Annotated in this window: 60 protein-coding genes and 3 pseudogenes (2 of these 63 cut by a window edge); 35 read left to right on the top strand and 28 right to left on the bottom strand. The window is 59.6% G+C overall.

The features are described from left to right. The 5 genes from LVW35_RS22585 to LVW35_RS22565 form a co-directional block, all read left to right on the top strand. On the top strand, positions 1–161 hold the 3' portion of the coding sequence (locus tag LVW35_RS22585; protein ID WP_076949697.1) for a carbohydrate ABC transporter permease. 748 nt of this gene lie to the left of the window's left edge; 161 of the gene's 909 nt are visible here — the last part of the coding sequence; its start codon lies beyond the left edge, outside the window; its stop codon occupies positions 159–161. Then, positions 154–999: a carbohydrate ABC transporter permease gene (locus LVW35_RS22580; RefSeq protein WP_016975397.1), complete on the top strand. Its 846-nt coding sequence runs from the start codon at positions 154–156 to the stop codon at positions 997–999. Before LVW35_RS22585 ends, LVW35_RS22580 begins: the two co-directional genes overlap by 8 nt. Before the next feature lie 2 nt (positions 1000–1001). Then, on the top strand, positions 1002–2162 hold the full coding sequence (locus LVW35_RS22575) for an ABC transporter ATP-binding protein (protein ID WP_233892107.1): 1161 nt from the start codon (positions 1002–1004) through the stop codon (positions 2160–2162). An 85-nt stretch (positions 2163–2247) separates the two neighbouring features. Continuing rightward, entirely contained in the window at positions 2248–3594 is a 1347-nt protein-coding gene (locus LVW35_RS22570; protein WP_233892106.1) for a carbohydrate porin, read from the top strand. 102 nt (positions 3595–3696) lie between these two features. Next, the gene (locus LVW35_RS22565; RefSeq protein WP_233892105.1) at positions 3697–4542 is read left to right on the top strand and encodes a D-hexose-6-phosphate mutarotase; all 846 of its coding nucleotides are present in this window, start codon (positions 3697–3699) and stop codon (positions 4540–4542) included. A gap of 70 nt (positions 4543–4612) precedes the next feature. Here LVW35_RS22565 and LVW35_RS22560 read toward each other — a convergent pair whose 3' ends face one another. Then, entirely contained in the window at positions 4613–5473 is an 861-nt protein-coding gene (locus tag LVW35_RS22560) for a MurR/RpiR family transcriptional regulator (protein ID WP_170856097.1), read from the bottom strand. Between the two features lie 219 nt (positions 5474–5692). On the opposite strand from LVW35_RS22560, the gene zwf reads away from it, so the two are divergent. From zwf to LVW35_RS22545, 3 genes are read left to right on the top strand one after another with little or no spacing between them, the layout of a single operon-like run. Further along, positions 5693–7159: a glucose-6-phosphate dehydrogenase gene (gene zwf / locus LVW35_RS22555; RefSeq protein WP_233892104.1), complete on the top strand. Its 1467-nt coding sequence runs from the start codon at positions 5693–5695 to the stop codon at positions 7157–7159. After that, positions 7146–7859 (top strand): 6-phosphogluconolactonase, encoded by a 714-nt coding sequence (gene pgl, locus LVW35_RS22550; RefSeq protein ID WP_233892103.1) that lies wholly within the window; start codon positions 7146–7148, stop codon positions 7857–7859. Before zwf ends, pgl begins: the two co-directional genes overlap by 14 nt. Before the next feature lie 17 nt (positions 7860–7876). Beyond that, positions 7877–8542 carry a bifunctional 4-hydroxy-2-oxoglutarate aldolase/2-dehydro-3-deoxy-phosphogluconate aldolase gene (locus LVW35_RS22545; protein WP_099585438.1) on the top strand — a complete coding sequence of 222 codons (666 nt, stop codon included), beginning with the start codon at positions 7877–7879 and terminating at the stop codon, positions 8540–8542. A 94-nt stretch (positions 8543–8636) separates the two neighbouring features. Here LVW35_RS22545 and LVW35_RS22540 read toward each other — a convergent pair whose 3' ends face one another. After that, a complete protein-coding gene (locus LVW35_RS22540) occupies positions 8637–9812 on the bottom strand; it encodes an aminotransferase class V-fold PLP-dependent enzyme (protein ID WP_233892102.1) in 1176 nt (391 codons plus the stop codon). 11 nt (positions 9813–9823) lie between these two features. Next, positions 9824–10060 carry a DUF3820 family protein gene (locus tag LVW35_RS22535; protein WP_010208204.1) on the bottom strand — a complete coding sequence of 79 codons (237 nt, stop codon included), beginning with the start codon at positions 10058–10060 and terminating at the stop codon, positions 9824–9826. Between the two features lie 204 nt (positions 10061–10264). On the opposite strand from LVW35_RS22535, the gene LVW35_RS22530 reads away from it, so the two are divergent. Continuing rightward, positions 10265–10732, top strand: a complete 468-nt coding sequence (locus LVW35_RS22530) for a ferritin-like domain-containing protein (protein WP_003175720.1) — start codon at positions 10265–10267, stop codon at positions 10730–10732. Positions 10733–10856: 124 nt separating this feature from the next. Here the strand turns inward: LVW35_RS22530 and LVW35_RS22525 are convergent, their stop codons facing one another. Together LVW35_RS22525 and LVW35_RS22520 are read right to left on the bottom strand one after the other, a co-directional pair. After that, positions 10857–11327 (bottom strand): MaoC family dehydratase, encoded by a 471-nt coding sequence (locus LVW35_RS22525; RefSeq protein WP_233892101.1) that lies wholly within the window; start codon positions 11325–11327, stop codon positions 10857–10859. Positions 11328–11384: 57 nt separating this feature from the next. Further along, positions 11385–12329 carry an alpha/beta hydrolase gene (locus tag LVW35_RS22520; protein WP_233892100.1) on the bottom strand — a complete coding sequence of 315 codons (945 nt, stop codon included), beginning with the start codon at positions 12327–12329 and terminating at the stop codon, positions 11385–11387. Between the two features lie 210 nt (positions 12330–12539). On the opposite strand from LVW35_RS22520, the gene fadD2 reads away from it, so the two are divergent. Continuing rightward, positions 12540–14228, top strand: a complete 1689-nt coding sequence (gene fadD2, locus LVW35_RS22515; protein WP_233892099.1) for a long-chain-fatty-acid--CoA ligase FadD2 — start codon at positions 12540–12542, stop codon at positions 14226–14228. 396 nt (positions 14229–14624) lie between these two features. After that, on the top strand, positions 14625–16316 hold the full coding sequence (fadD1, locus tag LVW35_RS22510) for a long-chain-fatty-acid--CoA ligase FadD1 (protein ID WP_233892098.1): 1692 nt from the start codon (positions 14625–14627) through the stop codon (positions 16314–16316). Positions 16317–16361: 45 nt separating this feature from the next. Here fadD1 and LVW35_RS22505 read toward each other — a convergent pair whose 3' ends face one another. After that, positions 16362–16739, bottom strand: coding sequence for a hypothetical protein (locus LVW35_RS22505; protein ID WP_233892097.1), 378 nt, complete (start codon positions 16737–16739; stop codon positions 16362–16364). A 197-nt stretch (positions 16740–16936) separates the two neighbouring features. On the opposite strand from LVW35_RS22505, the gene LVW35_RS22500 reads away from it, so the two are divergent. The 3 genes from LVW35_RS22500 to def all read left to right on the top strand — a co-directional run bounded on the left by LVW35_RS22500 (position 16937) and on the right by def (position 18797). After that, on the top strand, positions 16937–17128 hold the full coding sequence (locus LVW35_RS22500; protein WP_233892096.1) for a CsbD family protein: 192 nt from the start codon (positions 16937–16939) through the stop codon (positions 17126–17128). Positions 17129–17303: 175 nt separating this feature from the next. Next, positions 17304–18254, top strand: coding sequence for a YihY/virulence factor BrkB family protein (locus LVW35_RS22495; protein ID WP_233892095.1), 951 nt, complete (start codon positions 17304–17306; stop codon positions 18252–18254). A gap of 3 nt (positions 18255–18257) precedes the next feature. Further along, positions 18258–18797, top strand: coding sequence for a peptide deformylase (gene def / locus LVW35_RS22490; protein WP_233892094.1), 540 nt, complete (start codon positions 18258–18260; stop codon positions 18795–18797). Positions 18798–18932: 135 nt separating this feature from the next. On the opposite strand, the gene LVW35_RS22485 is transcribed toward def, so the two are convergent. Next, positions 18933–19751: a class I SAM-dependent methyltransferase gene (locus LVW35_RS22485; protein WP_233892093.1), complete on the bottom strand. Its 819-nt coding sequence runs from the start codon at positions 19749–19751 to the stop codon at positions 18933–18935. 59 nt (positions 19752–19810) lie between these two features. Beyond that, entirely contained in the window at positions 19811–20248 is a 438-nt protein-coding gene (locus tag LVW35_RS22480; RefSeq protein WP_233892092.1) for a GNAT family N-acetyltransferase, read from the bottom strand. A gap of 300 nt (positions 20249–20548) precedes the next feature. Here LVW35_RS22480 and LVW35_RS22475 point away from each other — a divergent pair, with 300 nt between their 5' ends. The 4 genes from LVW35_RS22475 (at position 20549) to LVW35_RS22460 (ending at position 23936) form a co-directional block, all read left to right on the top strand. Then, positions 20549–21478 carry a fatty acid desaturase gene (locus LVW35_RS22475; RefSeq protein WP_233892091.1) on the top strand — a complete coding sequence of 310 codons (930 nt, stop codon included), beginning with the start codon at positions 20549–20551 and terminating at the stop codon, positions 21476–21478. A gap of 9 nt (positions 21479–21487) precedes the next feature. Continuing rightward, a complete protein-coding gene (locus tag LVW35_RS22470; RefSeq protein ID WP_233892090.1) occupies positions 21488–22279 on the top strand; it encodes a phosphate/phosphite/phosphonate ABC transporter substrate-binding protein in 792 nt (263 codons plus the stop codon). A gap of 108 nt (positions 22280–22387) precedes the next feature. Further along, positions 22388–22891 carry a sigma-70 family RNA polymerase sigma factor gene (locus LVW35_RS22465; protein WP_233892089.1) on the top strand — a complete coding sequence of 168 codons (504 nt, stop codon included), beginning with the start codon at positions 22388–22390 and terminating at the stop codon, positions 22889–22891. Between the two features lie 31 nt (positions 22892–22922). After that, positions 22923–23936, top strand: a complete 1014-nt coding sequence (locus tag LVW35_RS22460) for an ABC transporter substrate-binding protein (protein WP_233892088.1) — start codon at positions 22923–22925, stop codon at positions 23934–23936. Here LVW35_RS22460 and gstA read toward each other — a convergent pair. Further along, entirely contained in the window at positions 23933–24601 is a 669-nt protein-coding gene (gene gstA / locus LVW35_RS22455) for a glutathione transferase GstA (protein WP_233892087.1), read from the bottom strand. The genes LVW35_RS22460 and gstA overlap by 4 nt on opposite strands. 96 nt (positions 24602–24697) lie before the next feature. Between gstA and LVW35_RS22450 the strand changes: the two genes are divergently transcribed. Both LVW35_RS22450 and LVW35_RS22445 read left to right on the top strand, forming a co-directional pair. Further along, entirely contained in the window at positions 24698–25567 is an 870-nt protein-coding gene (locus LVW35_RS22450; protein WP_233892086.1) for a LysR family transcriptional regulator, read from the top strand. A 32-nt stretch (positions 25568–25599) separates the two neighbouring features. Beyond that, positions 25600–25860, top strand: a pseudogene (locus tag LVW35_RS22445) (methyl-accepting chemotaxis protein); the annotation flags it as partial. Positions 25861–25901: 41 nt separating this feature from the next. Here the strand turns inward: LVW35_RS22445 and LVW35_RS22440 are convergent. The 7 genes from LVW35_RS22440 to LVW35_RS22410 all read right to left on the bottom strand — a co-directional run bounded on the left by LVW35_RS22440 (position 25902) and on the right by LVW35_RS22410 (position 31682). Beyond that, positions 25902–26423 carry a hypothetical protein gene (locus tag LVW35_RS22440; protein ID WP_233892085.1) on the bottom strand — a complete coding sequence of 174 codons (522 nt, stop codon included), beginning with the start codon at positions 26421–26423 and terminating at the stop codon, positions 25902–25904. Between the two features lie 142 nt (positions 26424–26565). Next, a complete protein-coding gene (locus LVW35_RS22435; RefSeq protein WP_233892084.1) occupies positions 26566–26988 on the bottom strand; it encodes a hypothetical protein in 423 nt (140 codons plus the stop codon). A 141-nt stretch (positions 26989–27129) separates the two neighbouring features. Beyond that, on the bottom strand, positions 27130–28539 hold the full coding sequence (locus tag LVW35_RS22430; RefSeq protein WP_233892083.1) for an MFS transporter: 1410 nt from the start codon (positions 28537–28539) through the stop codon (positions 27130–27132). An 8-nt stretch (positions 28540–28547) separates the two neighbouring features. Next, a complete protein-coding gene (locus LVW35_RS22425; RefSeq protein ID WP_233892082.1) occupies positions 28548–29285 on the bottom strand; it encodes an NAD-dependent epimerase/dehydratase family protein in 738 nt (245 codons plus the stop codon). 14 nt (positions 29286–29299) lie between these two features. Next, positions 29300–29932 (bottom strand): glutathione S-transferase family protein, encoded by a 633-nt coding sequence (locus LVW35_RS22420; protein WP_233892081.1) that lies wholly within the window; start codon positions 29930–29932, stop codon positions 29300–29302. Positions 29933–30072: 140 nt separating this feature from the next. Then, the gene (locus LVW35_RS22415; protein WP_233892080.1) at positions 30073–30498 is read right to left on the bottom strand and encodes a hypothetical protein; all 426 of its coding nucleotides are present in this window, start codon (positions 30496–30498) and stop codon (positions 30073–30075) included. A 152-nt stretch (positions 30499–30650) separates the two neighbouring features. Further along, positions 30651–31682, bottom strand: coding sequence for a LacI family DNA-binding transcriptional regulator (locus LVW35_RS22410; protein ID WP_162240104.1), 1032 nt, complete (start codon positions 31680–31682; stop codon positions 30651–30653). A 211-nt stretch (positions 31683–31893) separates the two neighbouring features. On the opposite strand from LVW35_RS22410, the gene LVW35_RS22405 reads away from it, so the two are divergent. Beyond that, positions 31894–32427, top strand: coding sequence for a gluconokinase (locus LVW35_RS22405; RefSeq protein ID WP_033896292.1), 534 nt, complete (start codon positions 31894–31896; stop codon positions 32425–32427). 84 nt (positions 32428–32511) lie between these two features. Further along, entirely contained in the window at positions 32512–33864 is a 1353-nt protein-coding gene (locus tag LVW35_RS22400) for a GntP family permease (RefSeq protein WP_161906327.1), read from the top strand. Positions 33865–33962: 98 nt separating this feature from the next. Here LVW35_RS22400 and alaC read toward each other — a convergent pair whose 3' ends face one another. Next, positions 33963–35174 (bottom strand): alanine transaminase, encoded by a 1212-nt coding sequence (gene alaC, locus LVW35_RS22395; RefSeq protein ID WP_233892079.1) that lies wholly within the window; start codon positions 35172–35174, stop codon positions 33963–33965. A gap of 194 nt (positions 35175–35368) precedes the next feature. Between alaC and LVW35_RS22390 the strand changes: the two genes are divergently transcribed. Next, the gene (locus tag LVW35_RS22390; RefSeq protein WP_233892078.1) at positions 35369–35851 is read left to right on the top strand and encodes a GyrI-like domain-containing protein; all 483 of its coding nucleotides are present in this window, start codon (positions 35369–35371) and stop codon (positions 35849–35851) included. Between the two features lie 43 nt (positions 35852–35894). Here the strand turns inward: LVW35_RS22390 and LVW35_RS22385 are convergent, their stop codons facing one another. Together LVW35_RS22385 and LVW35_RS22380 are read right to left on the bottom strand one after the other, a co-directional pair. After that, a complete protein-coding gene (locus tag LVW35_RS22385; protein ID WP_233892077.1) occupies positions 35895–36500 on the bottom strand; it encodes a pyridoxamine 5'-phosphate oxidase family protein in 606 nt (201 codons plus the stop codon). A gap of 20 nt (positions 36501–36520) precedes the next feature. Continuing rightward, positions 36521–37009: a GNAT family N-acetyltransferase gene (locus tag LVW35_RS22380; protein ID WP_233892076.1), complete on the bottom strand. Its 489-nt coding sequence runs from the start codon at positions 37007–37009 to the stop codon at positions 36521–36523. A gap of 159 nt (positions 37010–37168) precedes the next feature. Here LVW35_RS22380 and LVW35_RS22375 point away from each other — a divergent pair, with 159 nt between their 5' ends. Genes LVW35_RS22375 through LVW35_RS22360 form a run of 4 tightly spaced genes read left to right on the top strand, consistent with a single transcriptional unit; the run spans position 37169 to position 39709 of the window. Beyond that, entirely contained in the window at positions 37169–37588 is a 420-nt protein-coding gene (locus LVW35_RS22375; RefSeq protein ID WP_233892075.1) for a YybH family protein, read from the top strand. Positions 37589–37630: 42 nt separating this feature from the next. Continuing rightward, positions 37631–37975, top strand: a complete 345-nt coding sequence (locus tag LVW35_RS22370) for a YciI family protein (RefSeq protein WP_061449320.1) — start codon at positions 37631–37633, stop codon at positions 37973–37975. Between the two features lie 34 nt (positions 37976–38009). Continuing rightward, the gene (locus LVW35_RS22365; protein ID WP_233892074.1) at positions 38010–38489 is read left to right on the top strand and encodes an SRPBCC family protein; all 480 of its coding nucleotides are present in this window, start codon (positions 38010–38012) and stop codon (positions 38487–38489) included. Further along, a complete protein-coding gene (locus tag LVW35_RS22360; protein ID WP_233892073.1) occupies positions 38486–39709 on the top strand; it encodes an RNA polymerase sigma factor in 1224 nt (407 codons plus the stop codon). Before LVW35_RS22365 ends, LVW35_RS22360 begins: the two co-directional genes overlap by 4 nt. Positions 39710–39831: 122 nt before the next feature. Here LVW35_RS22360 and LVW35_RS22355 read toward each other — a convergent pair whose 3' ends face one another. Continuing rightward, a complete protein-coding gene (locus tag LVW35_RS22355; RefSeq protein ID WP_233892072.1) occupies positions 39832–40686 on the bottom strand; it encodes a LysR family transcriptional regulator in 855 nt (284 codons plus the stop codon). A gap of 89 nt (positions 40687–40775) precedes the next feature. On the opposite strand from LVW35_RS22355, the gene LVW35_RS22350 reads away from it, so the two are divergent. Further along, on the top strand, positions 40776–41216 hold the full coding sequence (locus LVW35_RS22350; RefSeq protein ID WP_233892071.1) for a multidrug/biocide efflux PACE transporter: 441 nt from the start codon (positions 40776–40778) through the stop codon (positions 41214–41216). Here LVW35_RS22350 and LVW35_RS22345 read toward each other — a convergent pair. Both LVW35_RS22345 and LVW35_RS22340 read right to left on the bottom strand, forming a co-directional pair. Next, the gene (locus LVW35_RS22345; RefSeq protein ID WP_233892070.1) at positions 41203–42108 is read right to left on the bottom strand and encodes a LysR family transcriptional regulator; all 906 of its coding nucleotides are present in this window, start codon (positions 42106–42108) and stop codon (positions 41203–41205) included. The two genes, LVW35_RS22350 and LVW35_RS22345, sit on opposite strands and share 14 nt — an antisense overlap. Positions 42109–42158: 50 nt before the next feature. Continuing rightward, on the bottom strand, positions 42159–42917 hold the full coding sequence (locus LVW35_RS22340; RefSeq protein WP_233892069.1) for an SDR family NAD(P)-dependent oxidoreductase: 759 nt from the start codon (positions 42915–42917) through the stop codon (positions 42159–42161). 106 nt (positions 42918–43023) lie between these two features. Between LVW35_RS22340 and LVW35_RS22335 the strand changes: the two genes are divergently transcribed. Beyond that, a complete protein-coding gene (locus LVW35_RS22335; protein ID WP_233892068.1) occupies positions 43024–43920 on the top strand; it encodes a LysR family transcriptional regulator in 897 nt (298 codons plus the stop codon). Here LVW35_RS22335 and LVW35_RS22330 read toward each other — a convergent pair. Next, a complete protein-coding gene (locus LVW35_RS22330; RefSeq protein WP_233892067.1) occupies positions 43917–44834 on the bottom strand; it encodes a LysR family transcriptional regulator in 918 nt (305 codons plus the stop codon). The two genes, LVW35_RS22335 and LVW35_RS22330, sit on opposite strands and share 4 nt — an antisense overlap. Before the next feature lie 103 nt (positions 44835–44937). On the opposite strand from LVW35_RS22330, the gene LVW35_RS22325 reads away from it, so the two are divergent. From LVW35_RS22325 to LVW35_RS22315, 3 genes are read left to right on the top strand one after another with little or no spacing between them, the layout of a single operon-like run. After that, the gene (locus tag LVW35_RS22325) at positions 44938–45696 is read left to right on the top strand and encodes a 5-oxoprolinase subunit PxpA (protein WP_233892066.1); all 759 of its coding nucleotides are present in this window, start codon (positions 44938–44940) and stop codon (positions 45694–45696) included. 57 nt (positions 45697–45753) lie between these two features. Next, positions 45754–46632: a 5-oxoprolinase subunit B family protein gene (locus LVW35_RS22320; protein WP_233892065.1), complete on the top strand. Its 879-nt coding sequence runs from the start codon at positions 45754–45756 to the stop codon at positions 46630–46632. Further along, on the top strand, positions 46629–47603 hold the full coding sequence (locus tag LVW35_RS22315) for a biotin-dependent carboxyltransferase family protein (RefSeq protein WP_233892064.1): 975 nt from the start codon (positions 46629–46631) through the stop codon (positions 47601–47603). Before LVW35_RS22320 ends, LVW35_RS22315 begins: the two co-directional genes overlap by 4 nt. A 63-nt stretch (positions 47604–47666) precedes the next feature. Here LVW35_RS22315 and LVW35_RS22310 read toward each other — a convergent pair whose 3' ends face one another. Together LVW35_RS22310 and LVW35_RS22305 are read right to left on the bottom strand one after the other, a co-directional pair. Beyond that, the gene (locus tag LVW35_RS22310; RefSeq protein WP_233892063.1) at positions 47667–49283 is read right to left on the bottom strand and encodes an inorganic phosphate transporter; all 1617 of its coding nucleotides are present in this window, start codon (positions 49281–49283) and stop codon (positions 47667–47669) included. A 102-nt stretch (positions 49284–49385) separates the two neighbouring features. Further along, the gene (locus LVW35_RS22305) at positions 49386–50408 is read right to left on the bottom strand and encodes a transporter (RefSeq protein ID WP_016978332.1); all 1023 of its coding nucleotides are present in this window, start codon (positions 50406–50408) and stop codon (positions 49386–49388) included. Positions 50409–50671: 263 nt separating this feature from the next. Between LVW35_RS22305 and LVW35_RS22300 the strand changes: the two genes are divergently transcribed. Then, positions 50672–52300, top strand: a complete 1629-nt coding sequence (locus LVW35_RS22300) for a methyl-accepting chemotaxis protein (protein ID WP_233892062.1) — start codon at positions 50672–50674, stop codon at positions 52298–52300. A gap of 51 nt (positions 52301–52351) precedes the next feature. Here the strand turns inward: LVW35_RS22300 and LVW35_RS22295 are convergent, their stop codons facing one another. Beyond that, positions 52352–52660, bottom strand: coding sequence for a PepSY domain-containing protein (locus tag LVW35_RS22295; protein WP_233892061.1), 309 nt, complete (start codon positions 52658–52660; stop codon positions 52352–52354). Positions 52661–52814: 154 nt separating this feature from the next. On the opposite strand from LVW35_RS22295, the pseudogene LVW35_RS22290 reads away from it, so the two are divergent. Then, positions 52815–53030: pseudogene (locus LVW35_RS22290) on the top strand (sterol desaturase family protein); the annotation flags it as partial. On the opposite strand, the pseudogene LVW35_RS22285 reads toward LVW35_RS22290, so the two are convergent. Continuing rightward, positions 53029–53184, bottom strand: a pseudogene (locus tag LVW35_RS22285) (AraC family transcriptional regulator); the annotation flags it as partial. The pseudogenes LVW35_RS22290 and LVW35_RS22285 sit on opposite strands and share 2 nt — an antisense overlap. A gap of 24 nt (positions 53185–53208) precedes the next feature. Continuing rightward, on the bottom strand, positions 53209–54336 hold the full coding sequence (locus LVW35_RS22280) for a glycerophosphodiester phosphodiesterase family protein (RefSeq protein WP_233892060.1): 1128 nt from the start codon (positions 54334–54336) through the stop codon (positions 53209–53211). Positions 54337–54568: 232 nt separating this feature from the next. On the opposite strand from LVW35_RS22280, the gene LVW35_RS22275 reads away from it, so the two are divergent. After that, positions 54569–54805, top strand: partial view of a DUF2025 family protein gene (locus LVW35_RS22275; RefSeq protein ID WP_233892059.1) — the 5' portion only. 87 nt of this gene lie beyond the right edge of the window; only the first 237 of its 324 coding nucleotides appear in the window; it begins with the start codon at positions 54569–54571; its stop codon lies beyond the right edge, outside the window.

Raw genomic sequence — 54805 nt, 5'->3', positions numbered from 1 at the left:
GCTACTCGTCCGACCTGCCGGCGATGTTCATGTACTCGTTCACCTTCAGCCGTGGCCAGATGGGCATGGGCTCGGCCAGCGCAATCCTGATGCTCGGTGCGATCCTCGCGATCATCGTGCCTTACCTCTACTCCGAGCTGAGGACCAAACGTAATGACTAGTCTCGCCTCCAAATCACCCATCAGCCTGAGTCGCATCGCGATCTACGCGGTGCTGATTCTCGCTGTGCTGCTGTACCTGGTGCCGCTGGTGGTGATGCTGCTGACCAGTTTCAAGACCCCCGAAGACATCAGCTCCGGCAACCTGCTGAGCTGGCCGACCGTGGTCACCGGTATCGGCTGGGTAAAGGCCTGGGCCACTGTAGACGGCTACTTCTGGAACTCGATCAAGATCACCGTTCCGGCCGTACTGATCTCCACCGCCATCGGTGCATTGAACGGCTATGTGCTGTCGTTCTGGCGCTTCAAAGGCTCGCAGTTGTTCTTCGGCTTGCTGCTGTTCGGTTGCTTCCTGCCGTTCCAGACCGTGCTGCTGCCGGCGTCGTTCACCCTCGGCAAGATGGGCCTGGCCAGTACTACCACCGGGCTGGTGTTTGTGCACGTGGTCTACGGCCTGGCGTTCACCACGCTGTTCTTCCGTAATTACTACGTGAGCATTCCGGACGCGCTGATCAAGGCTGCGCGCCTGGACGGTGCGGGCTTTTTCACTATCTTCCGTCAGATCATTCTGCCGATGTCGACCCCGATCATCATGGTCTGCCTGATCTGGCAGTTCACCCAGATATGGAACGACTTCCTGTTCGGTGTGGTGTTCTCCAGTGGCGACTCGCAGCCCATCACCGTGGCGCTGAACAACCTGGTCAACACCAGCACCGGGGCCAAGGAATATAACGTGGACATGGCGGCGGCGATGATCGCCGGGCTGCCGACCCTGTTGGTCTATGTGATCGCAGGCAAGTATTTCGTGCGCGGCCTCACGGCCGGCGCGGTCAAGGGGTAATCATGGCTACGCTTGAACTTCGCAATGTAAACAAGACCTATGGTGCCGGCCTGCCCGACACCTTGAAGAACATCGAACTGTCGATCAAGGAAGGTGAATTCCTGATCCTGGTTGGCCCTTCGGGGTGTGGTAAATCCACGCTGATGAACTGCATCGCCGGGCTTGAGACCATCACCGGCGGCGCGATCATGATCGGCGACCAGGATGTGAGCGGCATGAGCCCCAAGGACCGTGACATCGCCATGGTGTTCCAGTCCTACGCGCTGTACCCGACCATGAGCGTGCGCGAGAACATCGAGTTCGGCCTCAAGATCCGCAAGATGCCCCAGGCTGACATCGACGCCGAAGTGGCACGTGTGGCCAAGTTGCTGCAGATCGAACACCTGCTCAACCGCAAGCCGGGCCAGTTGTCCGGCGGCCAGCAACAGCGCGTGGCCATGGGCCGTGCCTTGGCGCGTCGGCCCAAGATCTACTTGTTCGACGAACCGCTGTCCAACCTTGACGCCAAGCTGCGCGTCGAGATGCGCACCGAAATGAAACTGATGCACCAGCGCCTCAAGACCACCACGGTCTATGTGACCCACGACCAGATTGAAGCGATGACCCTGGGCGACAAGGTTGCGGTCATGAAGGACGGTATCATCCAGCAGTTCGGCACGCCGAAAGAGATCTACAACAACCCGGCCAACCAGTTCGTGGCGAGCTTTATCGGTTCGCCACCGATGAACTTCGTGCCCCTGCGCCTGCAACGCAAGGACGGCCGCCTAGTGGCATTGCTCGACAGCGGCCAGGCCCGTTGCGAGCTGGCACTGAACACCACGGATGCCGGCCTTGAAGACCGTGATGTAATCCTGGGCCTGCGTCCGGAGCAGATCATGTTGGCGTCGGGCGAAGGCGACAGTGGGTCGAGCATTCGTGCCGAAGTGCAGGTCACCGAGCCGACCGGCCCGGACACCCTGGTATTCGTGCAACTCAATGACACCAAGGTCTGCTGCCGCCTGGCACCCGACGTTGCACCGCAGGTGGGCGAAACCCTGACCCTGCAATTCGATCCTTCCAAGGTCTTGCTGTTCGACGCCAACACCGGCGAGCGACTGGGCACTGCTGCTTCATTGCCCGCACAGGGGCATGCCGACAATGTGGCCCAATTCAAAGGCCGTTGAAGTAGATAAGTTGTTGTTTTAGATAAAAAATGTAAACCGCGTTAGATAAAAACAGTTTAATAACAATAAAGACGAGGATGTAGGGATGAAAAAGCAACACAACAACACTCGGCTGATCTGCCAAATGTCAGCTGCAGCAGCCTTGGTATTGTCCGCCAATGCGATGGCGGCCGATGCATTCAGTGCTGATTCGAAGTGGATGACCGGCGACTGGGGCGGTGAGCGTACCAAGCTGATCGAGCAAGGTATCGACATCAAGGCTGACTACGTTGGGGAGGCGGGCTACAACGCCCACGGCGGCTACAACGATGACAAGACCGGTCGTTACGCTGACCAGTTCGGTCTGGGCGTGGCGCTGGACCTGCAAAAGCTGTGGGGCTGGGATAACACCCAGGCCAAGATCCAATTGACCAGCCGGAATGGCCAGAACATCTCCAACGATCGTATCGGCGACCCGCGCGCCGGCACCTTGAGCTCGTCTCAAGAAGTCTACGGCCGTGGCCACATGGTGCGTCTGACCCAGTTCTGGATCCAGCACCAGATGTTCGACAACAAGCTGGACGTGAAACTCGGTTACTTCGGCGAAGGCGAAGACTTCAACACCTTCCCGTGCGACTTCCAGAACCTGTCGTTCTGCGGCTCGCAAGTGGGTAACTATGTAAACACCTGGTACAACTGGCCCGTCAGCCAGGCGGCGATTCGCGTGAAGTACAACATCACGCCTGAGCTGTATGCGCAGATCGGTGCGTACAACCAGAATCCATCGCAGTTGGAGCACGGCAACGGCTTCAAACTCAGCGGCAGCGGCACCAAGGGCACCGTGATCCCGGTGGAATTGGTCTGGTCGCCTAAGGTGAACAACCTGCCGGGCGAATACCGTGTGGGTTACTACAAAAGCGCCGCCGATGCCCCGGACGTTCGTGAAGACGTCAACGGTGACAATGCTGTCCTCACTGGCGCGGGCTTCCGTACCCGCAGCAGCAAGAAAGGCTACTGGTTCGTTGCCCAACAGCAACTCACCACGCATAACGGTGATGCCTCGCGCGGTCTGAACATCGCGGCCAACGCCACCTTCCACGACAAGGAAACCAACCTGGTCGACAACTATCAGTCGATTATGCTGGTGTACAAAGGCCCATTCGACGCGCGTCCAAAAGATGACGTCGGTATCGGTGTCGCTCGCCTGCACGTCAACGATGACGTGAAGAAGAACGCTGAGCTGCTCAATGCCGCCAATGGTGTGAGCGACTACGATAACCCGCTGTACACACCGATCCGTGAGACTGAGTACAACGTCGAACTCAACTATGGTTTCCACGTCACCAACTGGCTGACCGTGCGTCCAAACCTGCAATACGTCGTGCAACCTGGCGGCGTGGATAAAGTCGACAACGCGTTGGTAGCGGGCCTGAAAATTCAGTCTACGTTCTAACGCTGTTGCGATAAGCTCCTTCTCTCTGTGCGCATTTTGCGGGTAGCCATGGCTACCCGCTTTTTTTGGGCAGCATTGTGAAGATATTCAGGACTGTGGCACATGCATGAGCAACCGCTGCAACGCTTTTTCAAATCCCTGCGCGAACGCCCGGTATTCGCCTGGGAGCGCTTCCAGATGCGCGACGTGTTGGTGATCGACCATCCGCTGTGCCAGGCGGTATTCAGTCGCCAGGGCGCGCAATTGCTGCACTTTCAGCCCACGGGTCAGAAGCCTTGGCTGTGGTGTGCAGCCAAATGGCCGCAAGTCGGCGCCATTCGTGGGGGCGTGCCGGTGTGCTGGCCATGGTATGGGCGTCATCCGAGCGAAAATGCCTGGCCGTCCCATGGCTGGGCGCGACTGATCGACTGGAAACTGCTCGACAGCAGTACCGATGACGACGGCGTACGCCTGCACTGGCAATTGCAGCTGTGCGACTGGCAAGTCGACCTGCACGCGCACCTGGGCGAAACCCTGGAACTGCGCTTGAGCACCGAGCATCAGGACGAACTGCCGTGCCAATTGAGCCATGCTTTGCATGCTTATTGGCGTATTGGTCACGTCGATGAGATAGCGCTGTCTGGACTTGAGGGGGCACAAGGTTACGACCAGCTCAACCGCCAGGTTTGCCAGCAGGAAGGCGAGCTACGTGTGGAGGGTGGTTGTCAGCGGGTGTTCCAGCATGAAGGTGAACTGCAGCTCAAGGACCACGCCTGGCAGCGCGAACTGTGTATTGATACGGGCGACACTGCCGACACGGTGGTGTGGCATCCGGGCAGCCGGCCACTATTGGGCGTGAGCTTCAATGAGGCGTCGGGTTTTGTGTGTGTGGAATCGGCGATGGCCGGGGCCAGCCTGGCGCCAGGGGAGAGGGCGCATCTCAGCCTGCAGGCGCGGGCTGGGGTTTAGCGGTGTGGCTGATGGCCTCTTCGCGGGCAAGCCCGCGAAAGGGTCGGTATTGCTGGTCGAGACTCCAGCCTTAATTGAATTCGTCGCCCACCGGATACCGGCTGTCATTCAAACTCTCTTTGATCTTGCGCAAGTGCGGCTGGAAATCCACGCCACGGCGCAAGGTCATGCCGGTCGCCAGCACATCCAGCACCGTCAGTTGGATGATCCGCGAGGTCATCGGCATGTAGATGTCGGTGTCTTCCGGCAGCGGAATATTCAGGCTCACCGTACTGGCCTTGGCCAGCGGCGAATTCTCGGCTGTCACGCCCAGTACGGACGCGCCATTCCCTCGTGCGATACGCGCCACTTCCACCAGCTCACGGGTACGCCCGGTGTAGGAAATGATCACGAATAACTCGCCTGTATGCGCCACCGAGGCGATCATGCGCTGCATCAGCACGTCGGCATGGGCCGTCACGGCCAGGTTGAAGCGGAAGAACTTGTGCAATGCGTCCATGGCCACCGGCGCCGAAGCGCCCAGGCCGAAGAAGTGGATCTGCCGTGCCTGAATCAACAGATCCACAGCCTTGCTGATCAACGCCGGGTCCAGGGCCTGGCAGGCACTGTCCAGGGATGCGATGGCACTGCCAAAGATCTTCTGGGTGTAGGCCTCAGGGTTATCATCAGCTTCCACGGCGCGGCTGACGTACGCCGCGCCGCTGGCCAGACTTTGCGCCAGCTGCAATTTCAGTTCAGGGTAGCCGCTCACGCCGAACGAACGGCAGAAACGGTTTACCGTCGGTTCACTGACCGAAGCGGCCTGGGCGAGGGCGGCGATGGAGAAGCGGGTCGCCTGCTGCGGGTTGAGCAGGATGACCTCGGCGACTTTTTTCTCAGCCTTGTTCAATTCTTCGAGGCGGTTCTGGATCTGTTCCAGAAGATTTCGCACGCGGTCCATTCAGTCTTTCCTTCGGGCGACGATGCAAATAAAAGGTGGCAACCAATCGATGAGTGGTCTTTTGCGGTGGCCTATCCTACTGAGGGTAGCTGATCACCACCACTCGCAATGCATATTTCGGGAAAATGTTGTGGTTATTACTACATTTTTCCTTGAGTGATGCCTTGAAAAAAGGTATTTGTAGCTTAACTTGATAAAAGAACAAACATCATGCCTTCGATAACCGTAGAACCCTGCACCTTTGCCCTGTTTGGCGCCTTGGGTGATCTGGCGCTGCGCAAGTTATTTCCTGCCCTCTATCAACTCGATGGCGCCGGGCTCCTGCACGACGACACGCGCATCCTGGCCTTGGCCCGTGAAGCCGGCTCCGAGCAACAGCACCTGGCCCATATCGAACAAGCATTGCGTAAATACGTCGGCAAGGAGCTGGACGAAATCATCGCCCAGCGTTTCCTGGCGCGCCTGACCTACGTGCACGTCGACTTCATGAAAGCCGATGACTACGTGGCCCTGGCCGAAATCGCCGGTACCGAACAACGCCTGATCGCCTATTTCGCCACTCCGGCGGCCGTGTACGGCGCGATCTGCGAGAACCTCTCCAAGGTCGGCCTGGCGGAAAATACCCGCGTGGTGCTGGAAAAGCCCATCGGTTCAGACCTGGAGTCCTCGCGCAAGGTCAACGACGCCGTGGCGCAGTTTTTCCCGGAAAACCGCACGTATCGCATCGACCACTACCTGGGCAAAGAGACGGTCCAGAACCTGATCGCCCTGCGTTTCGCCAATAGCCTGTTCGAGACCCAGTGGAACCAGAATTACATTTCCCACGTGGAAATCACCGTGGCCGAGCAGGTCGGTATCGAAGGCCGTTGGGGCTACTTCGATAAGGCCGGCCAGTTGCGCGACATGATCCAGAATCACCTGTTGCAACTGCTTTGTCTGATCGCCATGGACCCGCCGGCCGACTTGTCAGCCGACAGTATCCGTGACGAGAAGGTCAAGGTGCTCAAGGCCCTGGCACCGATCAGCCCGGACGGCCTGACCACCCAGGTGGTGCGCGGCCAGTACATCGCCGGCTACAGCGCCGGCAAGCCGGTGCCGGGTTACCTGGAAGAAGAGAATTCCAACACCCAGAGCGACACCGAGACCTTCGTCGCCCTGCGTGCCGATATCCGTAACTGGCGTTGGGCCGGAGTGCCGTTCTACCTGCGCACGGGCAAGCGCATGCCGCAAAAGCTGTCGCAGATCGTCATCCACTTCAAGGAACCGTCCCACTACATCTTCGCCCCGGAGCAGCGCTTGCAGATCAGCAACAAACTGATCATCCGCCTGCAACCGGACGAAGGCATTTCCTTGCGCGTGATGACCAAGGAGCAGGGCCTGGACAAGGGCATGCAACTGCGCAGCGGGCCTCTGCAACTGAATTTTTCCGACACCTACCGCAGCGCCCGAATCCCGGATGCCTACGAGCGGTTGTTGCTGGAAGTGATGCGCGGCAATCAGAACCTGTTTGTTCGCAAAGATGAAATCGAAGCCGCGTGGAAGTGGTGTGACCAGTTGATCGCCGGGTGGAAAAAATCCGGCGACGCGCCCAAGCCGTACGCGGCGGGCTCCTGGGGGCCGATGAGCTCCATTGCACTGATCACGCGGGATGGGAGGTCATGGTATGGCGATATCTGAATTGAAACTGCCGCAGGGCGTAACGCCTCACGAATATCGCACGCCGGTGCTGTTGGCGGAAGGGCTGGCCAATGACGTGGCCGAGCAGCTGCGCACGGCCATCAGTGCCCGTGGCGAAGCGACCCTGGTGGTGTCGGGTGGCCGTAGTCCCGTGGCATTTTTCCAGCACTTGGCCAAGCAAGGCCTGGACTGGTCCAAGGTCACGATCACTCTGGCCGACGAACGCTGGGTGCCGGTTGAACATGCCGACAGCAATGCCGGCTTGCTCAAGCAGCATCTGTTGCAGGGCCCGGCGGCCAAGGCCAAGTTCCTCAGCCTCTACAGCGCCGCTGCCAACCTTGAAGACGCTGCCGAGCAGGCCGATCGCCTGCTGGGCGAATTGCCGGGCATCGATGTGCTGGTACTGGGTATGGGCGACGACGGCCACACCGCGTCGCTGTTTCCCAACAGCCCGAACCTGACTGAAGCCTTGCAGCTGGACAGTACCCGCCGTTGCTGGCCGATGCTGGCGCCGACTGTGCCACACCAACGTCTGACCATGAGTCGCGCGTTGCTGGCCACGGCAAACTTCATCGTGCTGTCGATATCCGGCAGTTCGAAACTGACCACCTTGAGCGCCGCGCTGGCCAGTGACGACGTCCCTGCCATGCCGATTCGCGCGTTTTTGCAACCTACATTAGAGATTTACTGGTGCCCATGAGCCAAGGATCAGCCGCTATGAAAAGCCCTCAACCAACCGTGTCCATGGCGGACAAAGTTGCCCTGATCGACAGCCTCTGCGCCAAGGCGCGGATCCTGCCGGTGATCACCATCGCCCGCGAACAGGACATCCTGCCGCTGGCCGATGCCCTGGCAGCCGGGGGGTTGACCGCATTGGAAGTGACCCTGCGTTCCGAGTTCGGCCTCAAGGCCATTCAGGTCCTGCGCGAGCAACGCCCTGAACTGTGCACCGGTGCCGGCACCGTGCTGGACCGTCACATGCTCGAAGCAGCCGAAGTGGCGGGCTCGCAATTCATCGTCACCCCCGGCATTACCCGCGACCTGCTGGAAGCTTCGGTGCACAGCCCGATCCCGCTGCTGCCAGGCATCAGCAATGCCTCGGGCATCATGGAAGGCTATGGCCTGGGCTATCGCCGCTTCAAATTGTTCCCGGCTGAAGTCAGCGGCGGCGTGGCTGCGATCAAGGCCCTGGGCGGCCCGTTTGGCGAAGTGAAGTTCTGCCCGACCGGCGGCGTCGGCCCGGCCAATATCAAAAACTACATGGCGTTGAAAAACGTGATGTGCGTGGGCGGTAGCTGGATGCTGGACCCTGAGTGGATCAAGAACGGCGACTGGGCCCGCATCCAGGAAGTCACCGCCGAGGCGCTGGCGCTGCTGGATTGATCGGCTTTTACTGAATCGTTGTTGCTGTGCTTGACGGCATTTTTGCGGTGCACTTGGTCGGTGTACCGCTTTTTTTTGCCTGCAGAAAAGGCGCCTAGCCGACGCTCAACTCGGTGATGGCTTTGACCAGCACGGCTATCTCAACTGCGGAGGTCACCAAACCTGGCGTCACCCGAATACAGGTGCCAAATGAAGCTCCGACACGGGTGGTGGTGAACAGGTCGTAGTCCTTGAGCAATCGATCCACCATGACCTGCTGATCCCGTCCAATGAACTTGAACGCCGTAATCCCGCAATACAGCCGTGGATCATCCGGCGTCAGCACCTCCACCCCCGGCAATGTCCGTACCTGGCTTACCCACAAGTCCCGCAAGTAATTCATCCGCGCGCCCTTGGCCGCCGCGCCACCCAGTTGCTGGTGTTCTTCAAATACCAACGGCAAAGTCATCAGGGCTGGAAAATTCGGCGTGCTGTAGGAGGTGCGGGCACGAACGTCGGTGGCGGGGTAGTGGAACTCGCCCATGTCCGGATCGATGTCGGCCAGACGTTCCGGGGCGATGTAAAGAAAGCCCAGGGTCAGCGGGGCGCCGATCCATTTGTGCAGGTTGAAACCGGCAAACTGGATACCCAGTTCGGCGAGGTTGAATTCGATCTGGCCCAGGGCATGGGCGCCGTCGAGGATCACGTCGATATCATGCTCGCGTGCCGCCTGGGCAATCGCAGCCACCGGCATGACCAGCCCGGTGCGGTGTGTCACGTGGGTCAGCGCCATCAGCTTTAAGCGCGGGTACTGCACGAATGCGTCACGATATGTCTGCACCAGGCTGTCGAAACTTGCCGGGTGCGTGTGGGACAGTTCGATGACTTCCACACCGCGATAGCCCGCCAGCCAACGCATGGCGCCTTTCACTGTGTCGTACTCCAGGTCGCTGATCAGCACCTGATCGCCCGGTTGCAGGCGATTGTAGTTGCGGATCAGCGATTGCAGGGCTTCGGTCGCGTTGCGGGTGAAGGCCACTGCGGCAGGGTCAGCGTCGATTAGCCCGGCCAGTTGGTAGCGGATCGCGTCGTTTTCACCACGCTCGAACTGCTGGCGTACATGCAACGAGTTGCTGCGGTTGATAAACGCCACGTGTTCCAGATAGCGCGCCTGTACCGCCTGGCTCATGCGACCGAAGTAGCCGTTTTCCAGGTTGATCGGACCGGGCTCCAGCGCGTAGCGCTGGGCGATAGTGTGCCAGTGAAGCTCGTTGTCTGCGTTGCATGGCATAGGCGGGGCTCTTAATGACGAGGGGCGGGTTTGCCGTGTTTGGCGCGCAGCGGTTCGAGCAATTCAGACAAGCCATTGCTGTCGATTTCCTGCATCAGGGCCAGCAGACCGCCCAGTTCTCCGTGAGGGAAACCTTCGCGGGCAAACCAGTTCAGGTAGGGACCGGGGAGGTCGGCGATGATGCGTCCCTTGTATTTGCCGAAGGGCATTTCTCGGGTGATCAGCAGTTCGAGTTTTTCGGGATTCATGAAGGCTCGGGGGTTGTATCAAGACCTTGGAAAATACAGGCATTCTGCATGAAGGCCAAATGACAGATCATGCAAATAACATACATACAGATGGTTCAATTTATCGTAACTAATTGAAATTTAAGGTTAATTTGTTTTTTTAAAACCTGGCACGGGCGCTGCAATCATTAAGACACCCTTCTAACCCGTATAAGGAATTGAAAAATGACTGACATCAATAAAGAATCGATCTCCGTGCTGAACGACCTGATCGAGACCAGCATCGACGGCCAAAAGGGTTTCAAGGAGTGCGCTGAAGACATCAAGCACCCAGAACTCAAAGCCTTGTTTGCCAAGCGTTCCGCCGACTGCGCCACTGCCGCCGCTGAACTGAAAACCGCCGTACGTGCCTTGGGCGGTGATCCGGAAGATTCCGGTAGCGTTGCCGGTGCTCTGCACCGTGGCTGGGTCGACGTGAAGTCGATGGTCACCGGTAAAGATGAAGAAGCTGTGCTGAACGAAGCCGAGCGCGGTGAAGACCATGCCCTGAAGGCTTACCGTGAAGCGATCGAGAAGATCAACAAGCACAACCTTCTGGGCATTCGTGACCTGGTTGAGCGTCAATACCACGGCGTACAACGCAACCACGACCAGGTGAAAGCCCTGCGTAACCAGGCTCGCGCTCAGTCGTAAGCCCTGCGCTGTACCCAATGTGGGAGCGGGCGTGCTGGCGAAAGCGGTAGATCAGTCAGTGATACATCGACTGGTAAGCCGCATTCGCCAGCCCGCCCGCTCCCACATTTGTCATGCGCAGACGTCAGCCAATGCTGATCGGCGGCAACTCGGTCAAGGTCACGACTTGCTGTTTACGCGGTGCCAGGATCTCCGCCTCGCCGTCCACCACCAGCTCATCACGCTGATTGAACACGCGGGTGGCGATGCGTACGCGGAATTTCGGTAGTTTTTCCAGGATTTCCAGGCGCACGGTCAGGGTGTCACCAATCTTCACCGGCTTCTGAAAGCTCATCTGCTGGCCGATGTAGATGGTGCCCGGCCCAGGCAATTCGCAGGCCACGGCCGCGCTGATCAGGGCGCCGCTGAACATGCCATGGGCGATACGCTCCTTGAACAGGGTGGCCTTGGCGTACTCGGCGTCCAGGTGCACAGGGTTGTGGTCACCGGACATCGCGGCGAACAACTGGATATCGCGCTCTTCCACCAATTTGCTGTAGCTTGCGGTTTGCCCGACTTCGAGGGCTTCGTACGGGGTGTTGGTTACCTGGGTCATCTAAAGGTGCATCCTGTGGCTAATCGGTAATTTAATAGATTGATTTTCAACGATAAATTATTCGCAGCGGGCCGGCCTGCGTAATGTCAGCGCCTGGTCGAGCCACGCCAGCACATCGGTAGTGACAGCGTCGCGGTTGGTTTCGTTGAACACTTCATGACGCGCCTGCGGGTAGACAGTCAGTTGCAGGTGCTGGCAGCCGGCGTCGCGCAAGGCGTCTGCCAGGCTGTTGAGACGCTTGCCTTCACTCACCGGATCACATTCACCGCCCATTACCAGGATCGGCAGGCCCGGATCGATCTGCGCGAGATTGGACGCTTTGCTGATCTGCTGCAAGCCGCCGAGCAGGTCAATCCAGAGCTGATTGGTACAACGGAACCCGCACAATGGGTCGTTGATGTACTTATCCACCTCATTCGGATCACGGCTGAGCCAGTCGAACGCGGTGCGATTGGGTTTGAATGCTTTGTTGAATGACCCAAACGACAGGAATTCAATCAACGCACTGCGCCCGCGCAAGCCCTGGCGCAGGCGCTCGAACCTCGCGATCACCCGTGCGGCGCGGTAGAGCGCCACCGGTTGGAAGTTAGAACCGCTGAGAATCGCGCCATGCAGGCTGGCGCTGTGGTGCAGCAGGTACGCCTGGGCGATATAACTGCCCATGCTGTGGCCCAGCAAGATGATCGGCAACCCCGGTTGTTGCTGGCCGATATGCTGATTAAGGCTAGCCAGGTCGCCTACGACCTTGTTCCAGCCATCCTTCTCGGCGTACAGCCCCAGAGTGCCTTCATCGGCAGTGCGGCCATGGCCGCGCTGGTCCAGCGCATACACGCCGTAGCCGGCACCACACAGCGCTTCAGCCAAGCGTGCGTAGCGTCCACTGTGCTCGGCCATGCCATGGGACAACATCACGACGGCCTTGGCCGGGCCGCCGGGCATCCATTGATTGACGTACAGGCGGCTGCGGTCATTCGCGGTCAGCCAGAAGGTACTGTGGTTCATGGCGCTTCCTTTGCTCAGGGTCGTTGCAGTGTATAGCTCATCCCACGGGAAGCGTCTGATCAGCGCAAGGCCTTGTAGGAAGATTCACGCAATTAATGACGCTCCTTCCTGTATTTGCCTGTTTGGCCATAGCTGCTAACGTCCCCAAAGCTCCGCTTTTTATAGCTGTAGGAAAGCGGCCGGACACACTCAGGTAAGAGGATAAGAATAATGCAACCTGATTTCTGGAATGACAAACGCGCGGCGGGCGTTCCCAATGACATCGACCTCTCTGCCTACAAGTCGGTGATCGAGGTCTTCGAGCGCTCCTGCAAAGCCTTTGCCGACCGTCCGGCATTCAGCAACATGGGCATCACCCTGACTTACGCCGAGCTTGAGCGCCAGAGTGCGGCGTTCGCCGGCTACCTGCAACAGCACACCGACCTCAAGCCGGGCGATCGCATTGCGGTGCAGATGCCCAATGTGCTGCATTACCCGATTGCCGTGTTCGGCGCCTTGCGCGCCGGGTTGATTGTGGTCAACACCAACCCGCTGTACACACCGCGCGAGATGCGTCACCAGTTCAAGGACGCCGGCGTGCGTGCGCTGGTGTACCTCAACTTGTTTGGTTCGCGGGTGCAGGAAGTGTGCAGCGATACCGAGATCGACTACCTGATCGAAGCCAAGATGGGCGATTTCATGCCCGCCGCCAAAGGTTGGCTGGTCAACACCCTGGTCGACAAGGTCAAGAAGATGGTTCCGGCCTACAGCCTGCCTCGCGCGGTGTCGTTCAAGCGCGCTTTGTACATGGGCGCTGGCCTGGGCGTGACACGCCACCCGGTGACGCTGGACGATATCGCCGTGCTGCAATACACCGGTGGCACCACCGGCCTGGCCAAGGGCGCGATGCTCACCCACGGCAACCTGGTGGCGAATATGCAGCAGGTGCGCGCTTGCATGTCCCAGACCGGAGAGGACGGCCACCCGCTGATCAAGGAAGGGCAGGAAGTGATGATCGCGCCGTTGCCGCTGTACCATATCTATGCCTTCACGGCGAATTGCATGTGCATGATGGTCTCGGGCAACCACAACGTGCTGATCACCAACCCCCGGGATATCGGTGGCTTTATCAAGGAACTGAAAAAGTGGCGCTTTACCGGGCTGCTGGGGCTTAACACGCTGTTTGTGGCATTGATGGACCATCCTGACTTCAAGTCCCTGGATTTCTCCCACCTCAAGCTCACCAACTCAGGCGGCACCGCATTGATCAAGGCCACCGCCGAGCGCTGGCAGCAGATCACCGGTTGTGCCATCGGCGAGGGCTACGGCCTGACGGAAACCTCGCCGGTGGCCAGCACCAACCCCTACGGCAACAAATCCCGTCTGGGCACCGTGGGCATTCCGGTGCCGGCCACGGCGATGAAGGTGATTGATGACCAGGGCATCGAGTTGCCATTGGGCGAACGCGGCGAGCTGTGCATCAAGGGCCCGCAGGTGATGAAGGGCTACTGGCAGCAGCCGGCCGCGACCGCCGAGGCGCTGGACGCCGAAGGCTGGCTCAAGACCGGTGATATTGCGGTGATCGATGAGGATGGCTTCGTGCGCATCGTCGACCGCAAGAAAGACCTGATCATTGTGTCGGGCTTCAACGTGTACCCCAACGAGATCGAAGACGTGGTGATGGCGCACCCGGCCGTGGCCAATTGCGCAGTGATCGGCGTGCCGGACGAGCGCACGGGGGAGGCGGTGAAGCTGTTTGTGGTGGCGCGTGCCGAAGGGGTGAGCCTTGAGGAGTTGAAGGCGTACTGCAAGACCAACTTCACGGGGTACAAGGTGCCTAAGCACATTGTGTTGCGCGAATCGTTGCCGATGACGCCAGTAGGCAAGATTTTGCGCAGGGAGCTGCGCGATATCGCCTGACCTTGAATTGAAATGCAATAAAAGTGTGGGAGCGGGCTTGCTCGCGAATGCGGTGTATCAGTCGACATAATCAGCGACCAGTACACCGCATTCGCGAGCAAGCCCGCTCCCACATTTGTAGTGCTTTGTCCTGAAAGGCCTATTCCAGGGCCTTTCCAGAGAGAATTTCAGCTACGTTTAAAGCGTGACCAGATATTGTAGGACAGTCGTGTTTATGACCGCGAGGCCCATCTTTGGCTCTAGGCGACCTTTGGCAAAGCTGCTACTCTCGGCGCGCTTTGTGACGTCTCGGCCTGCTTGAAAGCGCCAGATTCACCAAAAAACATACACCAATAATAATCGCATCAAATGCGATGATGAATTCGCGTCGCTGACGTCGCTGAGGAGTGGGCTTCCATGAACGAAGACTTTTGGAAGGATAAGTACCCCGCCGGGATTGCTGCTGAGATCAATCCAGACGAGTATCCGAATATTCAGGCGGTACTGAAGCAGTCCTGCCAGCGCTTCGCCAACAAACCGGCTTTCAGCAACCTGGGCAAGACCATCACCTACGGTGAGTTGTACGAATTGTCCGGCGCCTTCGCTGCCTACCTGCAACAGCGCACCGACTTGAAACCCGGCGATCGCATCGCCGTGCAACTGCCCAACGTTCTCCAGTACCCGGTGGCCGTGTTCGGCGCCATCCGTGCCGGCCTGATCGTGGTCAACACCAACCCGCTGTACACCGCGCGGGAAATGGAACACCAATTCAATGATTCCGGGGCCAAGGCCTTGGTATGCCTGGCCAACATGGCGCACCTGGCGGAAAAGGTCGTGCCCAAGACCGCCGTCAAGCACGTCATCGTTACCGAAGTCGCCGACCTGTTGCCGCCGCTCAAGCGCCTGCTGATCAACAGCGTCATCAAGTACGTGAAGAAGATGGTCCCGGCGTATCACTTGCCCAAGGCGATCAAGTTCAACGACGTACTGGCCAAGGGGCACGGTCAACCAGTCAACGACGCCAGCCCGGCCAGCAGCGATGTAGCCGTGCTGCAATACACCGGCGGCACCACCGGTGTAGCCAAGGGCGCGATGCTCACCCACCGCAACCTGGTCGCCAACATGTTGCAGTGCAAGGCGCTGATGGGGTCTAACCTCAACGAAGGTTGCGAGATCCTGATCACCCCGCTGCCGCTGTACCACATTTATGCCTTCACCTTTCATTGCATGGCGATGATGCTGATCGGCAACCACAACATCCTGATCAGCAACCCGCGCGACCTGCCGGCGATGGTCAAGGAACTGTCGAAGTGGAAGTTCAGCGGCTTTGTCGGCCTGAACACCCTGTTCGTAGCGCTGTGCAACAACGAGGCGTTCCGCAAGCTGGACTTCTCTTCGCTGAAAGTCACGCTGTCCGGTGGCATGGCCCTGCAATTGGCGGCGGCCGAGCGTTGGAAGGCCGTGACCGGCTGTGGCATCTGCGAAGGCTACGGCATGACCGAAACCAGTCCGGTAGCCACCGTGAACCCGATCCAGCACATCCAGATCGGCACCATCGGCATTCCGGTACCGTCCACCGTGTGTAAAGTCATTGCCGATGACGGCACCGAACTCGCCCTGGGAGAAACCGGCGAGCTGTGTGTCAAGGGCCCACAGGTGATGAAGGGCTACTGGCAGCGCCAGGACGCCACCGATGAGATGCTCGACAGCGAAGGCTGGCTGAAGACCGGTGACATCGCGATCATCCAGCCGGACGGCTACATGCGTATCGTCGATCGCAAGAAGGACATGATCCTGGTCTCGGGCTTCAACGTATACCCCAACGAGCTGGAAGACGTGCTGGCAGGCCTGCCGGGCGTGTTGCAGTGCGCGGCCATCGGTGTGCCGGACGAGAAATCCGGAGAACACATCAAGCTGTTCATCGTGGTCAAGCCGGGCGCGACCCTCACCAAGGACCAGGTGATGGAGCACATGCGCGCCAATGTCACCGCCTACAAGGTGCCTAAGGCCGTGGAGTTCCGCGATGCATTGCCGACCACCAACGTGGGCAAGATCCTGCGGCGCGAGTTGCGCGATGAAGAGTTGAAGAAGCTCGGTCTTAAAACGTAGCCGCATGAAAAACCCCGCCGAAGCGGGGTTTTTTATTGAAGAGGGTTACAGGGCAAACTGCGCGAAACCCACGCCAGCACCTGCCGGACGCACATCCTTCAAGAACGAATCCTTATCCGCGCTCAGCTCCAGGGTGATCTCTGGCTTGCGCTTGCCCGCATTACGCACCACCAACCCTTCGATGTGCTCACGCAAAAACGCCGTCGGCACTTTCAGGTGCAGCAACTGGTCAGTCTCGGCGTTGTGCATCAACAGGTGGATCCACTCGTACTGGCCCACGGCAATACGGCCCACCGGCAGGTCGAACCACCAGATGTTGCGTCTGCGGTCCAGGTCGGTGAAGTGGCAGTTGTTGACGCCGAGTACGGCACCGCCCAGTTCGGTGTTTCTACGGGCGATGGCCTGTGCTTTATTGAGTTTCATAACCTTCCTACGAGATCTGTTATTCAGCGTTATAGCCTGAATGTGCCGGCATTCTCGTGGGTTGACGGCAAAACATAAAGCCAAACCTGCCGCTTTCGATCAAATGCGCGGCTAAAAAATTGAAACTCTGCTGAACGGCCTCGGGTCAATCTTTAGGTAGTGACCAAAAACCCTTGATTGTTCTTAGGAGAAATACCATGGGCAGCACAGCGGATAAGGCAAAAGGTTTGGCGAACGAAGCCGTCGGCAACGTCAAGCAAGGTGTGGGTAAAGCCACGGATAACACTAAGCTGCAGACCGAGGGCAAGGTTCAGGAAAAGAAAGGCGAAGCGCAGCAAGCCGTCGGCAAGGCCAAAGATGCGGTAAAGAAAACCGTCGACAAAGCCTGACCCGGCTGACTGCGAATGCGCAGCCACGCGGCCATCCACGGATGGCCGTTTTTGTGTCACCTGATGCGGTTAAAGTTCGAAATTGTTTCAAGGTCGTCAAATAGGCTACCTTGATGTAGAAAACGGCCCCTGAGTCGCCCACGAACTCAACCTTTTTGCGGCGAAAGGAGACGCTATGATTTTTCCGGTTCTCGATGGTCTCAAGCTGCACAAAGTGCTGGTGCGCACCGTCAAGGAATTCGTCGATGACGAAATGCCCACCTACGCCTCGGCACTGGCCTACCAGATGCTGTTCTCGCTGTTTCCCTTCCTGCTGTTCCTGATTGCCCTGATCGGCTTCCTGCACTTGCCGGACTTCTTCACCTGGCTACGCCTGCAATCGGAACTGGTGTTGCCGCCCCAGGCCCTGGAGCAGGTCAACCCAGTGATCGACCAATTGCAGCAATCCAAGGGTGGCCTGCTGTCGGTGGGTATCGTGATCGCGCTGTGGACGGCCTCGGCCGGCGTGCGCCTGATGATGAGTGCGATGAATGCCGCGTATGACGTGGTTGAAGGCCGTCCCATCTGGAAGCGCTTCCCGCTGTCGATTTTCTACACCGTCGGCATCGCCGGCATGCTGTTGGCCGCGGCCGCGCTGATGGTGCTGGGCCCACAAGTGATGGAGTGGCTGGCCGGGCAGATCGGCATGCAAGAGTTCGTGGTCACCCTGTGGACCATCCTGCGCTGGCCGTTGATCGTGATTTTGCTGATGTTCGCCGTGGCCCTCATGTACTACGTGATGCCCGATGTCGAACAGAAATTCCGCTTTATCACCCCAGGCTCGGTGCTGGCAGTGGTGGTGTGGATCGTCGCGTCCCTGGGCTTTGGCTACTACGTCAAAACCTTTGCCGACTACAACGCCATGTATGGCAGTATCGGCGCAATCATCGTGTTGCTCCTGTACTTCTACATTTCCGCCGCCGTGCTGTTGCTGGGCGCGGAGATGAATGCGGTGATCGAACACATGTCCGCCGAGGGCAAGGAGCCAGGTGAAAAAGAGTTCGACGAGCCCGGTCAAACCGATGAAAAACAGCACGTCTCAGGCCTCGGCCGGGATCACTCCAGGCCCACTACCGATGAAGTCTGATCAATGATCCGTGAAATCCTGAAAATGGGCGACGAGCGCCTGCTGCGTATCGCGCCTCCGGTCCCGCCGGAAATGTTCGACAGCCCCGAGCTGTGGCAATTGATCGACGACATGTTTCAGACTATGGAGCACGTGGGGGGCGTCGGCCTGGCGGCACCGCAGATCGGTGTCGACCTGCAACTGGTGATCTTCGGTTTCGAGTCCAGCGAACGCTACCCGGACGCACCGCCGGTGCCGCAGACCATCCTGATCAACCCGCTGATTACGCCACTGAGCCCGCTACTGGAAGAGGGCTATGAAGGTTGCCTGTCCGTGCCCGGTTTGCGGGGTGCGGTGGATCGTTACCAGCAGATTCGCTATGAGGGCTTCGATCCCAAGGGCGAGCCGATCATGCGCATGGCCGAGGGCTTTCATGCGCGGGTGGTGCAACATGAGTGTGATCACTTGATCGGCCGGTTGTATCCGTCGCGGATAACCGACTTCAGCAAGTTCGGGTTTATCGAGGTGATGTTCCCGGACATGGATCCCACCGCCGACGACTGACCCTCGGAAATACAGGGATCCAAATGTGGGTGCGGGCTTGCTCGCCAATGCGGTATATCAGTCCCTCTATCTGTTGACTGACACTACGCATTCGCGAGCAAGTCTGCTCCCACATTGAGTTCGTGTTCAGCTTGGTTATTTTCCAGGTTTGACGAACCGCAACGTCATCCGGTCCGACTCCCCGATCGCCACATACTTCGCCTTATCCTGCTCCCCCAACCTCAGCGTCGGCGGCAATGTCCACACACCACCCGGGTAATCCTTGGTGTCCTTCGGGTTGGCATTCACCTCGCTCTGTCCCGCCAGCTTGAACCCGGCATCCGTCGCCAGCTTCACCACCTGGGCGGTGGTCAGGTAACCGCTGTCCTTGATCGCTTCCAGATCTGCCCCATCCTTGGCGCGATGGTCCTCCACACCCAGCACTCCCCCTGGCTTCAACACCTTGTAGAGCGCACTGAACGTGGCCGGCGCAGTGCCAGCGTCCACCCAGTTATGCACATTGCGGAACGTCAGCACCGCATCCGCCGACGCGGGTTTGCCGAATACCGGCGCCTTGGGATCGAACTCGACGACCTCGGCCTTGCCGTATCGAGCCGGATCAGCCGCGAATTTCTTCTTCAGGTTCGCTTCGGACGTGTGCGCGTAAGCACTGCTGCTCGCGGCCTGAACGGCGGCGATGTAATGCCCGTGATCCTTGAGCAGCGGTGCCAGCACCTCGCTGTACCAGCCACCGCCTGGTGTGATCTCGATCACCCTCTGCTTGGCGCCCAAACCAAAGAATTCCAGGGTCTGTTGCGGATGCCGATAGCCATCGCGGGCGCTGTTGGCCGGGTCGCGCCAACTGCCGGCCAGCACGCTCTGGTATTGCTTGGCAGTGACAGGTGCATCGGCCGCCTGGCTCAAGGCCGGAGTGAGGAGGGCGGTGAGGGAGAGAACTGCAAGCGTCGTTTTCATGATCATCCTGTATAGGGCCACTGTGCCGCCGAGGCTAGCATGAGGCCGGCAGGTGCTGATCACACATTATCCGAGGTCGACCTCACTAAACGATCTAAGCCCATCGCGATCATCGGTTTGTTACGTTTGTAGCGAACCCACCGCTCGCTGAGGGACTGCGGCAGCACCGTGTCCTGGGTGAAACCCATGCGCTGGTACACCCCCTCAAGATCCGGATGACACAGCAACCACACCGTACCTTCCGCATCCGCTACCGCCGCCTCAATCAGTTGCACCGCCAGCCCCTGACCGCGATAGGCAGGGTCGACAAACACCCCGGTCAGCCACTGCCCGCCGACCACCGGTGTCAGGCACAACCCGGCTACGATCTCGCCTTCGCGCGCCACCCACAAACGCCCGCCCTTGAGCGCCTTCATCGATGAATTGTGACTGCGATAAAATTTGTTCAGCAGCGGCCACAAGGGCTCTGCCAGAGGTGCGATGTGAAATTCGGGCATGGTGTCAGGCTGGGTTATCAAGGGCCGCAGATTATAAACGCCTTCTGCCGGGCAATAGGTGGTATACCCACTACTACATCCCCTGTCAGTGGAGTACGCATCATGGCCAAAGGTATGGATTCAAAGAAAGCCGCGAAGAAAAAACCGGCGAAAACCGCGGACGAAAAACGCGCCGACAAAAAAGCCAAGAAATCCGAGACAGGCCTGTTCGGTCACTGAGTTACAAGCTTAGAACCAAACGATCTGCAAGATTTTTCCGCCTCATTGCACAGAGCAGGAAACACCTGCTCTGAGCTGCCGATGGCCAACTATCTTGATGTGACCCAACGCCGGGAAATCGAAGTCCTGGCCACCACCTTTACCGCAAGAACCGAATGGCCGACCTGGCTGCTGTTGATCGGCGTTTATACCGGCTGGTCTGCCGTGATCCTCGGCAGCCACTGGCTGGGCCTGTGGATGAGTACCCTGTTGCTGGTTCCCCTGGTGACGCTGTGGCTGTCGGTGCAACACGAATTGCTCCACGGCCATCCCACCCGCTCGCTGCTGCTCAATAAAATCCTCGGCTACGCCCCTTTCGCCGTGTGGTATCCCTACACGCTGTACCGCAACAGCCACTTGCTGCACCACAACGATGAAGACCTGACCCTGCCAGGCATCGACCCGGAAAGCCGCTACCTCAACCAGCAGCAATGGGACAACAGCTCGCTGTTCGAGCGCGGCGTGCATTGGTTGACCAAGACCGTGCTCGGTCGTTTCCTGCTGGCCGCACCGTTGGCGATAGGCCGACTGGCCCGTCACCAACTCCAGCGTCTGCCCCAGGTGTGGCCGATGTGGCTGGCCCATGGCGTCGTCACCCTACTGATGCTGAGTTTCATCGCTTACTACAGCGCGCTCTCGGTGTGGCATTACGTGCTGCTGGTCAGCGTGCCGGCCTTGTCCCTGGCGTCGATCCGTTCTTACTATGAGCACCGCCCGCACCCTCAGCCGGAACAACGCACGGTGCTCAACGAAGCGTCGTGGCCGTGGACCTGGCTGTTTCTCAACAACAACTTGCATCTGGTGCACCACGACTTGCCGAAGCTGCCCTGGTACTTGCTGCCCACGGTCTACCATGCCCGCCGCGAACAATGGGTGGCGCGCAGCGGCGGCTTTCTGGTGCAGGGCTACGGCCAGTTGATCAGTCGTCATGGCCTCAAGGCCATCGACAGCCCCCGGCACCCTTTTGCGTGAGAGATGACCATGAGTGACCACTATGCCGAGCTGCTGATGTATGTGGCGCCTGAGCCGATCAACCAGGCCAATCAGCATTGGATTGTGCGCATCCTCCAACACCTGAACCTGGGGCGGCGCGACGCCGATCATCTCGACCTGCCCGGTCTGTGGCTCGCGCCTGAATTAATCGTGACCCAGACCTGTGGTTATCCGCTGATGACCCAACTGCGCGGCCAGGTTAGTATCATTGGCCGCCCGCGCTACGAGTTGCCCCACAGCAGCCAGGGAGAACATTGCAGTCTGTTGCTGACCCGCGATGACAACCCGCGCCACATCCTGGCAGATTTCTACGACAGCCGAGGCGTGATCAACGGCTACGATTCCAACAGCGGCATGAACCTGCTGCGCGAACGACTGGCACCTTTGCAACGCGATGGGCGTTTCTTCGCCAACGTCGCCATCAGCGGCGCCCACCGCGAAAGCTTGCGCTGGCTGCGGGACGACCGCGCCGACCTCGCCGCCATCGACAGCGTCACCTACGACTACCTGGCCCGCTTCGCGCCGCAGGAAGTGGCAGGGCTGCGCATTGTCACCCGCAGCGCGCCGAGCCCGACCTTGCCCTATATCGGCCCGGTGGGCTTAAGCGATGAACACGTGGTTCAGATCCGTCAGGCCATGAACCAGGCGCTGCAGGATTTACCGCAAGTGGCTGAGACAATGGGTTTGCAGGAGGTACTGCCAGCCAGCGAAGACGACTACCAAGTACTGTTGAACTACCAGCAGCAGGCCGCCAGCGCCGGTTATGCGATGCTTCAATAGGGTTATATAAAAATGCCTTTTAAATATTATTAAAGAATAAGCAGCCTTGCTAGGATCGCTGCACCGGAACACCGGACATATCGCGCAACCTACTCAGATGGAGCCACTATGTCCGGCGCCGACACTTCTCACAGCGACTACGTGGGCGGATTGTTCCGCAGTCATTACGACTGGCTGTGCAGCCGTTTGCACCGCCACCTCGATTCCCGTGCCCACGCCGAAGACATCGCCGCCGACACTTTCGTGCAGCTTTTGAGTGCGCCGGATGTAGTACCCATCCGCCAACCTCGTGCCTTGCTCACCACCATTGCCCAGCGTCTGATGTATCAGCTGTGGCGGCGTCGTGACCTGGAGCGCGCTTACCTTGATGCAGAGGGGGTCGACGAGACGCAGTCTCCCGAAGATCTGGCACAACGACTCCAAGCCCTGCAGGCAATCGATCACCTGCTCGACGGCTTGCCAGGCAAAGTCAGGGCGACGTTCCTGGCGTCACAACTCAATGGCCTGACTTATCCGCAAATCGCTGCCGAGCTGGGGATTTCCCAGCGCTCGGTCAGTAACCACATGGCGCACGCGTTCAAGCGTTGTCGGCATCCCACGTTTGGCGTCTGAGCCTAGCACTGAAAATCCTACGAGGCGGTCCATGAAAACCATCAAAAAACTGCTTGGCAGCTCGCTGCTGGCACTCGCCGTCCTGGCCCAACAAGCCCCTGCCGCCGAAGTGGTCAAACCGATCCACTTTGGCGATATCAGGTGGGAAAGCGGCAGCCTGATCACCGAAGTGCTGCGCCTGATCGTCGAAAAAGGCTATGGCTTGCCCACCGACACCTTGCCCGGTAGCACCGTGAGCCTGGAAGCTGCGTTGGCCAAGGACGATATCCAAGTGATCGGTGAAGAGTGGGCGGGGCGCAGTCCGGCGTGGGTCAAGGCTGAAAGTGAAGGCAGAGTGTTTGGCCTGGGTGACACCGTCAAGGGCGCCACCGAAGGCTGGTGGGTACCCGAATACGTCATCAAGGGCGATGCCGAACGCGGGATCAAGCCGCTGGCGCCGGACCTCAAATCGGTGACCGATCTTTCGCGCTACAAAGACGTGTTCCGCGATCCCGAAGACCCGGCCCGTGGCCGCTTCCTCAATAGCCCGACCGGCTGGACATCAGAGATAGTCAACAGTCAGAAACTCAAGGCGTATGGCTTGACCGACAGCTTCGTCAACTTCCGCACCGGTTCCGGCGCGGCACTGGATGCCGAAGTGGCGTCGTCTATCCGACGCGGTAAACCTGTACTGTTCTACTACTGGTCGCCAACGTCGCTGCTGGGCCGTTTCAAACTGATCAAACTTGAAGAGCCACCGTTCAATGCCGACGCCTGGAAAACCCTGGCCGATGCCAATAATCCGCACCCTATCGGCACCCGTTCAATGCCTTCGCACCTGGCAATTGGCGTGTCTGCGCTATTCAAGGCGCAGTATCCGCAACTGGTGACGTTTTTTGAAAAGGTCGACCTGCCGATCGACCTGCTCAATAGCATCCTTGCGCAGATGAGTGAGAAACGTGAACAACCGCGCCAAGTGGCGCTGGCGTTCCTCAACGAGCAACCGCAGATCTGGCAGCAGTGGGTGCCGGCAGAAATAGCGGCAAAGGTCAGGGCCGAGCTCTAATGTTGAGAGTCCTCGCCACTGCCCTCTAACCCAATGAAGACCAAATGTGTGGGCATTTCAGCTTGTCGGCTCTCGGTGTCCAACGCCGCGATCACTGCCGGACGCTGACCGACCCGTTGTTGAAACGCCTCAAGTGCTGGCCATTCGCGCAGATCAATAGCGTGAAAGGCCGCCCAGCGCAGCACCACGAACAGGTACGCATCGGCCACCGAGTACTGCGCACCCAGCAAATAGTCCTGGCGTTCCAGCGTCTGCACCAACACCGCGAAGCGCTTGAACAAAGTCGCCTGGAACACGGCCCGCACCTCGCCCTGAATCGCAGCATTGAAGAACACCGCCAACCCGCCGTGCACTTCGGTGGCGATAAAATTCAGCCATTCCTGCAATCGCACGCGCTCCCAGCTGCCATTGGCCGGCGCCAGGGCGGCGGCGGGTTTCAAGTCGGCCAGGTATTGCAGGATAGCGCTGGCCTCGGTCAGCACCTGGCCGTTGTCCAGTTTCAGCGCGGCCACGTAGCCCTTGGGGTTGATCTGCAGGAAGTCTTCGCCATCGGCAGTAGTCTTGGCTTGATTGTCTACCCGCACCAGATCGAACGGCAGCGCCAGTTCGCGCAGCACGATATGCGGCGCGAGGGAACAGGCGTGGGGGAAGAGGTACAGTTTCATCTGGGGCAGCTCCGTTGAATTTGCGCCAGTCTCGCGGGCATGGCACCTTGCGTAAAATTAAACGTTCAGACCCCTGCCATAAGGATTGCTACTGCCATGATGAACCTGATGCACTGGCGTCTGCTGGTGGCCGTGGCCGATCACGGCAGCATTACCGCTGCCGCCGAGCGCGTGGGCATGACTCAATCCGCCGCCAGCCAGGCCATGGCCGGCATGGAGGCGACGCTGGGTGCGCAGCTGTTTACCCGCGAACCGCGCAAGACCTTGCCCACCGCGTTGGGCCTGAGTGTGATCGAGCAGGCGCGGGTAATGCTTGGGGCTTTGCAGACGATTCGTAGCACTGTGGATGACGCCAGGCCCATGTTGCGTGGGACAATTCGCATCGCCAGTTTCCCCATGGTGCTGGCGACATATCTGACACCCGCGTTGCAGCGTTTTGCCCAGCTCTATCCGGGTATCGAGGTCACTACCCTGGATGTCACCGACAACGAAGTGCTCACGCTGCTCGACACCGGCCTCATCGACCTGGGCGTGGTGCTCAATCCCAAGCCCGCGCTTAATGCGACGGTGTTGGGCCGTGATTTCTGGATGGCCGTGCTGCCAGTGGACCATGCGCTGGCGCAACGCCCGGCGGATGCCACGGTGTCGCTTGAGGAGTTGCTTGAGCAGCCATTCGTGCTCGCCACGGGTGGCTGTACCGCTAATGCACGTAGCCTGGGGGCCGCGGCGGGGCTGACCCTGCGCGATATCCGCGTTGAGGTGCGCGAATGGAACAGTGCCTTCAGCCTTGTGCGTGAGGGCATCGGTGTCACTCTGGTGCCGGAAATGGCCTTGCCGGCCCAGCGCAAGGGCCTGCGCGTGATGGCGCTGAATGTGCCGCTGCACCGTGAATTTGCCTTGGTCGGTGCGCCGGATCGCCCACCGTCAGCGGCTGCCCTGGCATTATTAAAAATGCTGGCAGACTAGTGGCCTTGCATAGCGCCAAGCCCTGTCTATGCGGTTTTGCAGTGGTGGCCGACGAAGTACGCAGCCTGGCGGCGCGGACCAGCCAGGCGACGGTGGAAATCGTCGATGTGGTGCGCAAGAACCACGACCTGTCGCTGAGTGCGGTGTCGAGTATGCAGTCGAGCTTGAGCCGCACGGGCTTGGGAGTGGAATTGGCGAACGAAGCGGGGCAGGTGATCCTGGAGATTCAGGAAGGGTCACGGCATGTGGTAGATGCGATCGGGCAGTTCAATTCGACCCTACAACTTCAGTAACACTGAGCGGGACAAGCCCGCTCACTACAGGTCGAACAAGATTAGATCGCAGCCAGGGTTTCTTTCACGGTCTGCGCCTGCGGCTCAGCCGTCTTCGCCGCTACCTGCTGCTCTTGCTGCTGCTTCAAACGCTCTGCCACTTGCTTGGAAATCGCGTCTTGCTTTTCCTGGGACATGTTCTGCACGTCCGCCTCGGTCAAACCCTGTTCCTTGAGCAACTGCTCACGGATACGCTCGGCCGGGGATTTGTTCATGTAGTCAGTGAACTCGGAGCGCGCGGTGCTGGCGGTCGAACCGGTCTTGGGCACTTCGGGCGTCGCGGTGGAGGCAGTGACGGCTTCAGTGGTGGTCTGCAACTGCACGCGGGTCTTGGCGAAGGCCTCGTCGATACGGTCGTTGGCCTTGTCCAGTTCCTTCTGCGCGGCCGGCACGGTCACGCTCTGTTGCGCGGCTTGCAGGGCACCGCTGTACAGCGCGCTGGCAGCGGCGTTGGCGGGGTCCATGTCGGGCCGTTTGAGTTGTTGAACGGTCGACACGGCTTGGGTGTTGTTGTTAACCAGCATGATCGGTCACCTGGGGAAATGTTCGGTGCCACAGGTGGAGCAAATAGCGTGCCGAGGAGCAAACCCCTTGAAAACGGGGGGAACGGAAAATGAGAGCGGCAATGAATGGCCCCGCAAGGCCATCCTTTGCCGGGGGCATCTGTCAAACAGTGAAAATGTCAAACGACCCTTCAAACGAATGTTCTGTGCCATCCACATCAGCCTGGACACTGTATGTCCCCGACGCAGAACCCTGTTGTTCGTCAAACGCTGACAGGTCGAGCGTGCCGCTTTTGGCTCGATAGCTTGTACGCTGACCACTACTTGTCTGTCGAAAGTAGGCCACTTCCACCTCATCGGGCCAAGGCTGTGGCACTGGGGTGGGGCCCAGACTCACATTTCTGGGGAAATTGATTTGAATACCGATGAAATTGCCACCGGTGACTGCTTGGATACCAAACAGGGTGATGCCTCTATTGCCTGTAGGTGACTGACGATAGTCGACGGCGGTGGTATCTATGGCGCCTTCAAAGCCAGTGGATTTCAGCCAGCCTGCTGACGCCCGTTCTTCGTTGTTCTGTTCCATTGTCCTGCTCCTTCCCTTCACGTGGCAGCGTTCCCTATGGTTCGCCTATCAAGCAGTAAAACGTTGGTAACAGGCGGGGTCTACTGTCATAGCTGACAGGTATTTGGTTGGGCAGACGAACGGCAGAGGTGTCTCCCCCAGTCAGTGAGCGATGTTCTCCAACGCCAGGTTCCGCGTACGCGGCCCGAACCAACTGATGGTGATCATCACGATCAACATGCTGCTGGCAATGAACGCCAACACGCCTGGTGTGCCCAGGTGTTCGAGAATGAAGCCGATCAACAAACTGCTGAACACCGTGGACAAACGGCTGAACGAATAGCAGAAGCCCACCGCCCGCGCCCGGATGTTGGTGGGGAACAATTCACTTTGGTACGAGTGATAACTGAAGCTCAACCAGGCGTTGCAGAAAGTGATCATCACCCCACAGATCACCAGCCCCACCGCCGTGGTTTGCAGGGCAAACAGGCTGCCGAAGATCATCGCGCCCAACGCCGAGCCGACGATCTGCCATTTGTTTTCAAAACGGTTGGCCACCTTCACGAACAGCAGCGGCCCCAGTGGGTAGGCGAGGGTGATGATGAAGGCGTAGAGCAAACTGTGGGTCACACTGACGCCCTGGCCCGACAACAACGCCGGTAGCCAGTTGCCAAAGCCGAAGAAACCGATGGCCTGGAACACATGGAACACGATCAGCATCAAGGCGCGGCGGCGGTAAGGGGGCTGCCAGATATCGGCAAAGCGGCCGCTGCCTTGCACGCTGACAGCTTCGGGTTCGGGCTCATCCAGGGGTTTGCCATGATCTTTCTGGCAGCGCGCTTCGAGGTTGTCCATGATCAGGCCGGCCTCTTCGAAACGCCCTTTTTGTGCAAGCCAACGCGGCGACTCCGGCAAACGCTTGCGCAATTGCCAGATAAACAGCGCAAACACGGCGCTCGACAACACCACCCAACGCCAGCCCGACACACCGAACGGTGCCTGTGGCACCAGCCACCACGACATCAACGCCACCGCCGGCACTGACAGGAACTGGATGAAAAACGCAAAGGCAAACGCCGAACTGCGCATGCGCTTGGGCACCAGTTCCGAGAGGTATGCGTCGATGGTCACCAGTTCGATGCCCAGTCCAATGCCCACCAAAAAGCGCATGCAGATGATGCCCACCGCTGATGTCTGAATGCCCATCAACACCGTGGCGACGGTGTACCAGATCAAGGCAAAGGTGAAGATCGCCCGCCGCCCGAAACGGTCGGCGATGGGGCTGAGCAGGCTGGCGCCGAGGAACAGACCAAGGAAGGTCGCCGAGGCGAAGGCGGCCTGGTCGGAGAAACCAAACACGCCTTCACTGCCGGTGTGGAAAATCCCATCGCTGATCAGACCGGGGCTGATGTAGGCGGTCTGGAACAGGTCATACAGCTCGAAAAAACCGCCAATCGACAGCAGCGCCACCAGGCGCCAGACGGTGGCGACGGCAGGCAGGCGGTCGATGCGTGCGCTGATATGGGCGGCGCGGATGGGGTCGATGCCGTCGGCGGCAGAGAGTGCGGGCATGGGGAAACTCAATAAGTGATCGGAATATCGAATGCTTGAAACGCGTCATCCTGGGGATGGTAACCCAGCACCCGCATGGTTTCGCTCAAGTCCAGGCGCTTGAAACGGTTATTGGAAATGCCATGGGCGATCAAGTGTTTCACGCCCTCGGCTTCCACCGAACGTTGCAGCAACTGCACCGCATCCCGCGGGCTGAGCCAGGCGCTGAGGTCGCGGGCGTTGTTGAGGGCGTGGGTTTCGGGGAATTCGAAGGCGCCGATGCGCAGGGCAATCGTCGACAACGGGGTTTTTGCCGCATAGAAACCGCAGAGCGCTTCGCCGTAGCATTTGCTCACGCCATACAGGTTGGCGGGCATCACCGGCATGCCGGGCGTGATCTGGCGGTCGACCGGGTAGCCTTCGATGGTTTGCGCGCTGCTGGCGAATACCAGGCGTTTTACCCCGGCGGCCACGGCGGCTTCGAACAGGTAGGTGGTGGCAAGGATGTTGTTGGGCAGCAGTTCGTCGAACGACGCGCTGGCATGGGGGATGCCGGACAGGTGCACGATCACGTCGATGCCGTCGAGCAATGCCGCCAGGCTGGATTTGTCGCTGAGGTCGGCGTGTACGAAGCGGTGTTCGCCCAAGTCAAAATCCGGCGCGAGACGGTCGGTGAGGGTGAAGCGGTAGCGGTCTTTCGAGGCTTCGAAAAATGTCCTGCCGATTCTGCCGCAGGCGCCGGTGAGCAGTACGTTGAGTCCTTTCACGCGGTAGTCCTTGTTTAGTTATGGCCGTCGAGGGCGAAAGTCTGGAAGCCTTTGTGCTGGCTCAGCCGCTGATAGTACGCGGCAATGGCCGGGTAGGGCGGGCGTTCCATAGGCGTCATCTGCCAGCGGTGCACCGAGAGGCCGATCAGGATATCGGCGAGGGTGAATTCATCACCGGCCACGTAAGCGTTTGTGCGAACGAGCTGTTGTTCCAGAATGCCCATCTTGTCGTTCCAGACCTGCACAGCAGCGGCGATCTGCGCGGCGTCCAGCCCATCCGGGTTATTACGCACCAAGGCAGTGAACGCATCGCCCCAGGCGCGGTTGAGTTCGATGGCTTGCCAGTCAATCCATTGCTCGACCCGGGCCCGCGGCGCGGGTTCGGCGGGCAGCAGGTCATGCCGTTGGTAGAGGTTCACGAGGTAGCGGCAGATGGTGTTGGACTCCCACAGCACGCCGTGGTCGTCGATCAGCACCGGCACCTGGGCGTTGGGGTTCAGGGCGAGGAAGTCGGCGGACTGGGTGGGCTTGAAGCCGATACCCCAGTCTTCGCGCTGGTAATCGATGCCCAGTTCCTGGCAGGTCCAGAGTACTTTGCGCACGTTGATGGAGGACGCGCGGCCCAAGATTTTCAGTGAGTGTCCCATGGTGCTTCCCTGGCGGTGGCAAGGGGTTCAATTTAGCAGGGACATCGAGGCGGCGCGAGACCGTTATCAGGCACTGGTGGCAAGAGCACTTTTAGAGGACAAAGTGTTCCTGCCACTTTAAGAACGCGCATTTTTTAATATCAAGGGCCGGAGAGCGTAACGGTCCCATTCGTAACTTTTATCGTCGGCTCACCTGGCCTGCCATCCGTATCGAACTCAAATGTCGCGTCAATTTCGGTGTTGGCGAAATCAATACTATTCAAGTTGAAGGTTCCGGTCTTGGCATAGTGGTTATATTGACTATCTGGGTAGGCGTGGAAAATGTAGGCGCCCACATCTTCGTCGCTATCGGGGGCACCGATAGAGTAAGTGCCAGGGACGATATTTTTTTTTATGTAAAACAATACTGCGCGGTCCCTTGATTTGGTGGTTGCGAAAATCTGGTATCGCTTACCCGTATCTAGCAAATTCACTTCATCAGAAGTGAATGGCAAGGGGGTGACGGATACATTACAGCCGACAACTCCTTTGGCGAGTAGTGATGGAGTGGATGTTTGAGAGGGCATGGCAAGGTCCTTTTCGGTGAGTTTCAAGCGTCAGGACGATCTCGTCGACGCTTCACTTATAAGGCCCTGATGCGCGGGTGACTACTGTCAAAGTTGACAGGTGTGGAAAGGAGAATCTGCCCTGTTGGCTCAGAATGCAGGCAGCAAACCCCTTACGTACTCTCCCGTACCTGCAACTCAAACCCCATATCCACCACCGGCTTGGCGATCTTGTTACCTGCCATGATCGTCAACAAGTGCTCCGCCGCACGCCGCCCAATCGCTTCACGCGGGGTGCTGATGCTGCTCAGGCGCGGCACCATGAAGGATGAGGCGGGCAGGTCGTTGAAACCCAGCACGGCCACGCGCTCCGGCACTTTGATGCCGTGGCGCAGGGCTTCCAGCAAGGCGCCCTGGGCCAGGTCGTCGTTGCCGAAGAAGATCGCATCCACGTCAGGGTGGGCGGCCAGCAATTGTAAGAACAACTCGCCACCCAATCCTACGGAAGAGGGGCGCGGTGTCAGCAGTTCCAGCGCCGGGTCGTACAGGCCGGCCTGTTGCAGTGCCCGACGGAAACCTTCGCCGCGCAGCAATGTGCGTTGGTCCAACTGCGCGCCGATATAGGCCAGGCGTTTGTACCCACGGGACAACAGATGCGCCGCCGCCGTTTCGCCCGCGCTCAATTGCGAGAAACCCACGCAGTTCACCCCGGCGTTCGGGTCCAGGTCCATCATATAGACGCAGGGCACATTGCTGGCCTCGACCATCCGTCGGGCACTTTCCGTGCGATCAAACCCGGTCAGTAACAAACCCCGTGGCTGGTAGGCCATGTAGTTGCGCAGCAGGTTTTCTTCTTCATCGCGCGAATAGTGGGAGTTGCCGATCAGCACTTCAAAGCCCTTGGGCCGCAGCACCTGGTGGATGGCTTCGAGGGTTTCGATAAACAGCAGGTTGGACAGCGATGGCACCAACACCACCACCGAATGGCTCTGGGCCGAGGCCAGCGCGCGGGCGGCGGGGTTGACCACGTAGTTGAGTTCGGCAGCGGCTTGCTGCACTTTTTCCACCAGTTCGGTGGCCACGGTGCTGATGCCACGCAGGGCACGGGAGGCGGTAATCGGGCTGACGCCGGCGAGGCGGGCGACTTCGTTAAGGGTCGGGCGACCCGTGGTACGCAATTTTTTATCGTTCTTGGAGGTCATCAGGCGGCTTGCCAAACAAAAATCGAGGCACTAAGGTAGCGCTGTCTCCAAATGGCTGCAAATGCTTGAACTTTGGGTTGCCTGATCCGGTTCAAATGATTGGAGCGGATGCACGCGTCACTCCATAAAAATGACAAGACGGCGCGGGAAAGCCTGTTTTTGCACTAGCCTTACAGCGTGCAAAGGTAGCGCTATCTGCGTCCTGAGGTGTTTCATGAGTCAACCTGTTACCGCCCTGGTCATTATGGGTGTTTCCGGCTGCGGCAAGTCCAGCGTCAGCGAGGCCCTGTGCCGCCTGAACGGTGCCACCGCCATTGAAGGCGACAGCTTTCACCCCGCCGCCAATATCGAAAAGATGAGCGCCGGCCACCCCCTCAACGACGACGACCGCGCCGGCTGGCTCGACATCCTGTGCGATGAACTGCGCCGTTCGCTCAAAGCGGGCGAGCATCCCGTGCTCACCTGTTCCGCCCTGAAAAAGAAATACCGCGATCATCTGCGCGAAGCCGCACCGGGCCTGGGTTTTGTCTTTTTGGAGCTGACCCGCGCCGTGGCCGCCGACCGCGTGTCCCATCGCCCCGGCCATTTCATGCCAGCCAGCCTGATCGACAGCCAGTTCGCCACCCTTGAATCGCCCAAAGGCGAGCCGCTGACCCTGGCCCTCAACGCCAGTGAAGACAGCGTCGAGGAACTGGCAGAGCAGACCAACGCCTGGTGGCTGCAACACGGCTTTGAACCAACCCATTGATTTTTTGCCGGAAAAGATAGCGCTATCCCCGGCAGGAAATTCAACACCCGCTTTAATAACAACAACAAACAGGAGAGATCCCCCATGTTTGGCATGTCCCACGAGTCCTACCTGCTGCTTGATGCAGTGGTCACTATCATCGGGTTGATCGTTCTGATCACCAAGTTCAAGGTGCACCCGTTCATCGCCCTGATCATCGCGGCCGGCTTCCTCGGCCTGACCTCGGGCATGCCCGTGGACAAGATCATCAAGGCGTTCCAGGACGGTTTTGGCGGGGTGCTCGGCTTTGTCGGCATCATCCTCGCGCTGGGCACGATGCTCGGCAAGATGATGGCCGAATCCGGTGGTGCCGATCAGATCGCCCAGACCTTGATCCGCGCCTTCGGCAAAGAGAAGGTCCAGTGGGCCATGATGTTCGCCGCGTTCCTGGTGGGCATCCCGCTGTTCTTCGAGATCGGCTTTGTGCTGCTGATCCCGCTGGTGTTTATCGTCGCGCGCCGCACCGGCGTGTCGCTGATCAAGATCGGTATCCCGCTGCTCGCCGGTCTATCGGCGGTACACGGCCTGGTGCCACCGCACCCGGGCCCGCTGCTGGCCATCGGTGTGTTTGGCGCTGACATCGGCAAGACCATCCTCTACGGCCTGATCGTCGCACTGCCGACCGCCATCATCGCCGGCCCGATCTTCGGTACGTTCATCGCCAAATACATTCCGGGCAACCCGTCCCAGGAACTGGTCGACCAACTGGCCCGCGAGACTGATAACAAGTCGCTGCCAAGCTTCGGTATCACACTGGTCACCGTGTTGTTGCCGGTGTTCCTGATGCTGCTGAAAACCTTCGCCGACATCGCGTTCGCCGAAGGCAATGTGGTGCGCAACTGGATGGACATGATCGGTCACCCGATTACCGCGCTGCTGCTGGCGCTGCTGCTGTCGCTGTACACCTTTGGTCATCGCCAGGGTATCCACTCCAAGCAGATCCTCAAGCTGCTCGACGCCAGCCTGGCGCCGACCGCGGCGATCATCCTGATCATCGGCGCCGGTGGCGGTTTCAAGCAGATGCTGGTGACCAGTGGCGTGGGTGACGTGATCGGCCACATGGCGGTGAACGCACAGATCAACCCGATCCTGCTGGCGTGGCTGGTGGCGGCGGTGATTCGTGTGGCGACCGGTTCGGCCACGGTGGCCACCATTACTGGCGCGGGCATCGTGGTGCCGGTGGTGGGGATGATTCCAGGGGTTAACCGTGAGTTGCTGGTATTGGCGACGGGGGCGGGTTCGTTGATCCTGTCTCACGTCAACGATGCGGGGTTCTGGCTGGTGAAGCAGTACTTCAACATGACCGTGGCCGAGACGTTCAAGACCTGGACGGCGATGGAAACCATCCTGTCTATCGTGGCCCTGATCTTTATCATGTTGCTGTCGCTGGTGGTCTAACAGGCACACCATCAAGCTGGGGTGAAAACCCAATCCAAATGTGGGAGCGAGCAAGCCCGCTCCCACAATTTTAACCACATTCCAACAGGTGGTTCGGGTCAGGCTTTGGTGACCAGCCCATCCGCCCGGAACATCCCACGAATCCCCCGCACCGCCTGGCGAATCCGGTCCTGGTTCTCGATCAGCGCAAAGCGTACATGGTCATCGCCATACTCGCCAAAGCCGATGCCTGGCGACACACACACCTTCGCCTCAAGCAGCAATTTCTTGGCGAACTCCAGCGAACCCATGGCCGCATATTGCTCGGGAATCTTTGCCCAGACGTACATCGATGCCTTTGGATTCTCGACCATCCAGCCCAGCTCATGCAGGCCCTTGACCAGCACATTACGGCGCTGGCGGTACTGCTCGGCGATGTCTTTCACGCACTGCTGATCGCCTTCCAATGCAGCAATCGCCGCCACTTGCAGCGGGGTGAAAGTGCCATAGTCGTGGTAACTCTTGATCCGCGCCAGGGCGTTGACCAGTTCCGGGTTGCCCACCATGAAACCAATGCGCCAGCCGGCCATGTTATAGCTCTTGGACAGGGTGAAAAACTCCACCGCAATGTCCTTGGCACCCGGCACCTGCATGATCGACGGGGCTTTCCAGCCGTCGTAGACGATGTCGGCATAGGCCAGGTCGTGGACCACCAGCACGTCGTATTGCTTGGCCAGCGCAATCACACGTTCGAAGAAGTCCAGTTCCACGCACTGCGCGGTGGGGTTGGACGGGAAACCGAGGATCATCATCTTCGGCTTGGGGATCGAGCCGCGAATCGCCCGTTCCAGCTCCGCGAAGAAGTCCACACCGGGAATCAGTGGCACCGAACGCACCTGGGCGCCGGCAATCACCGCGCCGTAGATGTGAATCGGGTAACTCGGGTTGGGCACCAGCACGGTGTCGCCTTGGTCCAGGGTGGCCAACATCAAGTGTGCCAGGCCTTCCTTGGAACCGATGGTGACGATGGCTTCCGACTCGGGGTCGATGTCCACTTCATAACGGTCCTTGTACCAGCGCGAAATCGCCCGGCGCAGACGCGGAATGCCTTTGGAGGTGGAGTAGCCATGGGTGTCTTCGCGCTGGGCGACTTGCACAAGTTTTTCGACAATATGCGGCGGCGTGGCACCGTCAGGGTTGCCCATGCTCAAGTCGATGATGTCTTCGCCACGCCGACGCGCAGCCATCTTCAGCTCGGCAGTGATATTGAAAACGTAAGGGGGGAGTCGATCTATGCGCGCAAAGCGGCGCGGCGAACCAAGGTCTGCCATTGTTGCCTCGAAGTACGTAAGCGCCCGGAACCGTCCGAGCGACGTCGGCCACTGCGGTGGCCTGCGGGACGGACAATACGGGCGATGATGGCCCTTTGTCCAGATTCTAGGAAAATTTTCTGCATGGAGCTCAGCGTGGATATGCCCCTATACTCGATGCGGGTTTGTTCCCTCATAAGAAGGAGACTGTTCGTATGGATCAGCAGACAAAGCAACCGTTAGAGCCACGCATGGAAGCCGGTAAAGCCCTGGTGATCGCCGGGGTGCAAGGGCGTTATTCGAAGGCCACCGTGGGCGATATCCCCAAGCTGTGGGAGTTGTTCGATACTTGCATCAAAGACATCAAGAAGCGCGTTGGCGGTGTGACCTATGGTGTTTGTCATAACCCCAAGCAGGGCGAATTCGACTACATGGCCGGTGTCGAAGTCCCGACCAAAGCCGATGTGCCGAGCAACTTCGAGTACATCGAAATCTCACCACTCAACTACGCCGTATTCCCACATTGCGGGCCGGTGCAGGCGCTTGAGCAAACGTACGAACGCATCATGTTCGAGTGGCTGCCGCACTCGGGGTACAAAGTGATGGGCGCGGATTTCGAGCGCTACAGCGCCGATTTTGATGCGCGCAAGGGCACCGGTACGGTGGAGATCTGGTTGCCGGTAGGTGAAAGAGGCTGACCGCAACCCTGCAGGCGCCAGCAAGCCGGCGCCTGCAGGTGAATCAATACAGCGTACTTCTGACCCGCTCCGGCATCTCCCGGTCATACGCCTCGGCGTCAAACTGCCCATCATTGAGGCGCTTGTGAAACGCCCCCGCCGAGGGCAGTGCCGAGCGGTCCAGGTGCTTCTCGGGGTTCCAGCAGTCCGAGCGTACAAAGGCCTTGGAACAGTGGAAATACGCGGCCTCCACCTGCACCAGAATCACCGACCGCGCCGGTTTTCCATTCACCGCAAAACTCTCCAGCAGTTCAGGCTCGATGGAGATCTGCGCCCTGCCATTCACGCGCAAGGTCTCGCCAATACCCGGAATGATGAACAGCAAGGCAATGCGCGGGTCCTGCACCAGATTGCGCAAGGTATCCAAGCGGTTGTTGCCCGGTCGATCCGGAATCGCCAGGGTGTGCTCATCTACAATCCGCACGAAGCCCGGCACATCACCGCGTGGCGAACCGTCGATACCGTCGGGCCCGGACGAACTCACCACCACCAACGGCGAAGCCCGTACCATGGCTTGGTAATCCTCGTTGAGAAACGGGATTTCCTTGCGCACGGCGCGCTCGTGGGGGAGGCCGTAGAGGGCTTCGAGTTGTTCGAGAGTTGTCAGCATGCTTACCGCCTCCTTATCGTTCAAAATACCAACGCCAGCCGGCGCTCATACCCAATCCGGCCCTTATACGCCTCCCCGCTATCCACCCACCCAGCCTTCAAATACAAGCCCATCGCCGCCACGTTGTCCGTATCCACCGACAACTCCAGCCCCTTGATCTGAGGCCACGCCTGCAATGCCGCTGCGGGCAGCGCCTGCAGACAGGCTTTACCGAATCCACGCCCTTGGTGATGCCGATCCACCTGCAACGCGTGCAAGGTCGCGCAGTGCTCATCGGCCCAGTGGGGCAAGCAAGGTGGGCGTTTGAGCAGGAGGAAGGCCACAGGTATTTCGTCGGCGAGCAGGGCGAAGCCTTTGATCGCGGTGGGATGGGGATTGACCAGCAGGCTGTTCAGCGCACAGTAGATATCACCGGAATATGCTAGTTGCTCGGGATGCACTTGCAGGGTGTCGAGTTGCTGTTTCTGCACAAGGCTCAGCGTCTCATAGAGGGCGAGGCGGGTTTCCATCGGGGGCGTATCCGAAATCCTACAAAGAGGGCGGATTCTAGCGGTTTTGCCAGGGACGAAAATATTTTTAAACCGTATGTCGATTTGCCGGATGGGCATTCGACTAAGGGCGTCTTCCGTGATTTTTCCACCCCCAGAAGCATCCCGAGGAGTATTGCCATGAGCACTGCCATCAACACCCTGATCGAACAATGGAAACAAGCCGTCACCGCCAAGGATGTCGAGAAGATTGTCAGCTTTTACGCCGACGATATCGTCGCGTTCGATGCCGTTGGCGCCCTGCAATTCAAGGGCAAGGCCGCTTACCAGGCCCATTGGAAGGCCTGCATGGAGTTTTGCCCCGGCCCCGGCGTTTTTGACTTTCATGAGCTGCATATCGTGGCCGGAGAGGACAGTGCCTTTGCCCATTGGCTGGCGCACTGTGGCGGCACCGGGCCGGATGGCGTGCTGAAAACCTGCTGGATGCGTGTCAGCGCCGGTTATCAACGCCTCAATGGACAATGGAAGGTGGTGCATGAGCACTGGTCTGCACCCTTCGACATGGAAACCGGCATCGGTCTGTTCGACCTGAAACCTTGACGGCCGCGATCTATAGTCAGTAGTCCGAAAACGGAGAAGCACATGAAATACCTCTGCCTGATCTACAGCAACGAACAGGTGCTGCACACCTCGCCGGACAGCCCGGCAGACCCGGAGTGCTTCGCCTACGCGCAGTCCGTTCAGGCCAGCGGTCGCATGCTGGCTGCCGAGCCTCTGGAGTCGGTGACCACCGCCACCACCGTGCGCATGCGCAATGGCAAGCTGTCGATCACAGACGGGCCGTTTGCCGAAACCAAGGAGCAACTCGCCGGGTTCTACCTGATCGAGGCTCGCGACTTGAACGAAGCGATCCAGGTGGCCGGTGGCATTCCGGCCGCCCGGGTTGGCAGTGTGGAAGTGCGCCCCGTGCGCGAATTGAATCTCTGAACACAATAACCATAAGACTCAAGAGGTTTACCCCATGTCTACGCAACCTGCCGAGTTTGAATTGTCCATCAGTCGCGTGATCGATGCGCCGCGCAGCCGGGTGTTCCGTGCCTGGACCGAGCCTGCCTTGCTCCAGCAATGGTGGGGCCCCCACGGCATGACCACCCCTGAGTGCGAAATGAACCTGTGGGTCGGTGGTCTGTTTCGTACCCTGATGCGCGCGCCGGACGGCGCTGAATACCCGACCCAGGGCGTGTTCCTGGAGATCGTTGCGCCACGACGCCTTGTGTTTACCGATGCCTTTACGCCCGGCTGGATTCCATCGGGCAAGCCGTTCATGACCGCCGAAGTGACCCTGCAGGAAGTCGAGGGTAACAAGACCCTCTACATCGCCCGCGCAATGCACTGGAGTGCCGAAGACAAGCAGGCGCACGAGGCCATGGGCTTTCACGATGGCTGGGGCCAGAGCCTGGACAGGCTGGTGACGTTGGTGACCCAGGGCATGCCCGATTGACCCTGTCGGTCGAAACCATCTACCGCAGCGAATCACGCCGGGTACTCGCGACGCTGATTCGCTTGCTCGGCGATTTCGATTTGGCCGAGGAGGCCCTGCACGAGGCGTTCTTCGTCGCAGTGCAGCGTTGGCCGCTGGACGGTCTGCCGGACAATCCAAGGGCTTGGCTGATATCAACCGGGCGCTTCAAGGCCATCGACCGTCTACGCCGCCAGGCGCGATTCACCCCGTTGTTGCAGGAGCAGGCCAATGCGCTGGAAGCGGCTGACTGGAGCGATGAAGACGTGGAAGACGACCGCCTACGGCTGATCTTCACCTGCTGCCACCCGGCGCTGGCGGCGGATGCCCAGGCGGCGCTGACCTTGCGCGAGATCTGCGACCTCACCACCGAAGAAATCGCCCGGGCGTTTTTGGCCACGCCGGCCACCATTGCCCAGCGCATCGTGCGGGCCAAGGCCAAGATCCGTGAGGCCAGGATTCCTTATCAAGTGCCGTCCCTGGATGAACTGCCCGAACGTTTGGACAGTGTGCTGCGAGTGATTTACCTGGTGTTCAACGAGGGGTATTCGGCGTCGATGGGCGCTGACCTGACTCGCGAGGATTTGACGCGCGAAGCCATTCGACTGGGCCACTTGCTGATGGAGCTGTTGCCTGAACCGGAAGTCATGGGCCTGCTGGCGTTGATGTTGCTGCACGAATCCCGTCGCCCGGCGCGTACCTCGGCCAGTGGAGAGTTGGTGCTGCTGGATCAACAGGATCGTTCGCTGTGGGAGGCGGCCCTGATTGCCGAAGGCTGCGCGCTGGTGGAGCGTGCGCTGAGCTCTCGGCGCTTTGGGCCGTACTGCCTGCAGGCGGCGATTGCGGCGGTGCACGCCGAAGCCACGCGTGCAGAAGAGACGGACTGGCCGCAGATCATCGGGCTCTATGACGTGTTGCTTAGGGCAATGCCGTCACCGGTGATCGAGTTGAACCGGGCCGTTGCGGTGGCCATGCGTGATGGTCCTCTGACAGGTTTGCAGCAAATAGAGGAGATTCTGGCACGTGGCGAGTTGCTGGATTACCACCTGGCGCATTCGGCGAGGGGTGAGTTTTGTCGGCAGTTGGGACGTACCGAAGAGGCCCGCACTGCTTATGAAAAAGCCTTGTCACTGACACAACAAACCCCGGAAAAACGCTTCCTGGAACGACGCCTCGCCGAACTCAAACTCCCCAGACAATAGAGATCAAAATGTGGGAGCTGGCTTGCCTGCGATACGCATAGGTATCTACACAATATTGTAGTGATCCCTTAAAAGATGTGTAGATACCAGCCCCCACATTGATCTCCATCGTCTGGATGTGATCACTCCAGCATCGCGTTCAACAACCAACTCCCCGCCGGCCCTGGCGGATGCTGGCGCGACCACAACGCATCCACCGTCACCGAGCGTGGCCAACCACGGACCTTGAGTTCAACCATCCCGGCATTGCCAAAGCGTTCCACCAGCCAGCGCGGCAAAGGCGCCCAGCCGAACCCCAATTGAGCCATTTCCATCAACATCAGGTAGCTGGCGGCGGACCAGACCCGGCCTGCCGCCCGGTTGTCATAGGGTTTGACGATGCTCGCCAGGCGCAATTCGCGGTGCTGTTTCAAGGTCTGCTGGTCGATGGTCTCCAGGCTGGCCAACGCATGTTGCGCCGACACGAACAACGCCGTTTCCGTGCGTTCCTGTACCGGCGAACTGGTCAAGTCGGGTGGGTAAACGTCTTGCTGTTCGATAAACGCAATCTGCGCCCGGCCGCTTTGCACCAGGTCTATCAGGTCGTCGCATTCGGCGATCAGCCACTCCAGTTCCAGGTCCGGATAACGCTCGGCGAACGCGATGACGGCGTCTTCAAAACGCTGCGATTGATAGGTGTCCGACATCGCAATCGTCAGCTTTGGTTCCAACCCTTGGGACAACTGACTCGCCGCCAATTCAAGGCGGCTGCTGGCCTCCAGCACCTGCTCGGCACGTTGCAGCAACACATACCCGGCCGGCGTCAGCGCCGGCTTGCGGCTGCTGCGGTCGAAGAGCACTACATCCAGGTCAATCTCCAGGCTCGCCACCGCCGCGCTGACGGTGGACTGGCTCTTGCCCAGCTTGCGCGCCGCCGCTGAAAAGGAGCCCTGGGTGGCCGCCTGGACAAACGCCTGAAGCACTTCGTGGGACGCCATGAATATCGCCTTGATCGATGGTTATTAGTTATGAAGTATCGAGTCAAAGGGTAATCATGGCAACCATCGTTACTCACGGAGCGCAGGTTATGAGCCCTACCAAGTCGATTACTGAACGTGTTTGCCAAGCCCTGGGTTTCGAAGGCCTGGCGTTGTTGATCTGTACACCGCTGCTGGTCTGGATCACCAGCCGGCCGGCGCTGGAAATGGGCGCGGTGACCTTGGGCCTGAGCCTGCTGGCGCTGACCTGGAACATCATTTTCAACAGCCTGTTCGACCGCCTCAAAGTACGCCTGCAACTTTCGGGTGGGGGCTGGACGCGGGTACTGCACGCGCTGATGTTCGAAGGCGGGTTGATTATCGTCGCGGTGCCTTTGATTGCGGCGTGGCTGAACATCAGCCTGATGCAAGCGTTCATGCTCGACATCGGCGTGCTGCTGTTCTTCCTGCCGTACACCTATGTGTATCACTGGGGGTATGACGTGATTCGGGAAAAAATCGTACAGCAGCGGCTGCCTAGCCAAGCTTGAGCCCGGCGACAAAATCCAGGAACGCCCGCACCTTGGCGGCGGGCAAATGCCGCGACGGGTAGTAGGCGTACAACGGAAAACGCTCATCCGGCCAATCCGGAAACAGCTCTACCAACCCGCCTGCCTTGAGTGCCGGCGCCAGGCCCAGGTCGAGCATTTGCGCCACCGCATGCCCGTGTTCGCACACGCTGTACAGGGTGCTGGCATCGTTGACCACCAGGCGGCCATTGGTGCGCACGATTACTCGTTCGCCGGGGCGGTGGAATTCCCAGGCAAACGGGCGACCGGTTTGCGAATCGCGAAAGTCCAGGCACATGTGCCCGGTTTCCAGGTCTTGCGGGGTGGTGGGGCGGCCGTACTGCTCAAGATAAGCGGGGGAGGCCAGGGTGAGCACTCGCACTTCCATCAGCTTGCGGGCGATCAACGAAGAGGACTGTGGGATACCGAAGCGAATCGCCAGATCAAAGCCGTCGGCCACCAGGTCGCCGAGTTGATCGCGGGTGTGCAAGTCCAGTTGCAGTTGCGGATAAAGGCGCATGAAGTCGCCCAGTACCGGGCCCAGGACCAGACGCGAGAAGTACGGGTCGATATTCACCCGCAGGCGTCCGCGCACGTTCACTGCACTGTCGGCAGCGGCGTTGGCAGCCTCTTCGAGACCGGCCAGCAGCGGGGCGATTTCCTGGTAGAAACGTCGCCCCTCATCGGTCAACTGCACCGAGCGGGTGGTGCGGTCGAACAGGCGGATGCCCAGGCGTTTTTCCAGGCGTGAAATCGCGCGGCTGACCCCCGATGGGGTCATGGCCAGGCTGTCGGCGGCGCGGGCGAAACTGCCGCTGTCGACCACGGCCGCCAATACACCCATACCGCCGGCCAAGCCTGGATCAAAACTCATCGGTGATTGCCTGTCAGTGATCTGAAGGCACTGATGCTAGCGCAGAACGTTTAAAGAAACATGCCCCCCGAAGCTTCGATGCGCTGCCCGGTGATCCAGTTGCCGCCCTCGGCCAGCAGGGTAGAAATCGCCCCGCCAATGTCGTCCGGTAAGCCGGCGCGCCCCAAGGCCGTGTTGTTGGCGACCATGCTGTTGAGTCCGGCATTGTCGCGAACTGCGCCGCCGCCGAAGTCGGTTTCGATGGCACCGGGAGCCAGGATATTCACGGTAATTCCCCGTCCCCCTAATTCTTTGGCCTGGTAGCGGGTGAGCACCTCCATTGCACCTTTCATCGACGCGTAGGCTGCATACCCCGGCAGGGTGAACCGTGCCAGGCCGCTGGAAATATTAATGATGCGCCCACCATCGCTGATCAGCGGCAGCAGTTTTTGCGTGAGGAAAAACGGAGCCTTGAAGTGGATCGCCACCAATTGATCGAACTGGGCTTCGGTGGTTTCGGCAAAGCTGGCATGGACGCCGATCCCGGCATTGTTGATCAGAAAATTGAAGTGATTCTGTGCAAAACCATCCCTGAGCAAGGTGCCGACTTCGCCGACAAAATCCTTGAAGGTGTCGCTCTTGCTCACATCCAGTTGCAGCATGGCGGCACGGCCGCCCAGGGCTTGAACCTGTTCGACCACCGCTTGGGCTTCCTGCGCCGCGCTGTGGTAGGTGCCGATGATGTCGACACCCTGTGCCGCCAGGTGCAACGCGGCGCTTTTGCCCAGGCCACGGCTGGCGCCGGTGATGAGTGCGATTTTGCGGGTCATGGTGTTGTCCTCTCAGGTGATCAGTGAGAAGAAGTGTATTTAGTCGCCCATAACGTGATAAACAGCGCTATATCGGAATCACTGGCCGGATAAAGCGAACAATCCCATGAACAAGCTTGAGCTGCTGCGCACCTTCGTGCGCGTCACCGAACTGTCGAGTTTTACCCAGGCCGGCGAGAGCCTGGGTCTGCCGCGCTCCACTGTGTCCGAGCATGTGCAGGCGTTGGAAGAACTTCTCGGCGCGCGTTTGTTACAACGCACCACGCGCACGGTACAGGCAACCCAGGATGGTCGTGTGTTGTATGAGCGCAGCAAGGATCTGCTGTCGCACATGGAAGAACTGGAAGGCCTTTTTCGTCAGGATGAAGCCCAACTGACCGGACGCATTCGGGTCGATATGCCCAACGTCATGGCGCGGGAATTGATCCTGCCACGTCTGCCGGCGTTCATGGACGCGCACCCGTTGATCGAACTGGAGATCAGCAGTTCCGACCGACAGGTGGATCTGATTGCCGAAGGGTTTGACTGCGTGCTGCGCGTCGGCGCCCAGCCTGATCAAACCGTGGTCGCGCGCAAGGTCTGCAGCATGCCGATGGTCAACTGCGTGAGTCCGGCCTACCTGCAACGCTATGGCACGCCGATGACCCTGGCGGACCTGGCGCAGCATCAGCTGGTGCATTACGTAAGGCCGTTGGGGTCACGCTCGGCGGGGTTCGAATACCAACAGGGCAACAAGGTGCACCGTGTGCCGATGGCCGGGCGGGTTACGGTCAACAGCACCGATGCCTACCAAGCGGCCTGCCTGGGCGGTTTCGGCATTACCCAGGTGCCGTTACTCGGTATCCGCGAACTATTGGCCCGTGGCGAACTGGTGAGCGTGTTGCCGGAGTACCCGGCGCCGGCGCTGGACGTGTCGATGTTGTACGCCGGCCAACGTCATTTGCCGCAACGTGTTCGGGTGTTCATGGAGTGGCTGGCAGTGACACTGCACGCCCAGCTCTAACGCCGCGCCGACAACTGTTGCGGCGCCAGGAACGCGTCGTGGAAATAATCGCGCACTGCTTGCATTGCCGGGGTAAACGCACGCTCACGGTGCCAGGCCAGGCCCACGCTCATCGGCGTGACGGGGTCGGTGACGGTCAGGGTTTCGATGCGCTTGCCCTCCAGCGACCAGGGGCGGTGCACCAGGTCTGACAGAATCGCCACGCCGCTGCCATTGGCGACCATGCTGCGCACCGCCTCCACCGAACTGGTGCGCAAGCGCACCTTGGGCGTTTGTCCGGCCTGTTCCCAATAGCGCATGGCGCTGTGTTCGGCCTCGTCGACGGTAAGCAGGATGTAGGGTTCCTGGGCCACGTCCGCCAGGCTCACGGCGCCGCGCTCGCACAAAGCATGATGGCTGGGCAGCCATAAACGGCGCTCCGAATTGAACAGAATTTCCGAGACGATAGCCGGGTGAGTGAGGTTGGCAGTGAGCACCACGGCCATGTCGAACTGACCGTCGAGGAGCCCCTGTTCGATGGCTTGGCGCTCCTGTTCGAACACCTCGATGGTCACGTCCGGATGCCAGTGCTCCATGCGCTGCAAGTGGTGGGGCAGGAAGTAACCGAGCACCGTGTAACTGGCGGCCAGGCGCAGCACGCCGCTGGCGCGGTAGTCGGGCAGTGGGCTGTTCAAGGCATCATCGACACTGCGAAGGATCACGTAGGCACGGTTGAGAAAATGCCGGCCGGCGTCGGTCAGGTTCATGCCCTGGGCCGAGCGCACGAACAACTGCACGCCGAGCATGGCCTCCAGTTCCTTGATCGCGGTGGTCACTGCCGATTGCGAGATGTTCAGGTGGATAGCCGCCTGGGAAATCTGGCCGATTTCGGCAGTGGCGACGAAATATCGAATTTGGCGCAAGGTCAGGGACATAGCGATATCTTTTTTTCAGAAGATGGGTCATCTGATAATAGATCTTCCCAAGGGGTCAAGCGGCAGCCTACTTTTCCTTCATCACTTAGGCGGAGCGACTCTGATGCAGGCAGTGGATTTCAATTCGGACATGGGCGAAGGCTTCGGCCCCTGGACCATCGGTGATGGCGTCGACGCCGAGCTGATGGCCTACATCAGCTCGGCCAATATCGCCACCGGCTTCCACGCCGGCGACTCCGGCACCATGCGCCGCACGGTCGGGCGCGCGAAGCAATTGGGGGTGGCCATCGGCGCGCATCCGGGCTTTCGGGACCTGGTCGGCTTTGGCCGTCGCCACATCAATGCTCCGGCTCAGGAGTTGGTGGACGACATGCTCTACCAGCTCGGCGCCCTGCGTGAAATCGCCCGCGCCCAAGGCGTGACCCTGCAACACATCAAGCCCCATGGCGCGCTGTACATGCATTTGGCCCGTGATGAAGAAGCCGCGCGGCTGCTGGTGCAGAACCTGCAAATCATCGAGCCGACATTGTTGTTGTATTGCATGCCCAACTCGGTGATCTGGCGCGTGGCCAAGGAGCTGGGGCAGCCGGTGGTACGGGAGTTTTATGCCGACCGTGAGTACGATCTGACCGGCTCCATCGTGTTTACCCGCAACGTGCGGGCGCTGGATCTGGCGACGGTGGCGGCGCGCGTCCTGCGGGCTTGTCAGACCGGGCTGGTGCGAACCGTTGAAGGCGAAGACCTGTTTATTGAATTCGATTCCATCTGCCTGCACAGCGACACGCCGGGTGCGCTGGAGCTGGTAGAGGCGACCCGCGAAGCGTTGGACCGAGCGGGCATCACCGTCAAAACACCACAATAAAAACGATCCCTCAATTTTTTCGCCTGCCTTTCTACAATGATTCCAAGAGGAACAGACATGGCTGAAACATCCCCCATTCGCTACAGCTTCGGCGGTGATGAACACCTGTTTGCCGAGGTCAGCGACAGCATGTCCCTGGAGGCCTTTTTCAAAGGCATGGCGGTGACCCGTGCCGTGGAGCGCCTGGCGTTAGAAGGCGTGCTGGATGTATGCCTGGCCAATGCGTCGTTCCAGATCCGCTTTGATCCCGACCGCATCGCGCCCCATGCATTGCTCTATGCGGTGCAGACCGCCGAAGCCCAGGCCGTGGCCGAGCGCACCTTGCATACGCGCATCATTGAAATCCCGGTGCTCTACAACGACCCGTGGACGCATGAGACGTTGATGCGCTTTCGCGACCGCCATCAAGACCCCAACGGTACCGATTTGGAGTACGCCGCGCGCATCAACGGGCTGGCTGATGTGGAGGCGTTCATTGCCGCCCACAGTGGTGCGCCGTGGTTTGTGTCGATGGTCGGCTTTGTCGCGGGCTTGCCGTTCATGTTCCAGATGGTCGAGCGCGAGCGGCAATTGCAGGTGCCCAAGTACCTGCGCCCGCGCACCGACACGCCGAAACTCACCCTTGGCCATGGCGGCTGTTTTGGTTGTATCTACTCGGTGCGCGGTGCCGGTGGCTACCAGATGTTCGGCGTGACCCCCGCACCGATTTACGACCCGGCGCAGCAACTGGCGTACCTCAAGGAGCACATGGTGTTCTTCCGCCCCGGCGATATCGTGCAGTTCAAACCCATGGACCGTGAGGCCTACGACCTGGCCGTTGCCGAAGTCGACGCAGGACGTTTTGACCTGCGCATCCGCCCGGTGGAATTTTCCCTCGATGCCTTTCTCGCCGATCCCATCGGTTATCCGAAATCCCTGCAGGAGGCGTTGGCATGATCAAGGTCCTCAAACCCGGCCTCGCCACCTCGGTGCAGGACCTTGGCCGCGAAGGTTATTACCACCTGGGCATCCCGCCGTCGGGTGCATTGGATCAATACGCGTTGAGTGCGGCCAACCATCTGGTGGGCAACCCCGTGGGCGCGGCGGGCTTGGAGTGCACCTTGATCGGCCCCGCGCTTGAGTTTCAGGAAGACGCGCTGGTAGCACTCAGCGGCGCCCTGATGTCGCCGCGCCTGGACGGTGAAGTGGTGCACCAGGACACCGCGTTTCAAGTACGTGCTGGACAGGTATTGCGCTTTGAATTCCCCAAGGCGGGCGCGAGGACTTATCTCGCAGTAGCCGGTGGCATTGACGTGCCGTTGGTGCTTGGCAGCCGTTCGACTTACACCCTCGGCGCACTCGGCGGGTTCCATGGGCGGCGCTTGCAGGAAGGCGATGAATTGCCCATCGGTGACGCCAGCGGCACGGGTCGGGCGGGCAACAGTCTGCCGATGGCACTGCGCCGATCAGTGGGCGGTGACGTGACCCTGCGTGTGGTGCCGGGCCTGTATTACGAGCGCCTCACGAACGCGGCGAAAAGCAGCTTTTTTGCCGAGCCTTGGACCGTGGGTTCCGAAGCCGACCGCATCGGCTATCGCTTCAAAGGCGGCAGTGCCTTGAGCTTTGAGCCACGGGAGCAACCGTTTGGCGCGGGCTCTGATCCGTCGAATATCGTCGACAGTTGCTACCCGATCGGTTCGATCCAGGTGCCGGCGGGATTGGAGCCGATTGTGTTGCACCGGGATGCGGTGTCGGGCGGTGGCTACGCGATGATTGGCACGGTGATCAGTGCGGACCTGGACCTGATCGGGCAGATGCAGCCGAACCAGCGGGCGGGGTTTGTGGCGGTGACGCTGGAGGAAGCGTTGGAGGCGCGGCGGGTGTGCAAGAAGCGGCTTAACGCTATGACTGGACTCTTCAATCACTGAAGAAATACGAATCCAAATGTGGAAGCGTCGAACCGCCGCTCCCACATTTTGTTCTGTGTTGTGTCAGAAAAGCTTGGTGAACAGCCAGTAGAGGCTGCCTGACAGCAGAATAGCCGCTGGCAATGTGAGCACCCACGCCATCGCCAGATTACGGATCGTGCGCATCTGCAACCCACCGCCATTCGCGACCATGGTCCCCGCCACACCGGACGACAACACATGGGTGGTCGACACCGGCAAGCCATACATATCCGCCGCACCGATAGTCAGCATCGCCACCATTTCCGCCGAGGCGCCCTGGGCATAGGTCAGGTGCGTCTTGCCGATCTTCTCGCCGACGGTCACCACGATGCGCTTCCAACCCACCATGGTGCCCAGGCCCAGGGCGATGGCCACGGCAATCTTCACCCACAGCGGGATGAAGCGCGTGGAACTGTCGATCTGTTGCTTGAACAGTTGCAGCTTGCCCTGGGTATCCGCGTCGAAATTACCGACCTTGCCTTTGTCCATCAGGCGAATAGTTTCGCTGGTCAGGTACATGTCGTTACGCACGTTGCCGACGGCTTCGGCGGGCACTTTGGCCAGGGAACCGTAGCCTTTGACTTCATCACCGATCTGCCCGGCCAGGGCGGCGAGGGCGGGCACCAGTTCCGGCGTGGCTTCCTTGGTGCGCACGTAGGTCGACAGGATCGGTCGCGGGTCGCCGGTCAGCGCTTGCGGCGCGCTTTTCACCAGCGCCACTTGGGTCACTTCAGCCACCGCGGCGAACTGCAACGACTGCTCGGCCGGCATAGTGCGGTTCAGCGCGTAGGCCATCGGCAGTGTGCCGACCAGGATCAGCATGATCAGGCCCATGCCTTTCTGCCCATCGTTGGAGCCGTGGGCAAAAGACACGCCGGTGCAGGTGGCGATCAGCATGCCGCGGATCCACCACGGTGGCGGGGTGTCGCCTTTTGGCGCTTTGTACAGTGCGCGGTTCTTGACGAAGGCGCGCAGGGCCAGCAACAGCATCGCCGCAAACGCGAAGCCGATCAGCGGCGACAGCAGCAGCGCGTAACCAATCTTGATCGCTTGGCTCCAGTCCACACCGCTGGTGCCGTCACGCCCGTGCATCAAGGCATTCGCCACGCCAACGCCGATGATCGAACCGATCAGCGTATGGGACGACGACGCCGGCAAACCCAGCCACCAAGTGCCGAGGTTCCACAGGATGGCGGCGATCAACAGAGCGAAGATCATCGCGAAACCGGCCGATGAACCTACCTGCAAAATCAGCTCGACCGGCAGCAACGCGATGATGCCGAACGCGACTGCACCACTTGAAAGCAGCACCCCGAGGAAGTTGAAAAAGCCCGACCACACCACCGCAAAATGTGGCGGTAGCGAGTTGGTGTAGATCACCGTCGCCACGGCATTGGCGGTGTCGTGGAAGCCGTTGACGAACTCGAAACCCAAGGCGATCAGCAGCGCCACGCCCAGCAGCAAAAACGGTGTCCAAGTGGTGAGTTGGGCGCCCATTTCGTGCATGTCGTGCATCAGGCTGTAGGCGGTGAACAACAGGCCCATGGCGAGCACGGCGAAGAAGATGATCACTGTCACCAGGCTGGGCTTCTTGTCCAGCCTGGGTTTGGGATCTGTAGGTGAGGCGTGTGTGGAGGCAGTCAGGGAAGGGGTGGCCATGCCGGAGCATCCAGTGTGGGGAGGATGTCGTTCATAGTCATTGCAAAATGTTACAGAGATGCTGCCATACATCAGTATTTGAGTAATTGAGCCGGCCGCTGGTCAGTAATCCTTGCGCTTCCTGAATGCCCAGCGCCCGGCGATCAAGGTGAAGGTCGCGACCAGCGCCACCAATATCCAGAAGCCTTCCGGATCCTGGGAAAGCGGCACGCCGCCTACGTTCATGCCGAAAAAACCGGCGATGATATTGATCGGCAACGCCAGCACCGTGACCACGGTAAGGGTGAACAACGTACGGTTGCTTTGCTCGTTGAGGTTGGCGGCGATTTCTTCCTGCAACAACTTGATGCGCTCCCCCAGGGCCATCAGGTCGTTGATGATCAGCGCAAACTCCTCGGTGGATTTACGCAGTTCCTTCACGTCTTCCTTTTGCAGCCACTGCGGCGGGCGGTTGAGCAGGCGCAGCAGCGAGCCCGGCTCCAGCGCCAGCAGGCGTTGCAAGCGCACCAGCACCCGGCGTGCGGCGCCCAGTTCGGCGCGGTTGGTAGACAAGCGCGAGGACAGCAACTGGTCTTCGATATGGTCAACGCTGATGCTGGTCTTGCGCACGATCTGCGTCAGTACTTCACCCTGGTCGCGCAACAGGTGCACCAGCAAGGCCAGCGGCGAGCGAAAGCTTTCACCGGCTTTCACTGATGAGCGCAATTTGTCCACTGAGTGCAGTGGTTGCAGGCGTGCGCTGATCAATAGGCGGCTGCGGGCGCAGACCCACAGTGTGGAAATATCCGACGAAACCATGCTGCTGAAGTTGAACACCACGTCGTTGACCACCGCCAGCAAAGCCGAGTCGACGTGTTCGATGCGCGTGGAACGCGAGCCCTCATGCAGGGCTTCGAAGAACTCTTCCGGCAGGTCCAGGTGCGCCTGCATCCAGCGCTCGCACGCGGCGTGGGCGAGGTTCAGGTGCAGCCACAAGAATTCTTCCGGGTCGCCCGGTTGGCGCAGTGCCTGGAGCGCCGCGGCCGAATCTATCTGCTCCCCCTTTTCTCCGGGGCGAAAACGAAAACCGTAGAGCAAGCCAAACAGGTCGGAATCCTGGTGGCTGTGATCGATGCTGTGGTTCATGAGGGCTCGCAGAAAAAGCGCCTGTAGGAGATTTCACAGGTCCGCATGCGCGAATCATTGCAAGGGGATTTGACAGTTTTGTGACGGTTCTGAATTTATTTCGTTGTGGTGACATTTATTTGACCGTTTGTCAGGGGCCGTTCAAGAAGGCTCTAACTCGGCCGATTCAAGGCATCAGGAACCGCGGTGGATGGGCGGTACCTTTTGATGACAAGGACGTTAGGCGTGCATGCACCAATTCCTTGTATCGAGGCTTTTCCCCGATGAATGTTTTGCGAACCTCCTTGAGAGCACAAATCCTGTCGCTGCTCGGTGGCAGCCTGTTGGCGATGCTGTTGATCGCCCTGGCCTGTTTCAATTTCTTGTCCAATGGGGTGCAGAGTTATCGCAGTTTGATTGAGGGGCCGTTGCTGACTTCTCAACTGATCGACGAGGCCAACCTGCAATTCAAGGTGCAGGTGCAGGAATGGAAAAACGTCCTGCTGCGTGGCAAGCAGCCCCAGGACATGGAGAAATACTGGGGCCAGTTCCAGGACCGCCAACGCGACGTACAAGGCATCCTCACTCGATTGGTCACCCATACCCGCAGCGATCCGAGCCTGAGCCGCCGCATCGAAACCTTGCGCGAGGAACACCAGCAACTCGGCGTGGCTTACCAGAAAGGCCGCGATGCCTACGTAGCCGCCGGTGGCGATGCAACGGCCGGCGACACGGCGGTGAAAGGTGTGGACCGCGCCGCCAGTGAGCAGATGAGTGCGCTGGTCAGCGACCTGCGCGAACAAGGTAGCCAGCAATCCAAAGCCATCAGCGCCTATGCCGAGCGCACTGTGCTGGTAGGGCTGGCGATCATGTTGTTGTCCGGTGTGTTGATCGGACTGTTCAGCCTGTGGCTGATCAACCGCAACCTGATCCTGCCGATCCGTGGCTTGATCGATTACGTGACCCAACTGAGCCATGGTCGTTTCGCCGAGCGCGTGGCCAGCCTGCGCCAGGATGAACTGGGCCACTTGGCGGCTGCCGCGAATACCTTGCGTGACTTCCTGGCCGAAACCTTCAGCCGCTTGCAACGCAGCGCCACCGACCTGGTCAGCGCCAGCGGCGAGTTGAATGCCATTGCCGGGCAGATGGCGACGGGCACCAGCGATCAATTCAACCGCACCGATCAGGTGGCCACGGCGATGACCGAAATGTCGGCCACCGCCCAGGAAGTTGCACGCCACGCCGCCAGTGCCTCTCGCGCTGCCGATGAGGCGGATCACTCGGCCCGTGAAGGTGGTGAAGTGATGAAAGTCACCATTGCCACTATCGGCCAGATGCGCAACGAGATCCTTAACACCGGCACCATCATCCGCCGCCTGGAAACCGACAGCGTGCGCATCGGCAAGGTGCTCGAGGTGATTCGCGGCATCGCCGAACAGACGAACCTGCTGGCGCTCAACGCCGCCATTGAAGCTGCGCGTGCGGGTGAAGCCGGCCGGGGTTTTGCGGTGGTGGCCGATGAAGTACGCAGCCTGGCGCAACGCACGGCGGCGTCGATCATCGAGATCAACGGGATTATCGAAGCGGTGCAGACTGGCGCGGTGGATGCGGCCGAAGCCATTGTGAGTGGCCAGTCGTGCAGTGATGAGAGCGTGGAGAAGGTCACGCAGGCCGGCGCCATGCTCACGCATATCACCCAAGCGGTGGAGGCGATTCGCGATATGAACCGCCAGATCGCCACGGCGGCCGAGGAGCAGACATCGGTAGCCGAGGACATCTCGCGCAACATTACGCAGATCACCACGGTGGCCACGGCCAACCTCGACAATGTGCAGCGTACTGAAGCGGCGAGCCACAACCTGCGCGGGTTGTCGACTGAGTTGAATGAAGTGACGGCGCGTCTGGGCGCCTGACCGGGCATAAAAACGCCACCCGAGGGTGGCGTTTGTTATTTTCGGTTCGAATCAAGTGTCCAGTTTGTCTTCCAGCACAGCACCGGTCTTGGCGTCGAGTTTCACTTCAAACTTCTTGCCGGCAGTGTCGGTCAGGTCCACTTCGTAGACCAGTACGCCGCTGTTGTTGTGGTCCAGTTCGGTGTCGTTGATGGTGGCGCCTGCGTGTTTGGCCAGGGCGGCAGTGTTGAGTTTCTCGAAAGGCATCACGGCACCGGACTTGAGCAGGCCTTCGATCTGGTCCGGGCGAACATCAGCCTGGGCCAGGCCGGCAGTCAGGGTCAGGGCGGTAGCGGCGAACAAAGCGGTCAGGGTTTTCATGGTGTGTGTCCTTTTCTGGTGAGCTGTTTAAGTGGGATCAGGTTAACCAGCGCAACTTAATTCACCCTTAATTATTTCAAGCAGTTGCGCAGTTTGTTCAATCCGCCAGGCGCAGGGAATTTCATGCTGGGGGCTCACTTAAAGGGAGGCTCAGATGAAACGGTTAGTGGCTTGTATCTACGCCCCGGCATTCCTGGCGGGGTTTATCGCCTGGGCAATCTGGATGCCGCAGTGGCTGTTGCTGGTGTTTGCGGCGGCAGTGGGGGTGGCGTTTCTAGCGGAGCAGTGGCTGCCCTATGAGCCGCAGTGGAATCGCAGCCTGGGCGATCGTCGGCGCGACACCTTGCACGCGCTGGTCAACGAAAGCCTGAAGGTATAAACAGGTGGTGGGCCCTGGTGACCTGACCATCCAGGCTGACGGTGATTGGTCGGGCGCAGAGCATCAACTGATGGGCGTAGTGCGCATGGGACGCGGTGCGCCCCAGCTCGCCGAGGATCAGGCCCTGGTCACGCCCCAACCACAGGCGGCCTGATTATTCGGCCTTCACTCAGTACTTATAGTCGTTCAGCAGATCCTGCACGCTCGAAGACGGCCAGCGTTTGTAGAACTTCAGCAGTTCGGCGGCGCGGTTGGTGAAGATGCCATCGACGCCGGCCTTCATTACCTTGTCGAAGTCCACCGGCTCGTCCACGGTGTAGACGTGTACCAACAGGCCTTTGTCGTGGGTCAGCTTGTTCATTTCCGGTTTGACCAGGTCCGAATAGCTCTGGTCGCCGTGGTTTGTCAGCTCAGCCGATGGGCCGGTGCCGATGGCGCCGAGGCTCTTGGCTTCGTCGATCCATTTTTCGAACTCGGCAGCGTCTTTCGGCTCTTGCTTGGCGTAGTAGGCGGCCTTGGTGGTTTCGCCGGATTCAGCGAACGTCTGCTTGTTCTTCGGCTCGATGCTGCCTTCACCCACCCACAACAGCAGGATTTTCGGGGTATTGGGCATTTCTTTCTGCAGCTCTTTCAGGCTCGCCACTTCGAAGGTTTGCAGCACCACGCGGCCCTTGCCCTGGCCGACGCCGGTGTTGCTCTTGCCCAGCTTGGAGCCCGCGGAGCTCAGCCAGCCTTTGTCGAGCAGCTTGTTTTTCAGGTCGGCTTCGATGCCCGGGAATTGCTTGGGCTCCTTGGTTTCGATGTACAGCCCGGGTTTGTGCTGTGGGTTGCCCTCGGCGATCTTGATGATGTCGTCCAGGCTCTGGATTTTCAGGCCGACGAAACCGGGACGCGCACGGTCCGGGTAGGCTGCGTTGAACCAGCTGCCGGCGTCGAGAGTTTGCAGTTCTTTCCAGGTGAACTCGTTGGCCGGGGCGTCCTTGCGGTCGGGGAACTTTGTGGCGACGTCGGTAGTGCGCTGCAGGTTGTTGTCGTGCAAAGCGAACAGTACGCCGTCCTTGCTGCGCTGCAGGTCCATTTCCAAGTAGTCGGCACCCAGGTCGCGGGCGATCTTGTAGGCGGCAGCGGTGGATTCCGGTGCATCGAAGGAGGCACCACGGTGGGCGATCACGGCAGGATAGGGAATGCCTTCGTTGGTCGCCAATTCAGCCGGGCTGATAGGGTCTTGCGCATGTGCCTGGCCCAGGCCGAGCATCAGGGCGAGCAGCAGGGCGCTCTTGGTAAACGTGACAGGCATATGCGAAGTCCTTTCGTGGAGGGAACTTTGAGAAGGCCTCCTTTTTAACAATTGATTGCGAAAGGCGCTATCACCAAACCGACATTAACGTGCGCAGGCTTGAATTTTCTCGGATTTTTTCGCGAGCATTGCAGTATTCTTGCCCGAAGCTGCCCCTTCAGAGGGCGGTACTTTCCGCCATGCGTGTAAGCCATCTTTCCAGTCCCGGTGGGACTTTTCAGTGAGGTTTACCATGCGCATCACTTCCGAGCTTATCTGCCAGGCCGCCGACCAACTCCACGGTTTTGTTGGCCTCAACCGCAAGACGGGCCAGTACATCGTGCGTTTCAGCGAAGATGCCTTTGGCATGGACGTGGCCGATGACGGCATCATTCCCACCGCTGAGTTCGTCTGGCTGCCGGCCCCGGAGCAGACCATGACCCTGTCCCGCGACCGCCTCCAATTGCTGCTGGACCAGAACATCGACGAC

This window comes from Pseudomonas sp. HN11 (genome assembly GCF_021390155.1).
In the GTDB taxonomy this organism is placed as follows: domain Bacteria; phylum Pseudomonadota; class Gammaproteobacteria; order Pseudomonadales; family Pseudomonadaceae; genus Aquipseudomonas.
The sequence above is the reverse complement of the archived record's forward strand: the minus strand, read 5'-3'. Positions and strand labels throughout refer to the sequence as shown.

Bases quoted from the DNA above. Each gene is read 5' to 3' on its own strand.
- LVW35_RS22320 (WP_233892065.1), top strand. From the start codon at position 45,754: ATGGCTGAAACATCCCCCATTCGCTACAGCTTCGGCGGTGATGAACAC.
- LVW35_RS22535 (WP_010208204.1), bottom strand. From the start codon at position 10,060: ATGAATCCCGAAAAACTCGAACTGCTGATCACCCGAGAAATGCCCTTC.
- LVW35_RS22300 (WP_233892062.1), top strand. From the start codon at position 50,672: ATGAATGTTTTGCGAACCTCCTTGAGAGCACAAATCCTGTCGCTGCTC.
- LVW35_RS22520 (WP_233892100.1), bottom strand. From the start codon at position 12,329: ATGAACCACAGTACCTTCTGGCTGACCGCGAATGACCGCAGCCGCCTG.
- LVW35_RS22420 (WP_233892081.1), bottom strand. From the start codon at position 29,932: ATGGGACACTCACTGAAAATCTTGGGCCGCGCGTCCTCCATCAACGTG.
- LVW35_RS22580 (WP_016975397.1), top strand. From the start codon at position 154: ATGACTAGTCTCGCCTCCAAATCACCCATCAGCCTGAGTCGCATCGCG.
- LVW35_RS22545 (WP_099585438.1), top strand. From the start codon at position 7,877: ATGAAAAGCCCTCAACCAACCGTGTCCATGGCGGACAAAGTTGCCCTG.
- LVW35_RS22460 (WP_233892088.1), top strand. From the start codon at position 22,923: ATGAAAACCATCAAAAAACTGCTTGGCAGCTCGCTGCTGGCACTCGCC.
- LVW35_RS22305 (WP_016978332.1), bottom strand. From the start codon at position 50,408: ATGAACCACAGCATCGATCACAGCCACCAGGATTCCGACCTGTTTGGC.
- LVW35_RS22530 (WP_003175720.1), top strand. From the start codon at position 10,265: ATGACTGACATCAATAAAGAATCGATCTCCGTGCTGAACGACCTGATC.
- LVW35_RS22570 (WP_233892106.1), top strand. From the start codon at position 2,248: ATGAAAAAGCAACACAACAACACTCGGCTGATCTGCCAAATGTCAGCT.
- LVW35_RS22375 (WP_233892075.1), top strand. From the start codon at position 37,169: ATGAGCACTGCCATCAACACCCTGATCGAACAATGGAAACAAGCCGTC.
- LVW35_RS22280 (WP_233892060.1), bottom strand. From the start codon at position 54,336: ATGCCTGTCACGTTTACCAAGAGCGCCCTGCTGCTCGCCCTGATGCTC.
- LVW35_RS22380 (WP_233892076.1), bottom strand. From the start codon at position 37,009: ATGGAAACCCGCCTCGCCCTCTATGAGACGCTGAGCCTTGTGCAGAAA.
- LVW35_RS22480 (WP_233892092.1), bottom strand. From the start codon at position 20,248: ATGCCCGAATTTCACATCGCACCTCTGGCAGAGCCCTTGTGGCCGCTG.
- alaC (WP_233892079.1), bottom strand. From the start codon at position 35,174: ATGGCAGACCTTGGTTCGCCGCGCCGCTTTGCGCGCATAGATCGACTC.
- LVW35_RS22575 (WP_233892107.1), top strand. From the start codon at position 1,002: ATGGCTACGCTTGAACTTCGCAATGTAAACAAGACCTATGGTGCCGGC.
- LVW35_RS22470 (WP_233892090.1), top strand. From the start codon at position 21,488: ATGAGTGACCACTATGCCGAGCTGCTGATGTATGTGGCGCCTGAGCCG.
- LVW35_RS22430 (WP_233892083.1), bottom strand. From the start codon at position 28,539: ATGCCCGCACTCTCTGCCGCCGACGGCATCGACCCCATCCGCGCCGCC.
- LVW35_RS22400 (WP_161906327.1), top strand. From the start codon at position 32,512: ATGTTTGGCATGTCCCACGAGTCCTACCTGCTGCTTGATGCAGTGGTC.
- LVW35_RS22405 (WP_033896292.1), top strand. From the start codon at position 31,894: ATGAGTCAACCTGTTACCGCCCTGGTCATTATGGGTGTTTCCGGCTGC.
- LVW35_RS22365 (WP_233892074.1), top strand. From the start codon at position 38,010: ATGTCTACGCAACCTGCCGAGTTTGAATTGTCCATCAGTCGCGTGATC.
- LVW35_RS22310 (WP_233892063.1), bottom strand. From the start codon at position 49,283: ATGGCCACCCCTTCCCTGACTGCCTCCACACACGCCTCACCTACAGAT.
- zwf (WP_233892104.1), top strand. From the start codon at position 5,693: ATGCCTTCGATAACCGTAGAACCCTGCACCTTTGCCCTGTTTGGCGCC.
- LVW35_RS22370 (WP_061449320.1), top strand. From the start codon at position 37,631: ATGAAATACCTCTGCCTGATCTACAGCAACGAACAGGTGCTGCACACC.
- pgl (WP_233892103.1), top strand. From the start codon at position 7,146: ATGGCGATATCTGAATTGAAACTGCCGCAGGGCGTAACGCCTCACGAA.
- LVW35_RS22525 (WP_233892101.1), bottom strand. From the start codon at position 11,327: ATGACCCAGGTAACCAACACCCCGTACGAAGCCCTCGAAGTCGGGCAA.
- gstA (WP_233892087.1), bottom strand. From the start codon at position 24,601: ATGAAACTGTACCTCTTCCCCCACGCCTGTTCCCTCGCGCCGCATATC.
- LVW35_RS22330 (WP_233892067.1), bottom strand. From the start codon at position 44,834: ATGTCCCTGACCTTGCGCCAAATTCGATATTTCGTCGCCACTGCCGAA.
- LVW35_RS22325 (WP_233892066.1), top strand. From the start codon at position 44,938: ATGCAGGCAGTGGATTTCAATTCGGACATGGGCGAAGGCTTCGGCCCC.
- LVW35_RS22440 (WP_233892085.1), bottom strand. From the start codon at position 26,423: ATGCTGGTTAACAACAACACCCAAGCCGTGTCGACCGTTCAACAACTC.
- LVW35_RS22435 (WP_233892084.1), bottom strand. From the start codon at position 26,988: ATGGAACAGAACAACGAAGAACGGGCGTCAGCAGGCTGGCTGAAATCC.
- LVW35_RS22385 (WP_233892077.1), bottom strand. From the start codon at position 36,500: ATGCTGACAACTCTCGAACAACTCGAAGCCCTCTACGGCCTCCCCCAC.
- LVW35_RS22340 (WP_233892069.1), bottom strand. From the start codon at position 42,917: ATGACCCGCAAAATCGCACTCATCACCGGCGCCAGCCGTGGCCTGGGC.
- LVW35_RS22390 (WP_233892078.1), top strand. From the start codon at position 35,369: ATGGATCAGCAGACAAAGCAACCGTTAGAGCCACGCATGGAAGCCGGT.
- LVW35_RS22495 (WP_233892095.1), top strand. From the start codon at position 17,304: ATGATTTTTCCGGTTCTCGATGGTCTCAAGCTGCACAAAGTGCTGGTG.
- LVW35_RS22565 (WP_233892105.1), top strand. From the start codon at position 3,697: ATGCATGAGCAACCGCTGCAACGCTTTTTCAAATCCCTGCGCGAACGC.
- LVW35_RS22465 (WP_233892089.1), top strand. From the start codon at position 22,388: ATGTCCGGCGCCGACACTTCTCACAGCGACTACGTGGGCGGATTGTTC.
- LVW35_RS22335 (WP_233892068.1), top strand. From the start codon at position 43,024: ATGAACAAGCTTGAGCTGCTGCGCACCTTCGTGCGCGTCACCGAACTG.
- LVW35_RS22485 (WP_233892093.1), bottom strand. From the start codon at position 19,751: ATGAAAACGACGCTTGCAGTTCTCTCCCTCACCGCCCTCCTCACTCCG.
- def (WP_233892094.1), top strand. From the start codon at position 18,258: ATGATCCGTGAAATCCTGAAAATGGGCGACGAGCGCCTGCTGCGTATC.
- LVW35_RS22355 (WP_233892072.1), bottom strand. From the start codon at position 40,686: ATGGCGTCCCACGAAGTGCTTCAGGCGTTTGTCCAGGCGGCCACCCAG.
- fadD1 (WP_233892098.1), top strand. From the start codon at position 14,625: ATGAACGAAGACTTTTGGAAGGATAAGTACCCCGCCGGGATTGCTGCT.
- LVW35_RS22350 (WP_233892071.1), top strand. From the start codon at position 40,776: ATGAGCCCTACCAAGTCGATTACTGAACGTGTTTGCCAAGCCCTGGGT.
- LVW35_RS22500 (WP_233892096.1), top strand. From the start codon at position 16,937: ATGGGCAGCACAGCGGATAAGGCAAAAGGTTTGGCGAACGAAGCCGTC.
- LVW35_RS22450 (WP_233892086.1), top strand. From the start codon at position 24,698: ATGATGAACCTGATGCACTGGCGTCTGCTGGTGGCCGTGGCCGATCAC.
- LVW35_RS22505 (WP_233892097.1), bottom strand. From the start codon at position 16,739: ATGAAACTCAATAAAGCACAGGCCATCGCCCGTAGAAACACCGAACTG.
- fadD2 (WP_233892099.1), top strand. From the start codon at position 12,540: ATGCAACCTGATTTCTGGAATGACAAACGCGCGGCGGGCGTTCCCAAT.
- LVW35_RS22540 (WP_233892102.1), bottom strand. From the start codon at position 9,812: ATGCCATGCAACGCAGACAACGAGCTTCACTGGCACACTATCGCCCAG.
- LVW35_RS22295 (WP_233892061.1), bottom strand. From the start codon at position 52,660: ATGAAAACCCTGACCGCTTTGTTCGCCGCTACCGCCCTGACCCTGACT.
- LVW35_RS22315 (WP_233892064.1), top strand. From the start codon at position 46,629: ATGATCAAGGTCCTCAAACCCGGCCTCGCCACCTCGGTGCAGGACCTT.
- LVW35_RS22415 (WP_233892080.1), bottom strand. From the start codon at position 30,498: ATGCCCTCTCAAACATCCACTCCATCACTACTCGCCAAAGGAGTTGTC.
- LVW35_RS22475 (WP_233892091.1), top strand. From the start codon at position 20,549: ATGGCCAACTATCTTGATGTGACCCAACGCCGGGAAATCGAAGTCCTG.
- LVW35_RS22345 (WP_233892070.1), bottom strand. From the start codon at position 42,108: ATGAGTTTTGATCCAGGCTTGGCCGGCGGTATGGGTGTATTGGCGGCC.